The organism is Rhodosalinus sediminis (genome assembly GCF_003385555.1).
Classification (GTDB): Bacteria; Pseudomonadota; Alphaproteobacteria; order Rhodobacterales; family Rhodobacteraceae; genus Rhodosalinus; species Rhodosalinus sediminis.
In genome coordinates, this window is sequence record NZ_QOHR01000022.1 from 1 (window position 1) to 42,523 (window position 42,523).

Sequence of the window (42,523 nt, forward strand, 5' to 3'; positions counted from 1 at the left end):
CCTTTTTCCATGCCGGTTCACAAACGCCGGCTCAGCCAATAACGCTGGCTGCGAAACTCGAGGCGCTCGCAGAGTGCCTCGACGCGGCGCAAGGACGCGACGACGTGGTGTTGCCAGCAGGATTTCCACCGCGACCGGACCTCGACGCGGCGATCCGCTGGAACATCGCGCGGCTCCACGACCTCGCAGCGCTCTGCCGCGCAGTCTGAGCAAAGCCCCCGGTCCGGAGCCCGGGCCGGGGGTTGGCCGTCAAAGCTGAAGGAAGGAGCGACTGAGGGGGCGCGAAAAGCGCCCGGCGCCGACCGGGCTTCAGGACAGAGCGCAAGCGCTGATGCGGTGCGGGTTGGTCCGGGAGAGGCATCGGGAGCCTGTCGCGCCCAGCGCGTCGATGGCCCCGCGAGACGATCTCCGCTCCGAGACGCCGCGCCCCTGATCGCGGCCAGCCGACACGCTCGATGGATGCCCGGACTCTACATCAGTTTGCTTCAGTAAATGCTGTCCTGTTCTGGGTATGTCCTGTCCTGTCCTTGCCCTATTCCAACCTGCAACTGATGCAGAATTTCCTTCTAAGTCCTTGATTATCCCATACGATAATTCGGAGACTCGCGCGTGATCTGCACGTCATGAACGTGGCTCTCCTTGAGCCCGGCGCCGGAGATGCGCACGAAGCGGCAGCCGCCGCGCATCGCGTCCACGGTGGGGGTGCCCGTGTAGCCCATCGCGGCGCGCAGGCCGCCGACGAGCTGGTGGATCACCGCGCCGGCCGGGCCCTTGTAGGGCACCTGCCCTTCGACGCCCTCGGGCACGAGCTTGTCGGAGGCCGCGTCCTTCTGGAAGTAGCGATCCGCCGAGCCGCGCGCCATGGCGCCGAGGCTGCCCATCCCGCGGTAGGTCTTGAAGCTGCGGCCCTGGTAGAGGACCACCTCGCCCGGGCTCTCGTCCGTGCCGGCGAGCATCGAGCCCACCATCGCGCAGGAGGCGCCCGCGGCGATCGCCTTGGCGAGATCGCCGGAGAACTTGATGCCGCCGTCGGCGATCACCGGCACGTCGCCCGCCTCCGCCGCGCAGTCCATGAGCGCGGTGAGCTGCGGCATGCCGACGCCGGCCACCACCCGCGTCGTGCAGATCGAGCCCGGGCCGATGCCGACCTTCACCGCGTCCGCGCCCGCGTCGATCAGCGCGCGCGTCGCCTCGGCCGTGGCGACGTTGCCCGCGACGACCTGCACGGCGTTCGAGAGGCGCTTGATGCGCTCGACCGCCTCGCTCACCGCGGCGGCGTGGCCGTGGGCGGTGTCGATCACGATCAGGTCGCAGCCCGCGTCGATCAGCGCCTCGGAGCGTTCGAAGCCGGCGTCGCCCACCGTCGTCGCCGCGGCGCACCTGAGTCGGCCGAGGTCGTCCTTGCAGGCCGTCGGGTTGAGCACGGCCTGTTCAGTGTCCTTCAGCGTGAGAAGCCCCGTCAGGCGGCCGTCGGCGTCGGTGACGAGGAGCTTCTCGATGCGCCGCGCCTTCATCAGGCTCTTGGCCTCCTCGCGGTCGGCAGGCTCCTGCAGGATGGCGAGGTTCTCGGAGGTCATCATCACCCGCACCGGCGTGGCGTCGTCGGTGGCGAAGCGCATGTCGCGGTTGGTGACGATCCCCATGACGTGACCCGCCGCGTCGACCACCGGAAAGCCGGTGACGCGGTAGCGCGCCTGCAGCGCCTTGGCGTCTGCGAGCGTCTGGTCGGGGCTGAGCGTGATCGGGTTGTAGACGATGCCGCTCTCGAAGCGCTTGACCCGGCGCACGGCGCGGGCCTGCTCCTCGACGTCGAGGTTGCGGTGGATGACCCCGAGGCCGCCGGCCTGCGCCATGGTGATCGCCATGTCGCTCTCGGTCACCGTGTCCATCGCCGAGCTCAGGAGCGGGATGTTGAGCGAGATCGCCTTCGTCACCCGGGTCCGCGTGTCGGCGTCGCTCGGCAGCACCTCGGAGGCGCCCGGCACCAGCAGCACGTCGTCGAAGGTCAGCGCCTCCCGAATCTCCATCGCTAAGCTCCCGCGGATGATCGTTTGGCGCGTCCCTGTTGCACGGATACGGGGGAATGGGAAGCCCCGACGCCCGCCCCGGGCGGCGCGGGTGCGCAGGGCGGTACCGCCGGCGCGTCGCGCGGCGGCGGGGCAAGCGCAGGGGACGCCCTTGGGGCCCGCGTCTCTGCGTCGGGGCGGCGCGCGACCCTGGCCTGCCGGGGCTGCCGGCCGCGCGGCGCCCTGTGGTGCGCGGGGCCTGACGGGCAGGCAGGGCAAGGCCCGGCGCAAGTGCGCATCGCGCGTCGACAGCCCATGACAGCGCGGCGAGAGCCTTTTTGCATGGACAGTGGCCCATTGCGCGCGGACAGCCCATGACAGCGCCGCGAGGGCCTCGATGCATGGACAGGGGCGCACCGCCCCGCCCGGCCAAGCGCCGGCACGGCCCGTGCCCGGCCGATTGGACAGGCGCTCATCGCCCCGCCCGGCTGCGCGACCACCGCCGCGCGGGACGCACCGGCCCGGGCGGCGCGGGCGAAGCGGTCTATGGACGCGCGTGCGCAGGCAGGGCAGCCGCGCGGCGGCGGCGTCGGCGCGCCACCCGGCGCAGGGCCTCTGGCCGCGAGAACCCCGGCGGAGCAGCCGCGCCGCGGCGTCGCCGGCGCACCGCCCGGCGCAAGGCCTCTGGACGCGCGGGCCCCGGCGGGGCAGGCTCACGGCACGGCGAGGGAGGGGCGCATGGCGGGACACGGCTACGAGACGGGGCGGCTCGATCTGCCCTTCACGGGGATTGCGAGCTTCGGCAAGCGCCCCGTGGTCACCGACTGGGCGGCGATCGAGGCCGATGCGGCGATCCTCGGCGCGCCCTTCGACGGCGGCACGCAGTTCCGCCCCGGCGCGCGCTTCGGCCCGCGCGCGGTGCGCGAGGCCTCGACCCTCTTCAGCTTCGGCCACGCCGGCGCCTACGATCACGAGGACGACGTGACCTATCTGCCGCCCGCGGTGCGGATCGTGGACGCGGGCGACGCCGACATCGTGCACACCGACACCGAGGCGAGCCACGCCAACATCGAGACCGGCGTGCGCGCGCTCCTCGACGCGGGCGCGCTGCCGGTGGTGATCGGGGGCGACCACTCGGTGACCATCCCGGCGATCCGCGCCTTCGCCGGGCGCGCGCCGGTCCACGTGCTGCAGATCGACGCGCATCTGGATTTCGTGGACGAGCGCCACGGCGTGCGCCACGGGCACGGCAACCCGATGCGCCGCGCCGCCGAGCAGCCGCATGTCTCCGGGCTGACGCAGGTGGGCATCCGCAACGTGAGCTCGACCGCGCGGGAGGGCTACGCGGCGGCGCGCGCGATGGGCTCGGACATCCTCTCGGTGCGCCAGGCCCGGGCGCTCGGGCCCGCGGGCGTCGCCGCGCGGGTGCCGGCGGGCGCAAGGGTCTATCTAACGATCGACATCGACGGCTTCTGCCCCTCGATCGCGCCCGGCACCGGCACGCCGAGCCACGGCGGCTTTCACTATTACGAGGTGCTGGAGATGCTGCAGATCGTGGCGCGCGAGCACGAGATCGCGGGTATCGATCTGGTGGAGGTCGCGCCGGATCACGACGCCGGGCAGGTCACCTCCATCCTCGCCGCGCAACTCCTGCTGAACGTGCTCGGCTTCATCTTTCACGCCCGCGGCGCGCGGTGAGCGCAAGGCGCTTCGAAGCGCCTTGCAAGGCGTTTGCAAACGCCTTGCCCGCCGCGCCGAGGGCGCCCGGATGACGCTCGCATGCGCCCGCATGCCGCGGCTGAGCGGGCCGCGGCGGCGGCGCGCGGTAATTTGACCGCGAGCGACCGGAGACAGGACAGCGCGCCCATGACCCAGGACCCCCTCGTCGTCTTCACGCCCTCGGGCAAGCGCGGGCGCGTGCCGGCCGGCACGCCCGTCCTCGACGCCGCGCGGCGGCTCGGCGTGGATCTCGACTCGGTCTGCGGCGGGCGCGGCATCTGCTCCAAATGCCAGGTGGCGCCCGCCTACGGCACCTTCTCCAAGCACGGCGTTACCGCGGCCCCGGACGCGCTCTCGGAGTGGAACGCCGTCGAGGCGCGGTATGACGCCAAGCGCGGGCTGAAGCCCGGCCGGCGCCTCGGCTGTCAGGCGCGGGTCATGGGCGACGTGGTGATCGACGTCCCCCCCGAGAGCCAGGTCCACCGGCAGGTGGTGCGCAAGTCGGCGACCCTGCGCGCGATCGAGATGGACCCGGCGACGCGCCTCCACCTGATCGAGGTGGCCGAGCCCGACATGCACGAGCCCGCCGGCGATCTGCAGCGGGTGGCCGCCGCCCTCGCCGCGCAGTGGGACATCCCCGAGATCACCTGCGACGTCTCGCTTCTGGCGAAACTCCAGCCCGCGCTGCGCAAGGGCGGCTGGCAGGCGACCGTCGCCGTGCACAGCCCGCATTCGGGCGCGACGCCGCGCCTCCTCGAGATCTGGCCGGGGCTGCACGAGGGCGGGCTCTACGGGCTCGCCGTCGATCTCGGCTCGACGACGGTGGCGGCGCATCTCACCGATCTCGACACCGGCGAGGTGAAGGCCTCCTCCGGCATCATGAACCCGCAGATCCGCTTCGGCGAGGACCTGATGAGCCGGGTGAGCTACGCCATGATGAACCCGGGCGGCGCGGCGGAGATGACGGCCACGGTGCGCGAGGCGATCGACACCCTCGCCACCGCCATCGCCGGGGAGGCCGGGATCGACCCCGCGCTGATCGTCGAGACGGTCTTCGTCTGCAACCCGGTGATGCATCACCTGCTGCTCGGCGTCGATCCGGTGGAACTCGGGCAGGCGCCCTTCGCGCTCGCCACCTCAGACAGTCTCGAGCTCGAGGCGCGCGACCTCGGGCTCGGCGCGATCAACCCGCGCGCACGGGCCTACGTCCTGCCCTGCATCGCGGGGCACGTGGGCGCCGACGCCGCCGCGGTCGCCCTCTCGGAGGAGCCGTGGCGCGCGGAGGAGTTGACGCTCATAGTGGACGTGGGCACCAACGCCGAGATCCTGCTCGGCGACACCTCCCGCGTGCTCGCCTGTTCCTCGCCGACCGGCCCCGCCTTCGAGGGCGCGCAGATCGCCGCGGGCCAGCGCGCCGCGCCCGGCGCGATCGAGGCGGTGCGCATCGACCCCGAGACGAAGGAGCCCCGCGTGCGCGTGATCGGCTGCGATCTCTGGTCCGACGAGCCGGGCTTCGCGGAGGCGGTCGGCCCCGGCGGCGTCACCGGCATCTGCGGCTCCGGCATCATCGAGGCGGTGGCCGAGCTGCGCATGGCGGGGCTGATGGACGAAAGCGGGCTGATCGGCTCGGCCGCGCAGACCGGCTCGCCGCGCTGCGTGAGCGACGGGCGCACGCAGGCCTACGTCCTCCACGACGCGAGCGCCGAGGGCGGGCCGCGCATCATGGTCACGCAGGGCGACATCCGCGCCATCCAGCTCGCCAAGTCGGCGCTCTACGCGGGCGCGCGGCTCCTGATGGATCAGCGCGGCGTGGACCGGGTGGACCGCGTGGTGCTCGCCGGAGCCTTCGGCGCGCATATCTCGCCCCGGCACGCGATGGTGCTCGGCATGATCCCCGACGTGCCCCTCGACAAGGTGACGAGCGCGGGCAACGCCGCCGGGACGGGCGCGCGCATCGCGCTCCTCAACCGGGCCGCGCGGGCCGAGATCGAGCGGCGCGTGCGCGAGATCGTCAAGGTCGAGACGGCGATCGAGCCCCGCTTCCAGGAGCACTTCGTCGCCGCCAACGCGATCCCCCACGCAGTCGACCCCTTCCCCGAGCTCGCGGCGGTCGCCCCCCTGCCCCGCGTCGCCTTCAACACCGGCGGCGGTGGCGCGGAGGGCGGCCGCCGCCGGCGCCGCCGCGCCTGAGCGCGGACAGCGCGCGCGGCGTGCCTCTGCCGGCCCGCTTGGTCCCTTCGAGAGGATCGCGGGGCCGGCGCTGCTGGGACGCGGCCGCCTCGCCGCACCGGCCGCGCGGCCGCACGTGCGGTGCGGCGCGGCCGACGGCCCGCCAGACCCCGGCTGAGCGCCGACGCTCACCCGAGCCAGACCCCGGCCGAGCGCCCGCGCTCACCCGAGCCAGACGTCGAGGAAGAGCATCAGCACCAGCCCGACGGCGAGCCCCGCCGTCGCCTTCTGCTGGTGTCCGCACCGGTGCGTCTCGGGGATGATCTCGTGGCTGATCACGTAGAGCATCGCCCCCGCGGCGAAGGCGAGCCCCCAGGGCAGCAGCGGCTCGGACACCGCGATCACGCCCGCGCCGATCAGCCCGCCGAGCGGCTCCACGAGGCCGGTGAGCGCCGCGACCGCCCAGGCGCGGCGCTTCGGATACCCCTCGCCGAGCAGCGCCACGGCCACCGCCAGCCCCTCGGGCGCATTCTGCAGGCCGATGCCGAGCGCCAGCGGCGCCCCGCCCGCGACGCCCTCGGCGGCGAAGCCGACGCCGACCGCCAGCTCCTCCGGCACGTTGTGAATCGTGATCGCGATGACGAAGAGCCAGACCCGGCGCAGCGCCGTCGCCTCCGGCCCTTCCCGGCCGGAGCGGAAATGCTCGTGGGGCAGGCGCTCGTTCAGAAGCGCGATGGCGCCCATGCCGAGCAGGATGGCCACGCTCACGATCGCCGCCGGCGCCGCGTCGCCCGCAAGGTCCGCCCCGGCCGCCTCGAGCGCGGGGACGATGAGCGAGAAGAAGGAGGCCGCGAGCATCACGCCCGCCGCGAAGCCGAGCGAGAGATCGCGCATCCCCCGCGACGGGATGCGCCCGACGAGCACCGGCAGCGCGCCGACGGCCGTCATGGCGCCGGCCGCGAGGCTGCCGAAACCGGCGAGCGCGAGAACCGGGAGAGTGTCCATCGTCGAACCCTCCTCGAGGCCGAATCAGCGGGACGCCGGCGCGAGCGCGCGCGCCCCGGCATCCGAATCGCGGCCTTCGCCGCCGGCGCGGACGGGGCGCGCCGAGTCGGCGTCAATCCCGCAGCGCGCCGTCAATTGATGCAGCGCGACGAACAGCGGCCGCGGGCGCGCCACCGCGCGCGCCTCAGTTAGGCCCCATTTCACCGCAGTCGTATTGTCGCACATTCGCGGACAGTACCACCCCTCGGCGCGGCGAACACTGGTGCGACAAGCGGCTAACGGGCCGGTCACCATCCAATACCGGGCGCTTCCCGGAAACAATCCACGCGCTCCGCCGGTGCCACGGACGGCGCCCTCACGCCCGATATGTCCATTTTCGGCCATCTTTTTCCTTTTTCCGACCATGCCGCCGGAGTAACAAGAAGTGCATGTCGAAAGACGTAGCAGTGGCCGGCGCGAGGGGCGACCGTCGGCCATGCTGCGCCGCGGGGCCGGGTCACGCGGACGCGACGACGAAGGGGAACGACGGGTCGAGCGACGGCGACCCGAGGGGCGGACGGACACGGCCCCGCCGATACGGAGGGGATGGACGATGAGCAGCGACGACGGACATAAGCATACGGGCCCCTCGAACCATCACGGGGGCAAGGGGAACAATAAAGGCGGCGAGAATTCCAACTCGCCCCCCGCGCCCGATGGCATCGTCGAGGGCAGCGACCACCCCGATCGCATCGACGCCCACTACGACGACGACCCGGAGGGCGACCGCGTCGACGCCGGCGACGCGATCGACCCGGCCGCCGGGCGCGACGACGACAGCGTCCTCGGCTTCGCGGGCGACGACACGATCTACGCCGGCGCTGGCGACGACACCGTCGAGGGCGGCGCGGGCGACGACTGCATCGACGGCGGCGCGGGCGACGACGTGCTCAAGGGCGACGGTGCCGCAGTCGCGCCCGGGCCCATCCACATCACGGTCACGAAAAGCAACGCCGGCTTCGATAACGGCCTTTTCGTCTATGAAATCGATCCCGAGACCGGGGAGACGTTCAACCGCTTCGATCTGACGGACAACGTCAAGGAAAAGATCGACTACACTTTCACCTACACGCCCTCCTCGGCCGGGGTGACGGTCGGCGTCGGCATCGTGAGCCCGCAGGGGACCTTCTACTCCTCGGCCTACGGCGACAACCTCGACCTCAACGAGGACGGCAAGCTTCACACCAGACTTGTGAGCGGCGGGGACGATACCCCTGTGCGCCTTGGCTTCGAGGATCTGAAAGGCCTCGAGGGTTACGGCGAAGAACCGGACTTCGACGACGTGGTGGTCGAGATCGACCTCGGCACCTCCGGCGCCACGCTCGACAACGCGCACACGGACTACAGCGCCCCGCTGCCCGACCCCGGCCACCCGGGCGACGACACGCTGTTCGGCGGCCACGGCAATGACGCGCTGCACGGCCAGGGCGGCAACGACAAGCTCTACGGCGGTGAGGGCCATGACACCCTGTCGGGCGGCGCGGGGCACGATATCCTGAAAGGCGGAGACGGTGCCGACAGCCTCGACGGGGGAGACGGCAACGACCTCCTCAAGGGACAGGATGGCGATGACACCCTGTCGGGCGGCGCGGGGCACGATTGGCTCGTCGGCGGCCGCGGCGACGACGAGCTCACTGGCGGGGCCGGTGACGACACGCTTTTCGGAGGAAGCGGCGACGATACGCTCACTGGCGGGGCCGGTGACGACAAGCTCGTCGGATGGTCCGGCGACGATGAACTCGCCGGCGGAGACGGTGACGACAAGCTTTTCGGCGGGAGCGGCGACGACACGCTCACCGGCGGTGACGGTCACGACACGCTGAAGGGCGGGCACGGTCGCGACGAGCTCACCGGCGGCGAGGGCGCCGACACGATCAAGGGCGGCGCCGACCAGGACACCATCCTCGGCGCGACGCCGGGCGACGAGATCCATGGCGGCGCCGGGGGCCACGATTTCGACAAGCTGGATCTGCGTGGCAGTGGCCGGTTCCGCCTGATCAAAGAAGAAAAAGACAGCGATGGTAACGGCTACGACGGACGGGTGGAGTTCCTCGACAACGAGGACCACGTCACCGGAACCGCGACATATACCAACATCGAGGAATTCCACATCTGCTTCACCCCCGGCAGCCTCATCGCCACGCCGCAGGGCGCGCGGCTGGTGGAGGAGCTCGCGCCCGGCGACCGGGTGATCACCCGCGACAACGGCATCCAGGAGCTCGCCTGGACCGGGTCGAAGACGCTCACGCCGCATGCGCTCGCACGGGCGCCGCATCTGCGGCCGATCCTGATCCGGGCCGGGGCGCTCGGCAACGGCCTGCCCGAGCAGGACCTGATGGTCAGCCCCAACCACCGGGTGCTCATCGGCAATGCGCACATGCCGCTCTATTTCGACGAGAGCGAGGTGCTCGTGGCGGCGAAGCACCTGACCGGCCTGCCCGGGATCGATCAGGTCACGCGGCTCGGGGCGACCTACGTCCACATCATGTGCGAGCGTCATGAGGTCGTGCTCTCCAACGGCGCATGGACCGAAAGCTTCCAGCCCGGGGATTATAGCCTGCAGGGCATCGGCGAGGCGCAGCGCTCGGAAATCCTCGAGCTGTTCCCGGAACTCGCGACCGAGGGCACCGTGGGCAGCGGCTTCGAGGCGGCCCGCCGGGTGCTGAAAAAGCACGAGGCCCGGCTGATCGCCCTGTAACGGCGGCGCCCGGAGCACCGGCGCCGACCGGGACCGCGTGCCTCGGGCCGTCGCGGCCCCTTGATAAGGACGCGCAGGGGCTGCGCCCGCGTCAGGAAAGAGATGGAGCCGAATGCCGATCGTCCTGCCCATCCCCGCCGGCGCGGCCGGGCCACCGCCCGCGCAGCCCCGCATCGACGGCCCGGCGGGATCGCGTCCCCTCGGGTCCCTGCGCCCGGGCCTCCGCTTCGCCGACGGGGCGTTGGTCCGGTGGGTCGGCCGGCGACGCCTGCGCGCGCGGACGACCGCTGAGGCGCCGATCCGGCTGCGGCGCGGCGCGCTCGGCCCCGGGGTGCCGTCGGCCGAGGTGACGGTTTCGCCCGAGCAGCCGATCCAGCCGGACGCGGACGGGCCGCCGGTCCCGGCCCGCGCGCTCCTCGGGCGGCCGGGGATCGCGCCCGTCGTCGGGGGCGACATGCTCTTCGTCCACGCCATTTTCGACCGGCCGACGACGATCCGCGTCAACGGGTGCCCGGTCCGCGGCGCCACCCTCGACGATCTCGCCACGTCCGCGCCGTCGCGCGTCGGGCGCACCGCGCTGTTGCGGCTCTTTCCGGAGCTCGTCACGCTTCGGATTTCGGCGCCTGCGGCGGCGCCGGCCTGACGGACGACCGCGGGGCTGCAGCCCGGCGCGCGATATCACGGGCCTCCGCGTGCCGTGGCATCCCGGGGAAGTCGCGCGTTGTCCCGCGATGCCGCCGTGCGCGGGCGACCTACCCCGCGGAGCGGTCGCCCCGCGCCGTGGCGGCGTCCGCCGTGCGCGCCTCCGCCTCGGCGGCGAGCCCTTCGGCCCGCTCCGCCAGCGCGCTCAGCGCCGCCGTCGCCTGCGGCGGGGCCGCGGCGGGCCGCGCCTCGAGCTCGGCGATCCGCGCCTCCTGCGCCGCGATCCGCTCCTGCGCCTCGCGCAGCTGATCCTCCACCCCCGCGGTGCGGTCGGCGAGCATCAGCCCGGCCATGAGCAGCATGCGCGCCTCGGGCAGGCGGCCGATCTGCTGCACGAGCCGCGCCGCCTCCGCGTCGAGCATCTGCGCGGCGGTGCGGAGGTACTGCTCCTCCCCCTCCTGGCAGGCGACCTCGAAGACACGCTCCCCGATCTCGATTTCCACGTTGGGCATCATCCCGCCTCCTGCTCCGCGCTCGCCGCCTCGGGCGGGGCGGCCAGCGCCTCTTCCGCAAGCGGGCCGAGCACCGCGAGGATCGCGCGCACCTCGGCCGTCTCGGCCTCGCGCTCCGCGCGCAGCGCCTCGAGCTCGGCCCGGAGTCCCGCGTCGATCGTCGCCGCGTCGCCCAGCCCGCGGGCGTTGGCCGCGCGCAGGGCGTCGTTGGTCTCGCGCAGCTGCTGCGCGGCGCGGCGCAGGCGCTGCAGCGACGCGTCGAGCTCCGCGAAGGCCGCGCGCTGCGCGTCGCCGTCCTGCTGCAGCGCGGCGAGCCGCGTGCGGTCCGCCTGCACCGTCTCCTCGAGACGCGCCCGGGCCTCGCGCTCCGCCGCGAGCTCGGCGCGCAGCGTCGCGACCTCCTCCGGGTCGGCCGCGGGCGGCGTCGCGGCCTGCGCGCCGAGCGTCTCCACCGCCTGCCCGATCCGGGCCAGCGCGGCGGAGACGCGGGCTTCGAGCTCGTCGATCTCGGACATCGGTCTCGCCCTCCCTTTCCGCGCCGCGGGGCCGGTGCGCGCGAATCGCGCCGCGGGCGGCTGGTCGCCATGGTACCCGACGCGTCTCTAGATTGTCGCCCGTCGACGCTCAAGCGTCCGGGCGCTGCGCTTGATCTCGCGCCCGGCGCTGCTAGAGAGGGCCCGGCTCCCCCTTCAACCGAGGTATCTTCCGTGGACATCGCTGCCCTCCGGTCCGCCCATCCCGATCACTGGCGCCGCGCCGCCGCCATCCGCGCGCTCACGCTCGACGCCGTCGCCGCCGCCAACTCCGGCCATTCCGGCATGCCGATGGGCATGGCCGACGTGGCCACGGTGCTCGTCTCGCGGCACATGAAGTTCGACGCCACGGCGCCCGACTGGCCCGACCGCGACCGGTTCATCCTGTCGGCCGGGCACGGCTCGATGCTGCTCTACGCGCTTCTCTATCTCACCGGCTCGCCCGAGATCACGCTCGACGAGATCCGCAACTTCCGCCAGTGGGGCGCGAAGACCGCCGGCCACCCGGAGAACTTCCTCGCCCAAGGCATCGAGACGACGACCGGCCCGCTCGGCCAGGGGCTCGCCAACTCGGTGGGCTTCGCCATCGCCGAGGAGGCGCTGCGCGCGCGCTTCGGGCGCAAGATCGTCGATCACCACACCTGGGTCATGGCCGGCGACGGCTGCCTGATGGAGGGCGTGAGCCAGGAGGCGCTGACGCTCGCCGGGCATCTGAAGCTCTCGAAGCTCGTGGTGTTCTTCGACGACAACGGCATCACCATCGACGGCCCCGTCTCGATGGCCGACCGCACCGACCAGGTCGCGCGCTTCGCCGCCTCCGGCTGGCATGTGCAGACGGTGGACGGCCACGACCCCGAGGCGATCGACGCCGCGATCCGCGCCGCGAAGGACAGCCCCCTGCCCTCGCTCATCGCCTGCAAGACGCATATCGCCCTCGGATCGGCGGCGCAGGACACCGCCAAGGGCCACGGCGCGCTGACCGACCCGCAGGTCGTCGCCGACGCCAAGGCCGCCTACGGCTGGGAGTACGGCCCCTTCGAGATCCCCGCCGACGTCAAGACCTGGTGGGAGGAGGTCGGCCGCCGCGGCGCGGCCGAGCGCGAGGCCTGGGCCGCGCGGCTCGAGACGCTCGGCAAGGGCAAGCGCGCGGAGTTCGACCGCCGCATCGCCGGCGCGGCGCCACGCCAGCTGACCTCGGCGATCCGCAAGCTGAAGAAGGCCGCCGTCGAGGCGCCCGCCAAGATGGCGACGCGCAAGGCCTCCGAGGCGGTGCTCGCCGCGGTGAACCAGGTCACGCCCGAGACCTTCGGCGGCTCGGCCGACCTGACCGGCTCGAACAACACGCGCGCGGGCGATCTCGGCGTCTTCACCGCCGAGGATCGCGCGGGCCGCTACCTGCACTACGGCATCCGCGAGCACGCCATGGCCGCGGCGATGAACGGCATGGCGCTGCATGGGGGCGTGCGGCCGTATGGCGGAACCTTCATGGTCTTCACCGATTACGCGCGGCCTGCGATCCGGCTCTCGGCGCTGATGAAGCAGCCGGTGGTCTACGTGATGACGCATGACTCCATCGGCCTCGGCGAGGACGGGCCGACCCACCAGCCGGTCGAGCATCTGGCGATCCACCGGGCGACGCCGAACACCCTGCTCTTCCGGCCCGCCGACCTCGTGGAGACCGCCGAGGCCTGGGAAATCGCGCTCACGCAGGAGGCCACGCCCTCGGTGCTCGCGCTGACCCGGCAGGGCGTGCCGGCGGTGCGCGCGAAACACAGCGCGCAGAACCTCGTGCGGCGCGGCGCCTACGTCCTCGCCGAGGCAGAGGGCAAGCGGCAGGCGATCCTGATCGCCACCGGCTCCGAGGTGCACGTGGCGATGGCCGCCAAGGCCGAGCTCGAGGCCGAGGGGATCGGCACGCGCGTCGTCTCGATGCCCTGCATGGAGCTCTTCGCCGATCAGGACGCGGCCTACCGCCGGCGCGTGCTGCCGGGCGGCGCGGTGCGCGTCGGCGTCGAGGCAGGCGTGCGCGCCGGCTGGGACCGCTGGCTTCTCGGCGAGCGCGGGCGCGAGGCGAAGGCGGATTTCGTCGGCATGGAGAGCTTCGGCGCCTCCGCGCCGGCCGAGGTGCTCTTCGACAAGTTCGGCATCACCGCCGCGACGGTCGCCGAACGCGTGCGCGCGCTTCTCTGAGCGCGCGCAAGGGCCTTGCAAGGCCCTTGGCCAAGGCGCTTGCAAGCGCCTTGGCCGCGCCCCGGCGGCGACGGCGCGACGGGGCCGCCGCGGGGTGCGGCGCTCAGCGTCATCGGCTTCCATGACAAGGAAGCACCCGCCGCTCGGCGGACTCGGACGCCCGGGCGATCCCGCCCGGGCCGAGCGCGCCATGTCCCGCCGCGGCAGCCGGGGCGCGCGGATCGGCGCGTCGGCACGCCCTCTCCTCCATCGAAACCCGCCTGACCCCGCCTGTCACGCGCGGCCCGGCAGGGTTAACGCTAACAGGACTTTATCGCTAACATACCGCCACGAAACGCGTATTGCCTTTGCCCGCCGCCCGCCGCGCGACTATACGGACGCCCAAGCGCAGCGCAGGAGACCGCCCATGACCGTCACGCTCGGAATCAACGGATTCGGCCGCATCGGCCGCTGCACCCTCGCGCATATCGCGGAAGCGGCGCGCAACGACGTGCAGGTGGTCAAGCTCAACGCCACCGGCCCGATCGACACGAACGCGCATCTCCTGCGCTACGACAGCGTGCACGGCCGCTTCGGCGGCGAGGTCACCGTCTCGGGCGACACGATGGACATCGGGCGCGGGCCGATGCAGGTCTTTTCGACCTACGAGCCCGCGGAGCTCGACTGGGAGGGCGTGGACGTCGTCCTCGAATGCACCGGGCAGTTCAACGACGGCGCCACGGCCGGCGTCCACCTCGAGCGCGGCGCGAAGAAGGTGCTGATCTCGGCGCCCGCGAAGAACGTGGACCGCACGGTCGTCTTCGGCGTCAACCACCGCGAGCTCCTCGCCGAGGAGCGGATGATCTCCAACGGCTCCTGCACGACGAACTGCCTCGCGCCGCTGGCCAAGGTGCTGCACGACGCCATCGGGATCGAGCGCGGCATCATGACCACGGTGCACAGCTACACGGGCGACCAGCCGACGCTCGACCGCCGGCACAAGGATCTCTACCGCGCGCGCGCCGCGGCGATGGCGATGATCCCGACCTCGACCGGCGCGGCCAGGGCGATCGGCGAGGTGCTGCCCGAGCTCAAGGGCCGGCTCGACGGCTCTGCGATGCGGGTGCCCACGCCCAACGTCTCGGCGGTGGATCTCACCTTCGAGGCGGCGCGCGACGTGACCGCGGAGGACGTCAACGAGGTGGTGCGCGAGGCCGCCGCCGGCCACCTCGGCGCGGTGCTCTCCTACGACCCGGAGCCCAAGGTCTCGGTCGATTTCAACCACACCACGCCCTCCTCGATCTTCGCGCCCGACCAGACGCGGGTCGTCGGCGGCCGCACGGTGCGCGTGCTCGCCTGGTACGACAACGAATGGGGCTTCTCGGCGCGCATGGCCGACGTGGCCGCGGTGATGGGCCAGCTCGCGCAGTGAGCCGGCCCGCGCCATGACCACGCGCATCGCGATCTGGCTCGGCCTCGCCATCCTCGCCCTCGTGGCAGCGGATCAGATCTGGTGGCAGGGGCGCGCGCTCATCTTCGCGATGCGCAAGCTCTTCGCGCTGGTGGAGTGGATGGCCTTCTGGCGCTGAGCCGCGCGCCTCCCACCGCGCCCCATCATCTTGGCCCAAATACTCTCGGGGGGTGAATGCCGCGGCACGCGGCAGAGGGGGGCGGATAGCCCCCCTGCCCGCTCGCTCAGCCGCTGAAGCGGGCGCGCAGCGCCTCCTCCACCGCCGGCGGCACGAACTTCGTCACGTCGCCGCCGAGGCGCGCGATCTCCTTGACGAGCTTGGAGGCGATCGCCTGATGGCGCGCCTCGGCCATCAGGAACACCGTCTCGACCGAGGCGTCGAGCGCGCGGTTCATGCCGACCATCTGGAACTCGTATTCGAAGTCGCTCACCGCGCGCAGGCCGCGGATGATGAGCGTCGCGCCGACGTCGTGGGCGCAGTCGATCAGCAGGTTCTCGAAGGGATGGGCGACGATCTCGGTGCCCGTCTCCTCCGACAGCGCGACGCATTCGGCCTCGATCATGGCGACGCGCGTCTCGAGATCGAAGAGCGGCCCCTTGTCGCGATTGATCGCCACCCCGATCACGAGCCGGTCCACCAGCATCGCGGCCCGCCGGATGATGTCGACGTGGCCATAGGTGATCGGGTCGAACGTGCCCGGATAGAGCCCGACGCGCATCTGCCTTGCCTCCCTGCCCCGGTTCGCCGCGGAGGCAACCGCAGCGGGGCCGGGATTGCAAGGGGTCAATGGCCCATGATCATGCTCTCCAGCGCGTCCTTCTCCATCGAAAGTTCGGTGAGCCGCGCTTTCACCACGTCGCCGATGGTGACGAGGCCGACCATCGCGCCGCCCTCCAGCACGGGCATGTGGCGGAACCGCCCCTCCGTCATCCTGGCGAGGACGTGATCGGCCGGATCGGCGCGCGCGCAGGTCTTCACGTCGCGGGTCATCACCTCCGCGACCGGGCGGCGCAGGCAGCCCTCGCCCTGCTGCGCGAGCTCGCGCACGATGTCGCGCTCGGACAGGATCCCCTCGGGCCGCGCGCCGTCGGCGGAGACCACGACCGAGCCGATGCGCCGCTCGGCGAGCAGCGCCGCCGCCTCCGCGAGGGTCGCGCCGGGCGCGACGGTGACCACGCCCGCGTCGCCCTTGAGCTTGAGTATCTGCTTGACCTGCATGCCGCGCCTCCCGTCGCTGGCCTCTTCCCTAAGGTCAGCGTCCGCGCTCGCCCCCGTCCTGTCAAGCCGCGGCGCGACCGCGGCGGTTTCGCGCGCGACCCCCTGTCGCGTCGCGCCACCCGCCGCTATGGTCGCGCCGAACCGGAGGACGGAGGGACGAAATGACCGAGGAACTGACGCACTGGATCGACGGCAAGCGCGTGGCGGGCCGCTCGGGCCGATACGGCGAGGTCTACAACCCCGCGACGGGCGAGGTGCAGGCGCGCGTGCCGCTCGCCACCGCCGAGGAGCTCGGCGCCGCGGTGGAAAGCGCCGCCGCCGCGCAGCCCGCCTGGGCCGCGACGAACCCGCAGCGCCGGGCGCGCGTGATGATGGAGTTCGTGCGGCTCCTCAACCGCGACATGGACAAGCTCGCGGAGGCGCTGAGCCGCGAGCACGGCAAGACGCTGCCCGACGCGAAGGGCGACGTGCAGCGCGGCCTCGAGGTGGTCGAGTTCTGCATCGGCGCGCCGCACCTGCTGAAGGGCGAGTACACCAACGACGCGGGCCCCGGCATCGACCTCTACTCGATGCGCCAGCCGCTGGGCGTGGCCGCCGGGATCACCCCCTTCAACTTCCCCGCGATGATCCCGATGTGGAAGTTCGCGCCGGCGATCGCCTGCGGCAACGCCTTCATCCTCAAGCCGTCGGAGCGCGACCCCTCGGTGCCGCTGATGCTCGCCGAGCTGATGCAGGAGGCGGGGCTGCCCGACGGCATCCTTCAGGTCGTCAACGGCGACAAGGAGTCCGTCGACGCGATCCTCGATCATCCCGGCATCGCGGCGGTGGGCTTCGTGGGCTCCACGCCGATCGCGGAATACATCTATGCGCGCGGCTGCGCGAACGGCAAGCGCGTGCAGTGCTTTGGCGGCGCCAAGAACCACATGATCGTGATGCCCGACGCCGACATGGATCAGGCCGCCGACGCGCTGGTGGGCGCGGGCTACGGCGCGGCGGGCGAGCGCTGCATGGCGATCTCGGTCGCGGTGCCGGTCGGCGAGGAGACCGCCGACCGGCTGATCGAGAAACTCGTGCCGCGCATCGAGAAGCTGAAGGTCGGCCCCTACACCTCCGGGGGCGACGTGGACTACGGCCCCGTCGTCACCGCGCAGGCGAAGGACAAGATCCTCGGCCTCGTGAACAAGGGCGTCGAGCAGGGCGCGGAGCTCGTCGTGGACGGGCGCGACTTCGAGCTTCAGGGCTACGAGAGCGGCTTCTTCGTCGGCCCGCATCTCTTCGACCGGGTCACGCCCGAGATGGACATCTACCGCGAGGAGATCTTCGGTCCCGTCCTCTCCACCGTCCGCGCGGCGAGCTACGATGAGGCGCTCGGCCTCGCCATGGATCACGAGATGGGCAACGGCACGGCGATCTTCACCCGCGACGGCGACGCCGCGCGCGACTTCGCCAACCGGGTCAACATCGGCATGGTGGGCATCAACGTCCCGATCCCGGTGCCGCTCGCCTATCACACCTTCGGCGGCTGGAAGAAATCGGCCTTCGGCGACCTGAACCAGCACGGGCCCGACGCCTTCCGCTTCTACACGCGCACCAAGACGGTGACCGCGCGCTGGCCCTCGGGGCTGAAGGAAGGCGGCGAGTTCCACTTCAAGGCGATGGACTGACCGAAAACTTTTCGTCCGAAAAGTTTTCGCGGGACAGGGGCGGACTAACCGCGAATTTTCGTACGAAAATTCGCGGGCCCGGAACGCGGCGCGGCGCCGACCGGGCGCCGGCGCCGCCCGTCTGACCGGGCGGACGGCGCCGATCTTGCGCCTTGCAAAAGTCCTGCAAGAATGCCGGACTACGCCCGCGCAGAGGAGGAGGAGGACAGCGCATGGATTTCGCCTTGAGCGAGGAGCAGCGGGCCATCTTCGACATGGCCCACGCCTTCGGGCAGGAGCACATCGCGCCCCACGCGCAAGCCTGGGAACGCGCGGGCACGATCCCGCGCGAGCTCTGGCCGAGGGTGGCCGAGCTGGGGCTCGCGGGGATCTACGTGAGCGAAGAGCACGGCGGCTCCGGCCTCGGTCGGCTCGACGCCGCGCTCGTCTTCGAGGCGCTGGCGATGGCGTGTCCGTCGGTGGGCTCCTTCCTGTCGATCCACAACATGTGCGGCGGCATGATCGACACCTACGGCTCGGAGGAGACGAAGGCGCGCTGGCTGCCCGCGCTCTGTTCGATGGAGAAGGTCTTTTCCTACTGCCTGACCGAGCCCGCCTCGGGCTCGGACGCCGCGGCGCTCAAGACCCGCGCGGAGAAGACGAACGAGGGCTACGTCCTCAACGGCACCAAGGCCTTCATCTCGGGCGGCTCCTATTCGGACGCCTACGTGGTGATGTGCCGGACCGGCGCCGAGGGGCCGAAGGGCATCTCGACCGTGATCGTGGAGGACGGCACGCCGGGGCTTTCCTTCGGCGGGCTCGAGGAGAAGATGGGCTGGCGCGCGCAGCCCACGGCGCAGGTGCAGTTCGACGACTGTCTCGTGCCGCACGAGAACCTGATGGGCGAGGAGGGCCGCGGCTTTTCCTACGCCATGGCCGGGCTCGACGGCGGGCGGCTGAACATCGCGGCCTCCGCGCTCGGCGGCGCGCAGGCGGCGCTCGACGCGGCGCTCGCCTACACGGGCGAGCGCACCGCCTTCGGCCAGACGCTCGACCGCTTCCAGGCGCTGCAGTTCAAGCTCGCCGAGATGGAGGTGAAACTCCAGTCGGCGCGCACCTTCCTGCGGCAAGCGGCGTGGAAGCTGGACGAGAAGGCGCCCGACGCCACGAAGTTCTGCGCCATGGCGAAGCTCTACGTCACCGACGCGGCCTTCGAGGTGGCGAACGAGTGCCTGCAGCTTCACGGCGGCTACGGCTATCTCGCCGACTACGGCATCGAGAAGATCGTGCGCGACCTGCGCGTGCACCAGATCCTCGAGGGGACGAACGAGATCATGCGCCTGATCGTCGCGCGGCAGATGCTGGAGGCGCGCGGGTGACCGACGACACCCTGATCCGCCGGGAGGGCCGCGCGGGGCGCATCACGCTGAGCCGGCCCGGGGCGCTCAACGCGCTCACCTGGGAGATGTGCCGCGCGATCGACGCGGCGCTGCGGGACTGGGCGGCGGACGACGCCGTGGCGCTGGTGCTGATCGACGGCGCGGGCGAGCGCGCCTTCTGCGCGGGCGGCGACATCGCGGAGATGTACCGCACCGGGACCGAGGGCGATTACGACTACGGCCGCCGCTTCTGGGCCGACGAATACCGGATGAACGCGCGGCTGGCGGAGTTCGCGAAGCCGGTGGTGAGCTTCCTGCACGGTTTCACCATGGGCGGCGGCGTCGGGGTCGGCTGCCACGGCAGCCACCGGATCGTGGACGAGAACGCGAAGATCGCCATGCCCGAGTGCGGCATCGGGCTCGTCCCGGACGTGGGCGGCTCGCTCCTCTTGTCGCGCGCGCCCGGGCGGTTGGGCGAGCACCTCGGCCTGACCGGGGCGCGCATGCGGGCGGGCGACGCGATCCACGCAGGCTTCGCCGACCGCTTCGTGCCGGGGGACGGCTGGCAGGCGCTGAAGGCCGAGCTCTGCCTGACCGGGGACGTGAGCGCGATCGAGGCCGTGGCCGAGGCGCCGCCCGAGAGCGGCCTCGCCGCGCGGCAGGCGGAGATCGACGCGCTCTTCGCGGGCGGGACGCTCGACGCGATCGTCGCGGCGCTGCGCGCGGCGGAAAGCGAGCTCGCCCGCGACGCGCTGGAAGCCGTCGAGCGCAACGCGCCGCTTTCCATGGGCTGCACGCTCGAGATGCTGCGCCGGCTGCGCCCCGGCGGCACGATCCGCGACGCGCTCGCGCAGGAGTACCGGTTCACCTATCGGTCGATGGCGCACGGCGACTTCCTCGAAGGGATCCGCGCGGCGATCATCGACAAGGACAAGACCCCGCGCTGGCGCCACGCCCTCGGCGGGCTGGCGCAGGAGGACGTCGCGCGGATGCTCGCGCCGCTGGAGGAGGCGGCGCTCGATTTCGGGGAGGAGGAGGCACAGCCATGAAGATCGGTTTCATCGGGCTCGGCAACATGGGCGCGCCGATGGCGGCGAACCTCGCGACGGCGGGCCATGCCGTGACGGGCTACGACACCGCCGGGGTCTCGGTCGACGGCGTGACGCCCGCGGCGAGCGCGGCCGAGGCCGCCCGCGGCGCGGAGGTCGTCGTCACCATGCTGCCCAACGGCGATATCCTGCGACAGGTCGCGGCCGAGATCGTGCCCGCCATGGCGCCGGGCGCCGTGTTCCTCGACTGCTCGACGGTGGACGTGGAGAGCGCCCGCGCGGTCGCCGAAGAGGCGCGGGCCGCGGGCCTCTCGGCGCTCGACGCGCCGGTCTCGGGCGGCGTCGGCGGGGCCGAGGCCGGCACGCTCACCTTCATGGTGGGCGGCGACGCGGCAGGCTTCGAAAAAGCCCGCTCGCTTTTCGACGTGATGGGCCGGAAGGCCGTGCACTGCGGCCCCTCGGGCAACGGGCAGGCGGCGAAGATCTGCAACAACATGATCCTCGGCGCGACGATGGTCGTCACCTGCGAGGCCTTCGCGCTCGCCGACAAGCTCGGGCTCGACCGTCAGGCGATGTTCGACGTGGTCTCCACCTCTTCGGGCTCCAGCTGGTCGATGAACACCTACTGCCCGGCGCCGGGGGTGGGGCCGACCTCTCCGGCGGACAACGACTACACGCCCGGCTTCGCCGCCGACCTGATGCTGAAGGACCTGCGCCTCGCCATGCAGGCGGCGGAGGCGGCGGACGCCGACACGCCCATGGGCGCGGCCGCGATGCGGCTCTACGAAGCGTTCGTGGAGCGCGAGGACGGCGCCGGGCGGGACTTCTCGGCCATGCTGCCGCGCTTCGAGCGCCGCGGCCACGGCTGAGCCGCATTTGCGTCAGGTCAAGGCGCGCGCATTCCGAATCCCGCATACATGCGCCAAGGCCCCCGTGGCCGATCCGTAATGGAGGAAAGCATGTTCACCAAGAACGTCGGCACCATCGACCGCGTGCTGCGCATCGTCGTGGGCCTCGCGTTGATCGCGGCCTTTTTTCTCAACCCCGGCGGCTCCTGGAGCTGGCTTTACCTGATCGGCATCGTGCCGCTCCTGACCGGGATCTTCGCGACCTGCCCGGCCTACTCGATCTTCGGCATGAACACCTGCCAGAGCCGCTGAGGCCCGAGGGCGCGCCGCCCGTGGCGGCGCGCCTGCCCGGCGTCAGGCGCCGTCGCGCAGCTGCCGGATCGCGTCGGCGTTCTGCATCACCGCGTCGCGCCCCGCGGCGATCGCTTCCTCGGCGCGGAACATTTCGATGAAGGTGATGTGGCGCAGGTCGAGCTCCAGCGCGAAATGGGGCGGATCGCCCGCCGCGCGCGTCTTGCGCACGTATTCCGAAAGAATGTCGATCGCAGCCGAGACCACCTCGAAGTAGTTGGGCGGCTCCGGTTTCGGATCCTGCCCGCGCCAGAGCTCGCGCAGGGCGGGCGGCAGTTGCTCGATCAGCCCCGTCTCGCCCAGCCGGTCGAAGACGCTCTCCTCGCCGGTGTCGGGCGACCAGATACGCCCGTTCGCGTGACTGTTGGGGTTGATCGCGATGGTCACGTCGGCGCCGAGCGCGCGGCAGGCCGAGGCCGGCACCGGATTGATCACGCCGCCGTCCAGCAGCCAGCGCCCGTCCACGTGATGCGGGGCGAAGAAGCCGGGGATCGCGATGGAACCCCGCACCGCGTCGAGGAGCGAGCCCTCCTGCAGCCAGACCTCGTGGCCGGTGCTCATGTCGGTGGCCACCGCGATGAAGGGGCGGTCGAGCCGCTCGAAGCGGTCCGGCAGGCCCATCCGCTCGAGCGCCTGCATGATCGCCCGGCCCTGCACCAGCCCGCCGCCGGTCAGCCGCAGATCGAAGTGGCGCAGGAAGGCCGCGCGCGTCATGCCGCGCGCGAACGCCTCCAGCGCGTCGAGCTTTCCGGCCGCCCAGGCCGCGCCGACGACCGCGCCCATGGAGCACCCGGCGACGACGTCCGGCGTCACGCCGATCTCGTCGAGCGCGCGCAGCGCGCCGATATGCGCCCAGCCCCGCGCGCCCCCCGATCCGAGGGCGAGCCCCAGCTTGCGTTTCGGCGCCTCGCGCACGCCTGCCTCCCGCGTCTCTGACCCCTTGAATCGGGGCCGGCTCCGCCCTTCCTCTACCCTGTCGGAAACACGATGCGAAGGAGGTACGTCATGTTCGAGACCAACGTCGGCCTGCTCGATCGTATCGTTCGCGTGATCGTGGGCCTCGCGCTGATTTCCGGCTTCTGGCTGGTGCCCGAGGCGGCGTGGCGCTGGGCCTTCTGGCTGGGCGCGATCCCGGCGCTGTCGGGCGCCCTGGGCTGGTGCCCGGCCTACCGGCTGCTGGGCTGGTCCACGCGCGACGACGGCGGCGCGCGCGCCTGAGGCCGGCCGCGCGCAGGCGGGGGTTTCACACCCCCGCACCCCCGTGGGATATTTGAGCCAAGAAGAAGGGGCGGTGGCGGGGCCGTCCACCGGAGCCCTCGACGAAAAAGGCCCCGGCGGATGCCGGGGCCAAGGTGTCGAAAGCCGGATCGCAAGCCGACCGTCGAGGGAATACGGGGGCCGGCGCCGCGCGGGCACCGGCCGGATCCGGATCAGAACTCGAGCGTGAGCAGCGCCGTGAGGCCATGCTTGTACTCGGGCGCGCCGAGCTCATCCTCGGCCGAGCCAGCTTCGCCAGGCGTGCCGTCGTTGTCCGCATCCGCGTAGGAGACGAGGAAGGACGCGCCGTTGCCGAGGTCGTATTCGCCGCCGATGTAGGAACCGCCGTCGTCGGCAGGGTCCTCGTCGTCGATCACGCCGGCGCGCACAATGAGCCGATCGGTCACGGCGTAGGAGCCCTCGACGCCGTTGAGGTAGGCGCCCTGCTCATCGGTCACGTAGGCCTCGACGGCGATCGGGCCGCTTTCGTAGCCGGCCGAGACGCCCCAGTTGTCGTCGCCCTCGGATTCGCTCACGAAGTAGCCGCCGAGCGAAACGTCCTGGATCGCGTAGCCGAGCTCGAGGCCGGTGGAGTTCTCGTCGGCCGTCTCGTCGCTGGCGTAGCCGAGGCGGACGTCGAGCCCCTCGAAGGTGGTGCCGACCGAGAGGGCGAGGATCTCGTTGGGCTCGAAATCGTCGTTGTTGTTAGCCGGATCAAAATCGTTCTCGGCCTCCTCCTGGTATGCGAGCGAGATGTCGAAGCCCTCGAGCTCCGCGTTCACCGCGACGCCGAGCTGGTCGAAGTCACCGGACCCCGTGCCCGTCGAGAAATCGTCCGTGTGCAGCACGCTCGACACGCCGGCCATAACGGGGCCGTAGCTGCCGGTGAGCAGCACGCCCGTCTCGCCGTCGGCTTCCGAGAAGCCGTCGGACTCCATGTCGCCGGCCGACTTCCACATCGAATCGGGCGCGAAATCGACCGTGCCGAAGGACAGGCCGAAGAACTCGTTCGAGAGGCTGAGGATGTAGGATTCGGCTTCAAAGTCTTCCGAGAGGTCATCGGTGTCGACCCCGCTGCCGCCTTCCTGATCGAGGAGGAGGATCGTCGCCTCGGCCTCGGCGGTGAGGCCGTAGTCGAGCTCGACCGAGAGGTTCGGCACGATCTCGGCGGTGGCGATGACGCCCTCGCCGTCCTCGACGAGCTCCTCGTCGTTGTAGCCGAGCGCGACCTCGCCCGACCAGGTGATTTCGGCCGCCGCGGCCCCGGTGAAGGACACGAGGGCGGTGGTCGCCAGAAGAATACGGTACATGCGCTGCTCCATTTGCTGCGTACAGCGCGGCACCTAAGCGGCGGGCTTGACGCTTTTGTAACAAAAGGACCGGCGTTGATTGCACGCAGGGCAGCGTGGCTATTTGGCAACTTGCTGGATTTTAATTTCAGAATTTGTTCGCAAATAATTCACCAAAATTTCATTGTTATTTGTTTAAAAATTTACAAATCAAGATGCCCTTCCTTAATTTTGTCATAAAAACAGGTGGTTATTCATCCCTCGCCAAGGCAACCAGCGCAGCGCTGACTCACCGCGCATTGCGACACGCTGTCACGAATTCATCATCCAGACGTTACAATTCAGGGCGCGCTGGAAAGCCCTGGCGATCTTCCGATCATTCACACGCTTTCGCGCAGCGCATCATCCCCGCCGGACCACATCCGCGCGCGGGCGGCCCTTATCCCACGCGCGCCGGCTCGCCCGCCAGACAGCGCACGACGTTGCGTCAGCGACACGGCAGGTGACGACCGGCCGGCCCGCGGAGCCGGCGCGCGCTCAGCGCTCGCCGCGGCGGTAGGGCTGCATCAGCGCCTGCGGCACCCGGGCGCGGCGCGCCATGACGATGAGCGCGAGGATCGACAGCAGGTAGGGCAGCATCAGGAAGAGCTGGTAGGGCACGCCCTCGACCGCGGTCTGGAGGCGCAGCTGGAAGGCGTCGAAGAAGGCGAAGAGAAGCGCGCCGAGCAGCGCGCGCCCGGGACGCCAGAGCGCGAAAACGACGAGCGCGATGCAGATCCAGCCGCGCCCCTGCACCATCGTCGGAAAGAAGGAGTTGAACGCCGCGAGCGTCAGGAAGGCCCCCGCCACGCCCATCAGCGCCGAGCCGGCCATGATCGTGCCGATGCGCAGGCGGATCGGGTCGATGCCCTGCGCCTCGACGGCGTGCGGGTTCTCGCCGGTCATGCGCACCGCGAGGCCGAGCGGCGTCCGGTAGAGGCCCCAGGCGAGCAGCGCCACGAGCGCGAGGGCGAGGTAGGTGGGCGCCGTCTGGTTGAAGAGCACCGGGCCGAGGAACGGGATCTCCGAGAGCCCCGGCACGGGCAGCGGGCGGAACGGCTCGACGGTGGGCGGGGAGCTGGCCGTCGGCACGGCGAGGCGGAAGATGTAGTAGGAGAAGCTCGACGCGAAGAGCGTGATGCCGAGGCCCGTGACATGCTGGCTCAGCCCGAGCGGCACGGTCAGCGCCGCATGCAGCATCCCGAAGGCCGCCCCCGCGAGCGCGGCCGCCGCGAGGCCCGTCCAGAGATCGGCGCCGGAATAGACGGTGAGCCAGCCGATCATCGCGCCGAAGGTCATGATCCCCTCGATCCCGAGGTTCAGCACGCCCACCCGCTCGCAGAGCAGCACGCCGAGCGTGCCGAGGATCAGCGGCGTGGCGATGCGCAGCACGGCCTCCCACATGCCGACGGAGGCGAGGATGTCGAGGATCACGCTCATCGCCGCACCCGGTACTGCGTCAGAAAGATCGCCACGAGCATCGTCAGCAGCGAGAGCGCCACCGTCACGTCGGCGATGTAGGAGGGGATGCCGAGCGCGCGGCTCATCGAATCCGCGCCCACGAACATCACCGCCGAGAAGAGCGCGGCGGCGATCACGCCGAGCGCGTTGAGATTGGCCAGCATCGCGATCACGATGCCGGAATAGCCGTAGTTGGGCGAGAGATCCGTGGTCACGTAGCCCTTCACGCCCAGCACCTCGATCGCCCCGGCGAGCCCGGCGAGCCCGCCGGAAAGGCAACCCACCAGCGCGAGCGTCCGCGCCAGCGGCACGCCGGCGAAGCCCGCCGCGCGCGCGTTGAGCCCGGCCGCGCGGGCGCGCATGCCGAAGACCGTGCGCGCCTGCACCCACCAGACCGCGACCGCCAGCGCGAGCGCGATCAGCAGCCCCGCGTGCAGCCGCGTCCGCTCGAGCAGCTTGGGCAGGAGCGCGGCGTCGGGCGCAGGCATCGACTGCGGCCAGCCGAAGGCGAGCGGATCCCGGAGCGGCCCCTCGATCATCATCGAGACGAAGAGGATGGCGACGAAGTTCAGCAGCAGCGTGGTCACCACCTCGTCGACGCCGAAGCGCAGCTTCAGCGTCACCGGCACGAGCAAGAGGAGCGTCCCCGCGAGCGCCCCCACGACGAGGCAGGCGAGGATCGCCACCGGCGCCGGGGCGCCGGCGATCCCCGGCACGAGGCCGAAGGCCGTCACCGCCAGCGCGCCGAGGTAGAACTGCCCCTCGCCCCCGATATTCCAGAGCCGGGCGCGGAAGGCGACGGCGGCCGCGAGCCCCGTCAGGATCAGCGGCGTGGCGCGCGTCAGCGTCTCGGTGACCCCGAGGCGCGAGCCGAAGGCGCCCTCGAGAATGAGCCCGTAGGCCTCGAAGGCGTTCGCCCCCGCCACGGCGATCAGCAGCCCGGCGACGACCAGCGCCGCGCCGATCGCGCCGAGCGGCGCGAGCACCGTCAGCGCGGGCGAGGCGCTCTCGCGGCGTTCAAAGCGCATCGGCCGCCTCCCGCTCGATCGTCTCGGCCTCGGTCCAGTCGCCGGCCATCATCAGCCCGAGACGCCGCGCGTCGGCGCGCTCGGCCGGGATCGCGGGCGAGAGGCGCCCGCCCACGATGGCGCGGATCCGGTCGGCGAGCGCGATCACCTCGTCGAGATCCTCCGAGATCAGAAGCACCCCGGCGCCGCGCTCCCGCGCCGCGATCAGGCGGCGATGCACGTCGGCGATCGCGCCCTCGTCGAGGCCGCGGCTCGGCTGCGCGGCCACGAGGATATCCGGCCCCGCCTCCAGCACCCGGCCGAGGATCAGCTTCTGCATGTTGCCCCCCGACAGCAGGCGCACGCGCCCGTCCACGCGCGCCCCGCGCACGTCGTAATCGGTGAGGATGCGCGCGGCCGCCGCGCGCGCGGCGCCCCGGCGCACCACGCCGCGGCGCGAGAATTCGGGCGCCCAGAGCCGCTCGAGCACCGCGTTCTCCCATGTGCTCATGTCGCCCACGACGCCCTCGGCGTTGCGGTCCTCGGGGATGCGGCCGATGCCCGCGGCGATGGCGTGCGGCACGTCGTGGCGGCGCAGCGCCGCGCCGTGGACGCGCAGCGCCCCGCGCTCCGGCGCGAGGAGCCCCGAGACGACGCCGGCGAGCGTCGTCTGCCCGTTGCCCGAGACGCCGATGATCCCCAGCGTCTCGCCCGCGTGCAGGCGGAAATCCACGCCGTTGAGCGCCGCGCCGCCCTTGCCCGCGACGTGCAGGTCCGCGGCCTCCAGCAGCACCGCGCCGGGGCGCGCGGGCGGGCGCGCGGGCCGCTCGACCTTGCGGCCCACCATGAGCTCGGCGAGCTCCCCCTTGTCGGTCTCGGCGGTGGCGCGCTCGGCCACGACCCGGCCGCCGCGCAGCACCACCACCCGGTCCGAGGCCGACATGACCTCGTGCAGCTTGTGCGAGATGAAGATGATCGAGAGGCCCTGCGCCGCCATCTCGCGCAGCGTGGCGAAGAGGCGCTCGGCCTGCTGCGTGGTCAGCACCGCCGTCGGCTCGTCGAGGATGAGGATCCGCGCCTCGTTGTAGAGCGCCTTGAGGATTTCGACGCGCTGGCGCTCGCCCACCGAGAGATCGGACACGCGCGCCTCCGGCTCGACCGGCAGGCCGAAGCGCTCGGCGAGCCCGGCCAGCCGGCGCCGCGCCGCCGCCCGGTCGGAGCGCGGCCGCCAGAGCGGCTCGGTCCCGGTCATCACGTTCTCGAGCACCGTCAGGTTGGGCGCGAGCGCGAAGTGCTGATGCACCATGCCGACGCCCGCCCGGATCGCCGCGCGCGCCCGCCCGGGCGGCAGCGCGCGCCCCTCGACGCGCACCTCGCCGGCGTCGGCCGTGTAGTGGCCAAAGAGGATCGACATCAGCGTCGTCTTGCCGGCGCCGTTCTCGCCGAGGAGCGCGACGACCTCGCCGCGGTCGAGATGCAGCGACACGTCGTCGTTGGCCAGCGTCGCGCCGAACCGCTTGGTGATGCCGTCGAGTTCGAGAACGCGGGTCACGCCCGCCCCCCGCGGGGGACGGCACCGCGCGCGGTGGCGTGGCGCATCAGGCGGGCTCGTCGAAGTTGCGCGGCACCTCGAATTCGCCGGCCTTGATCGCCGCGCGCACCTCTTCCATGCGCGCCACGGCACCGGCCGGCGCGGCGCCCTCGACATAGGATATGTCGTTGCCGCCGTCCTCCATCAGGCTGAAGGGCGTGTAGTTCTTGCCCGTGGGCTCGCCGGCGACCGCGTCGGCGAGCGCGGCCTCGAGGAGCGGACGGAAGAACCAGAGCGCATTGGCGAAGACGGTGTCCGGATAGCGCGGCGTGTAGTCGATCAGCGAGCCGATCGCGGGGATGCCACGCTCCTGCGCCGCGTCGGCGGTGCCGATGCGCTCGCCGAAGAGGATGTCAGCGCCCGCGTCGATCTGCGCGAGGCCCGCCTCGCGCGCCTTCGGCGGGTCGAAGAAGGTGCCGATGAAGCTCACAAGGTGCTCGGCCTCGGGGTTCACCGCCTTCACGCCATCGGCGAAGCCGTTGATCAGCATGTTGACTTCCGGGATCGGGATGGCGCCGACGGAGCCGACGACGCCGGTCTCGGTCATCTCGCCCGCGAGCATCCCGGCGAGATAGGCCGCCTCCCAGTTCCAGGTGCCGAAGACGCCGAAGTTGTCGCCCGCGGCCTCGCCCGAGGAGCCCATGAGGAAGGCCGTGTCGGGGTAGTCCGCCGCGACCTGCCGCGCCTCGCGCTCGACGGCGTAGGATTCGCCGACGATCAGCACGTTGCCCGCCTCGGCGTATTCGCGCATCGCGCGCGGGTAGTCGGTGCCGGAGACCCCCTCGGAGAAGGCGTACTCGATCACGCCGTCCTCGTGCGCGGCGCGCATCGCCGCGTGCAGCACCGAGTTCCAGGCGTTCTCCACCGGCGAGGCATGCAAGCCCGCCACCTTCACCGGCGTGCTCTGCGCGCGCAGGATCGAGGGCGCGGCGAGGCTGGCCGCGCCGAGGGCGGCGGTGCCGAGCAGGCGGCGGCGGTTCATGAGGATGCGGGTCATCGCGGGTCTCCCTGTTGCACGCCGGAGGCGCCCGGCTGTCTGTCGGTCGCAAGACTTGCGAAGCGCGGCGCGCGGCGTCGAGCGGTCCGGTCCGTGCGATCTAGCGCCTCGCACAAGTTTTACGCAAGTCTGACGTGCCTGCCGCCGCAGGAGGCGCTTTGCATGCGGGGCGGCGGCGGCCGACGATCCCCGGCGCCGTGTCGCGCCCGTGGCACCGTCGGGGCCAAACGCCGGGCCTCACCACACCCGGGCGCGCGCCACTGCCACGCCCGGCGGGCACGCGCCCGGCCCTAGGACGCCGCCGGCGGCGCGTAGGCGGCGGGGTCCACGGCCCCGGGCCGGCCCTCGAGCGCGAGGCGCGTGCGCTCGGGCGCCGTCTCGGCGATCACGCGGCCGCGCCGGATGACCTTCAGCCGGTTGGGCCGGAGCCGGATCGCCTCGGCCGGGTCGCGCGCCTGCAGGAGCACCATGTCCGCGTGACACCCAACCTCGAGCCCGTAGCCCTCGAGCCCGAGCACGCGCGCCGGGGTGTCCGTCACCGCCGCGAAGAGCCGGCGCTTGTCCTCGCCCGAGCCCATCTGCGTGGCGTGCACGGCCATGTGGGCCACGTCGAGCATGTCGCCCGTGCCCATCGCGTACCACGGGTCGAGCACGCAATCCTGGCCCAGCGCCACGGGAACGCCGGCCGCGAGAAGCTCAGGCACGCGCGTCAGCCCGCGCCGCTTCGGGTAGCTGTCGTGCCGGCCCTGCAGCATCATGTTGATGAGCGGATTGGGGATCGCCGCCATCTCCGCCTCGGCCATCAGCGGCAGGAGCTTGGAGACGTAGTAATTGTCCATCGAGTGCATCGAGGTCAGGTGCGACCCGGCCACCCGCCCCTGCAACCCGTGGCGCACCGTCTCGGCGGCGAGCGTCTCGACGTGGCGCGAGAGGGGATCGTCGGTCTCGTCGCAGTGCATGTCGACGCGCAGGCCGCGCTCCGCAGCGATGCGGCAGAGCACCTCGACCGAGGCGCGCCCGGCCTCCATCGTGCGCTCGAAATGCGGGATGCCGCCCACGACGTCGACGCCCATGTCGAGCGCGCGCTCGAGCGCGGACGCCGCTTCGGGGCTGCGCAGGTAGCCGTCCTGCGGGAAGGCCACGAGCTGCAGGTCGAGATAGGGCGCCACCCGCTCGCGCACCTCGAGGAGCGCCTCGACCGTCACGAGCCGCGGGTCGGAGACGTCGACGTGGCTGCGCACGGCGAGCAGCCCCTTGGACACGGCGAGATCGCAGTAGGCGAGCGCACGCTCCACGATCGCCTCGCGCGTGAGCGTCGGGCGCAACTCGCCCCAGAGCGCGATGCCCTCCAGCAGCGTGCCCGAGACGTTCATCCGCGGCCGCCCCAGCGAGAGCGTCGCGTCCATGTGGAAATGCGGATCGACGAAGGGCGGCGCGACGAGCTGGCCCCCGGCGTCGATCACCTCGCCCGCCTCGGCGGCGAGCGCGGGCTCGAGCGCGGCGATGCGCCCGGAGCGGATGCCGATGTCCACGCCCACGCGCCCGTCGGGCAGCGCCGCGTTACGGATGAGAAGATCGAACATGCGCGCTTCCGGGTCTGTTTCGTCGGGGCGCGACCCTAGCGCCGCGCTCCGGATCTGTCACGCCGCCGGGCGGCGCAGCCCGGCACGACGGGTCGCGTCACCAGAAAGCCGGCGCGTCGAGCGCCGGAACCGTGCGGCACGGCCCCGGCAGGGGCGCGATCGCGGGCGCGCCGAGCGGCCGCGCGAGCCAGCCCTCGGGCTGCGTCAACGGCCGGGGCGGCGGGACAACCTCGGGGGCCACGGGCGCGAAGCCGAGCCGCGCGTAGAAGGCCGGGTCGCCGTAGGTGACAGCCACCTCCACGCCGGCCGCGCGCAACGCGTCGAGCGCGTGGCGCAAGAGTCCCTGCCCCACGCCCTGCCCCTGCAGCCCGGTCGCCACGGCCATCGGCGACAGGAGCATTACGCGCCGGTCGGGGTCGGCGCAGGCCAGCCGGGTGAAGATCGCCGCCCCCGCGACGCGCGCCTCCGTCTCGGCGAGAAACACGCAGATGTCGCCGGGCGGCGTCGTTTCCATAAGATCCCGCGCGAGGTCGCCGACAGCCGCGCCCTCCGCCGCGCCCTCGGAATCCGTGAAGGCCGCACGGACGAGCGCCGCGATCTCGGCGGTCCGGTCCGCCGTCCCTTCGGTGTACTCCAAGACCTGCCCTCCCGCGAAACATTGGGGCAGATTGCCCCCGATCGCCGCGAGGTGCCAGGCTTTCGCGCCTTGCCCACGCCACCGCGACCGGGGGACCGTCGCCGGACAGTGTCGCGCGACGTCCGCCGCGCACACCGGCGCCTCCGGTCAGGCGAGGATCGCGCCGGCGAGCGCTGCGGGCTCGGCGTGGGCGAGCGCGGCGAGCGCGGCGACGTCGCGCAGCTCCACGCCGCCGCGCTCGGCGCGCAGGACCCCGCGCTCCGCGAGGCGGGTCATCACGCGGCAGACGTGGACGGTGGAAAGCCCCACCATCTCGCCCATCGCCCGTTGCGGCAGGCGCAGACGGCAGGGCCGCTCGGCGAGCACGCTGCGGGCGTCGGTGCGCAGCGCCAGTTCCAAGAGCAGGAAGGCGAGCCGTTCCTCGCCCCGGCCCTGCACCACGCGCAGCAGCCGCTCCGACCGGCGCGCGCGCCCCGCCGCCGTCAGCCGCCCGACCAGATCGCCGACGCCGTCGCCCGCGCGCTCGACGCGCGCGCAGGCGTCGCGCGACAACAGGGCGACGCGGCTGGTTTCGGCGGCGGTCGCCTCGAACTCGGAGGAGCGCATGTCGACCGCCGCCGGATGGACGACGTCGACCGGAAAGAGCATGTCGAAGAGCACGCTGCGCCCGTCGGCGAGGGTCTTGCGCAGTTCGATCCGCCCGCTCAGCACCCAGAGCGCCCCGGGGGCCTCGCCGCCCTCGGCGAGGAGGTCGGCGCCGCGCTCGACGACGCGGGCGCGCGACCGGCACCGGGCGAGAACCGCGCGCCGCGCCGACCGCGTCGTGCCCGGGTGCCCCGTGGCTCCATGCGCCGGATCGACGCGCAGCTCTTGGTTCATGTGTCCCCCGCCGCTGCAAAGACATATTCCGGTGAGGAAATGCCTCCGCGGGGCGAAAGGTTTCATCGCCGCGGGCGATCGGCCCACCGGGCGCTCACCGCTGAAAGACGTAGGTGCCCGGCGCGTCCTCCTGCGGCGGGTAGCGCTCCGCGCCCATCGCCGGCGGCGCGCTCTCGCCCGAGGAGCGTTCGCGCAGCCAGTCGGTCAGCGCCGGCCACCAAGAGCCCTCGCGGCGCTCGGCGCGCTCGCGCCAGGCCTGCGGCGCGAGATAGCGCTCGCCCTCCCGCGTGCAGCGGATCTGGTATTCGCGCCCCTCGTGGCCCGGTTCGCTGACGATGCCGGCGTTGTGCCCGCCGTTCGTCAGCACGAAGGTCACGTCGGTGTCGGCGAGGAGATGCAGCTTGTAGACCGACTGCCACGGCGCGATGTGATCGCGGGTGGTCGAGACGCAGAAGATCGGCGCGTGGATGTTGGAGACGGCGACCGGCCCGCCGCGCAGCGCGAACTTGCCGTTCGAGAGCTGGTTCTCGAGGAAGAGCCGGCGCAGGTATTCGCTGTGCATCCGGTAGGGCATGCGCGTCGAATCGGCGTTCCACGCCATGAGGTCGAACATCTCCTCGCGCTCGCCTAGCAGATACTCCTGAATGTAACGCGACCAGATCAGGTCGTTCGACCGCAGGAGCTGAAACGCCCCGGCCATCTCGTGACGGTCGAGATAGCCGCGCTCGCGCATCCGGTGCTCGAGGAAGGAGACCTCGCTCTCGCTGATGAAGAGGCCAAGCTCGCCCGGCTCGCTGAAGTCGGTCTGCGTGGCGAAGAGCGTGAGGCTCGCCAGCCGGTCCTCGCCGTCGCGCGCCATCTGCGCCGCCTTCGCCGCCAGAAGCGTGCCGCCGAGGCAGTAGCCCACCCCGTGCACCTTGCGCTCGGGCACGATCGCCTGCACGGCGTCGAGCGCCTCCTCCACGGCGGCGGCGTAATCCTCCATCCCCAGATCGGCGTCCTCGGCGGTGGGATTGCACCAAGACATGGCGAAGACGGTGAAGCCCTGATCGACGAGGTGCCGGATCAGCGAATTGTGCGGCGATAGGTCGAGGATGTAGTATTTCATGATCCACGCCGGCACGATCAGCAGCGGCTCGGCGGCGACCGTCCCGGTCTTCGGCGTGTACTGGATCAGTTCCATCAGATGCGTGCGGTGGACGACCCGGCCCTCGGCCGTGGCGACGTCGCGGCCCGGCACGAAATCCTCCGCGCCAACGGGCGGGCGGCCGTCGCGCAGGCGCTCCCAGTCCTCGAGCGCGTGCTGCGCCCCGCGCATCAGGTTGCGCCCGCCCTCCTCGCGCGTGCGGGCGGCGACCCTCGGGTTGGTCCAGAGGAAGTTGGTCGGCGACACGGTGTCGAGCATCTGCCGCGCCAGGAAGGAGACCACCTGTTCGTCATGGCGGTCGAGACCGTCCACGTCGTTCGTCGCGCGGTACCACCAGTGCTGCGTGAGCAGGAAGCCCTGCTGCATCACGTTGTAGGGAAAGGCCGCCCACGCCGGGTCGTCGAAGCGGTGGTCGTGCTCCATCGGTTCGATGCAGGGCTCGGCGGCCTCGCCCTGAGCGGCGTGCGCGGCGAAGCCCAGGAACCGCGACCACGCGCGCGCCGCGTGCTCGGCGAGCTCCAGCTGCTTTCCGGGCGAGCCGGCGGCGTGGATCCACCAGGTCAGCACCTTGGAGGACAGGCCGTAGGGCGTGACGCCGTTGGTCATCTGCGCGAGCGCGGCCTTGGCCACCCGGTCGAGGGCGTGGCCCGGATGGGGCTCCGGCGCCGCCTCGGCGGTCTCGCCCTCGCAGAACTCGGGCGGTTCGGCGGTCAGGCCGTAGCGATCCTCGCGCTCGGCCTCGGAGCCCGCGGGCGCGCGATCGGTCACGGCCGCCTCGTTGCGCGCGGGCGCGCGCGCCTCGGCAGCCTCGGGCGCCGCCGTCCCGGCGGGCCCGTCCGCCGGCGCCTCCGTCCGCTCCGTCGCAGCCGGCGCGGACGCGGGGCGCGGCCCGCCCTCGCGGGTCTGCGTCGTGGCGCGTTTCGTCCCGCCGCGCCCGGTCCGGGCGGTCTTGCGGCGGCGGCTGGGGGTGTCGCCCTCGGCCATTCTGCCTCCTTCTCGCTCGGACTCCCTCGTGCGGCCTCAGCCCATGCGGAAGCCGCCGCTCACGTTCAGCGTCGTGCCCGTGACGAAATCCGCCTCCTCGGCGGCGAGATAGACGACCGCGCGGCCGATCTCCTCGGGATGCGCGAGGCGGTGCTTGGGCACCTGATCCACGATGCGGTCGATGATCTCGTCCGGCACGCTCTCGACCATCGGCGTGTCCGCATAGCCCGGCGCGATGGCGTTGACGGTGATGCCCTTGCGCGCCGTCTCGCGGGCGAGCGCGCGCGTGAAGCCCTCGATCCCGGCCTTGGCCGCGCAGTAGTTCGTCTGCCCCGCCTGCCCGCGCGCGGCGTTGACCGACGAGATGCTGACGATGCGCCCGTAGCCGCGCGCGCGCATGCCCTCTATCACCTGCCGGCACATGTTGAACATGGAGCCGAGATCGACGGACATCACCTGATCCCAGGCCTCGCGCGTCATCTTGTGGAACATCATGTCCCGGTTGACGCCCGCGTTGTTCACCAGAACGTCGATCGGGCCCAGCGCCTCCTCCACCGCCGCGACGCCGGCCGCGCAGGCGTCGTAATCGGCGACGTCCCATTCGTGAACGGGCAGGCCGGTCTCCGCGGCGAAGCGCTCGGCGGCCTCGCCGTCGCGGAAATGCGTCACGGCCACCGTGAAGCCGGCCTCATTCAACGCGCGCGCGGCGGCGGCGCCGAGGCCCTGAACGCCTCCGGTGACGAGGGCGATTCGTCCGCTGTCCGACATGGCACACTCCTTCCTGTCGCTGCCCCCACCCATGCCGCACCGCGGCACCGGGGACATTGACCGGGGTTAATCCGCACGTCGGGCGGGGCTCAGGGGACCGCGACCACCGTGCAGGGCGCCTGATGCAGCACCTTCTGCGACACGCTGCCGAGCACCGCGCCCCTGAGCCGCCCGAGGCCGCGGCGGCCGAGGACGATCATCCGCGCACCCTCCGCCTCGGCGGCGTCCACGATGGCGTCGGCGTAATCGCCCGAGACGACATGCGTGCGGACCTCGCGCGCGCCCGCGGCCTCGGCCCGCGTCGCGGCGCGGGCCACGATCGCGTCGCCCACAGCGGCGATCAGGCGCGCGGCGCGGTCGTCGGGCGCCGGCCCGCCGAGCAACCGGCCGAAGCTGCCGGGGATGTCGGTGCGCGGGATCTCGGCGCGCGGCGCGGCCTCGTGGAGCAGATGCTCCACCTCCGCCATGCGCTCGAGCTCCGCCGCCGGGCGGCCGTGCATCAGGACGTGCAGGATGGTGAGCGGCGCGCCGAGCGCGGCCGAAAGCTCCGCGGCCGTGTCCACGGCGCGGCCGCCGTGATCCGAGCCGTCGGTCGCCACGAGGATGCGGGTCTCTGGCATGAGATGGGCTCCCTTCCCTTGCGTCACGGCGCTTTTCGCCCGGCCGGCGCGCGCCGACCATGACCGGCGTCAAGGTGGAGGGGGATTTCGCCCCCACCGCGCCTCAGGGCAGAATCTTGAGCCAGACCCAGACCGTGAGCACCGAGAGCGCCGTCGCGATCAGCACCGCCGAGGCGGCGACGCGCCGCGCGCGGCCGTAGAGGGTGGCGAAGATGTAGGCGTTGACGCCGGGCGCCATGGCGGCGGTCAGCACCGCCGAGCGCAGCGCGCTCGTGTCGAGCGCGAAGGCCCGCCCGAGGGTCCAGGTGATCGAAGGATGCAGCACGAGCGCGACCGCGACCACGTAGCCGATGAGCCGCATGTCCCCCTCGGGGCGGTAACGGCAGAGCACCCCGCCGAGCCCGAAGAGCGCCGCGGGCAGCGCCGCGCGCGCCATCAGGTCCAGCGCGTCGCCGAGCGGCACGGGCACCGTGAGCCCGGCGAGGTTCACGCCGAGGCCCAGCACGATCGCGATGACCAGCGGATTGCGCCCGAGCGCGGCCCCGATCTGCCGGGCGAGCGCACCGGGGCGCAGGCCCGCGCGCGCGACCTCCATCGCGGTGATGCCGAGGCCGTAGCAGACCGGCGCATGGATCGCGATGATCGCGTAGTTGCCCGCGAGCGCCTCGGTCCCGTAAGCGCGCTCGGTGATCGGCAGCCCGAGGAGGAGCGTGTTGGAAAAGAGCCCGGTGAAGCCCACCGCCACCGCGTCCTCCCACCCCCGGCGGAAGAGATAGCGCGCCCCCAGCAGCCCCGCGGCGAAGCCCGAGAGCGCGCCGGCGTAGAAGGACAGGAGCAGCGGCGCCTCCGCCTCCTGCCCGAGATCGAGGGTCGAGATCGCGCGGAAGAGCAGGCAGGGGATGGCGAAGCTCTGCGTGAAGCGCATGAGCCCGTCGACCGCAGCGTCCGAGAAGAGCCCGCGCCAGACGGCGACGTAGCCGAAACCCGCCACGAGGAAGACGGGCAGGATGACCTCGATCAGCGCCTGCACGGGCGCGCGCTCCGGGTCACAGCGGGTAGCGGATCACCATCCCGTCGTGGGCGGGAGTGACGTGATCGGGCGTGTCGCGCGTCACCGCGGCGTAGTCCATGTCGATGTGCATGTTGGTGAGCACCGCGCGCGCGGGCTTCGCCTGCGCGATCCACTCCAGCGCCTTGTCGAGATGCGCATGCGTCGGATGCGGCGTGCGCCGCAGCGCGTCGAGCACCCAGCAGTCCAGCCCCTCGAGCGCGGGCCAGGCGTCGTCGTAGATCTCGGCGACGTCGGGCAGATAGGCGAGCGGCCCGATGCGGAACCCGAGCGCGTCGATCGCGCCATGGCTCACCTTGAACGGCGTGAGCGCCACCGCGCCGCCCGCGCCCTCGACGCGCACCTCCTCGTGAATGGTGTGCATGTCGAGGATCGGCGGATAAGGGCTGTCCTCGGGCTGCATGAAGGCGTAGCCGAAGCGCGAGTAGAGATCGTTCTGCGTGTCGCCGTCGGCCCAGACCGGCAGCCGCCGGCGCATGTTGAAGACGATCATCCGCAGATCGTCGAGGCCGTGCACGTGGTCGGCGTGGCTGTGCGTGTAGACCACCCCGTCGAGCGCGCCGACGCCCGCGTCCAGAAGCTGCTGGCGCAGGTCGGGCGAGGTGTCGATCAGCACGCGCGTCGTGCCCGCCTCCGTTTCGCGCTCGATCAGCATGGAACAGCGGCGGCGATAGTTGCGCGGCTCGGCCGGGTCACACTCGCCCCAGTGCCCGCCGAGGCGCGGCACGCCCCCCGAGGAGCCGCAGCCGAGGATGGTGAAGCGCAGTTCCCCGCTCACGCCGCCGCCCTTTCGAAGAGGCGTTCGAAATTGGCCTCCGTCGCGGCGGCGAACTCGGCGTAGGAGAGGCCGAAGACCTCCGCCCCCGCGGCGGCGGTGTGGACGACGTAAGCGGGTTCGTTCTGCTTGCCGCGATAGGGCGGCGGGGCGAGATAGGGGCTGTCGGTCTCCACGAGGACGCGGTCGAGCGGCGCGGCCGCGAAGATCTCGCGCAGTTCGCGCGATTTCGGAAAGGCGGCGATGCCCGACATCGACAGGTAGAAGCCGAGGTCGAGCGCCGCCCGCGCCAGCCCTGCGCCGGAGGAAAAGCAGTGCATCACGCAGGCGTAGGGCTTGCGCGCGTGCCCCTCGGCGAGCAGGCGCGCCATGTCGTCGTCCGCGTCGCGGGCGTGAATGATGAGCGGCAGGCCGGTCTCCTGCGCGGCTTCGATGTGGCGGCGCAGGCTCTCCTGCTGCACCTCGGCGCTCTCGGCGGTGTAGTGGTAGTCGAGCCCGCTTTCCCCGATGCCGACGCAGAGCGGATCCTCGGCGAGCGCCACGAGCTCCTCCACCGTCGCCATCGGCTCCTCCGCCGCGCTCATCGGATGCGTGCCGGCGGCGTAGAAGACCCCCTCGTGCGCCGCGGCGAGGGCGCGCACGGCGTCGCGGTTGCGCAGCTTGGTGCAGATGGTGACCATCCGGTGCACGCCCGCGGCCCTGGCGCGCGCGACGACCTCGCCCGCCTCCTCGACGAGGCCGGGGAAATCCAGATGGCAATGGCTGTCCGTGATGCGCGGCGGCATGTCCTGTCCGGCGGTCATGGTGCGGGAACGCGGCCTCAGCCGGCGTGTCTGGCGATGGTGTGGAGGGTATCTAGGATGAGCGAGGCAGGGTCAAGATTGACCGCCCGGCCGTGGCGCAGCCGCTCGCCCACGCGCGGCGCGAGCTCGGCCCAGCCGCGCGCGGCGGCGGCGTCCGGCGAGAGCCGGGCGAGCGTCTCCGCCTCGCCCGGCGCGGCCTCGGGCGCGGGCGGGCGGCCGCGCGCCCCGGTGAGCGCGAGCCGGGCGAGCGCATGGTCGATCAGCTCGAAAAGGAGATCGCGCCGCGCCTCCGCCCCCTGCCCCGCCGCGCGCTCAGAAAGCGCGAGCGCCGCCGACCGGTCGAGCCGCGGCAGCGAGGCGAGCACGCCCATGAGCTCGGCGTAGAGCGCCGCGCCGCCCTCCTGCGCGAGCGTCACCGCCGCGCCCGCCGAGCCGCCCGAGAGCGCGGCGAGCGTGCCCGCGCCGCCCTCGGGCGCCACCCCCGCCTGCGCGAGCGCGGCGGCGAGATCGTCCTCGCCGAGGCTCGACAGCGCGAGCGTGCGGCAGCGCGAGCGGATCGTGGGCAAAAGCCGCGCGGGCTGATGGCTGACCAGAAGGAGCGTCGCGCGCTCGGGCGGCTCCTCGAGAAGCTTCAGCACCGCGTTGGCCGCGCTCACGTTCATCTCGTCGGCGGCGTCGATGATGACGACGCGCGCGCCGCCCTCGGTGCTCGAAAGCGCGAAGAAGCTCTTGAGGCGGCGCACCTCCTCCACGCGGATCGCGTCGGAAAGCCCGGTGCCGGCCGCGTTCGCGCCGCGCCGCAGGAGGAAGAGCCCCGGCTCCGAGAGCGCCGCGACGCGCCGCGCCACGGGGTGCTCCGGATCGATGTCGAGGCGCGCGGGCGCCTCCGGCGCGCCGAAGAGCCCGCCCCCGGCGTCCTCCCCCTGCGCGAGGAGGAACCGCGCGATCCGCCAGGCGAGCGTCGCCTTGCCGACCCCGCGCGGCCCGGTCAGCAGCCAGCCGTGGTGCAGCCGGCCGGCGCCGTAAGCCTCGAGGAAGGCGCGCTCCGCCGCGCCCTGCCCGTAAAGCTCGGCCGTGTGCCGCGGGTGCGGCGCCCCGGCGAGCTTGTCGGGCTCGGGCAGCTCCGCGCGCTCGGCGCTCATGGCGCCGCCGCCTCCCACGCCTCGACCGCGCGCGCGACGCGGGCGGCGACCTCGGCCTCGCTCCCGCGCCCGTCGATCACGCGAATCCGCTCCGGCGCCGCCTCGGCGAGCGCGAGGAACCCCGCGCGCAGCCGCGCCTGCATCTCCGCGCCGAAATCCTCGAACCGCGCCTCGGCGTCCGCCCGCGCCTTCGCCCGGTGCCAGCCCGTTTCGGGGTCGATGTCGATGAGCAGCGTCAGATCCGGCTCCCGCCCGATCGTCAGCGCGTGCAGCTGGTCGACGAGCCCGCGCAGATCGCCTCGCGTCGCGCCCTGATAGACGCGGGTGCTGTCGGCGAAGCGGTCGCAGATCACCGTGCGCCCCGCCGCGAGCGCCGGGGCGATGCGCCGCTCCAGATGATCGCGCCGCGCCGCCGTGAAGAGCAGGATCTCGGTCTCTGCCGACCAGCGCTCCGGCGCGCCGGTCAGGAGAAGCGCGCGGATCTCCTCCGCGCCGGGGGAGCCGCCGGGCTCCCGCGTGAGCACAACGTCGCGGCCCGCGGCCCCGAGACCCTCGGCGAGCCGCCGCGCCTGCGTGGACTTGCCCGAGCCGTCGATGCCCTCGAAGCTGATGAACCGGCCCGCGCCGCTCAAAGCGCGTCCCCGGCGCTCTCGCCCAGCCGCTCCAGCAGAAGCTCGCCCACCGTGCGCACGCGCTGGCGGAAGCCGCCCTCCGGCACGTCGCGGTCGGCGACGAGCGGCACCCGCGCCTCCGGCAGGCCCTCGGGGCTGAGGATCAGCTCGCCGAGGACGTCGCCAGCCGCGATCGGCGCGTTCACCGGCGCGTCGTAGACGACCTCGCCCGGCACCTCGTCCTGCGCGAGCACCGGCAGGAGCATCCGGCGGCTCTCCGCGGCGACGAGGCCCACCGTCTCGGCCGCGCCCATCCAGACCGGCGCCTCGGCGATGGGGCGGCCCTCGGCGACGACCTCCTTCTCGACGAACTGCCGGAAGGCCCAGTTGAGGATGCGCTGCGCCTCGGCCGCGCGCGCCTCGCGCGTCGGCAGGCCGTTGACCACGAAGATCACCCGCCGCTCGCCCTGCACCGCCGATCCGACGAGGCCGTAGCCCGCCTCCTCGGTGTGGCCGGTCTTGAGCCCGTCGGCCCCGATGTCGAGCCCCAGAAGCGGGTTCCGGTTGAAGTGGTTGGAGGGCACGCGCCCGTCGTACTCGAACTTCTCCTCGGCGAAATAGGCGTAGCGCCGGGGGAAATCGCGGATGATCCGCGCCGCCAGCGTGCCGAGGTCGCGCATGCTCATCCTGTGGTCGGGATGCGGCCAGCCGCTGGCGTTCTCGAAATGAGTGTCGGTCATGCCGAGCATCTCGGCGCGGTCATTCATCAGCTGCGCGAAGGCCTCCTCGCTCCCGGCGAGGCCCTCGGCGACGACCACCGTCGCGTCGTTGCCCGACTGCACGACGATGCCGCGGATCAGCTCCTCGACCGTGGGCCGGTCGCTCGTCTGCAGGAACATCGAGGAGCCGCCCATCGCCGTCGCGCGCTCGGAGACCGTGAAGCGCGTCTCGAGCGTGAGCGATTCCACGTCGCGAAGCGCCTCGAAGAGCATGTAGAGCGTCATCAGCTTCGACATCGAGGCCGGCGGCAGCGGCACGTCGGCGTTCTTCTCGAGAAGCACGGTGCCGGTGTTGTAGTCGAGGACATAGGCCGCCTCGGCCTGGGTGTCGAAGGCCTGCGCGGCCGTGGCGGCGAGCCCGGCGACCACGAGGACTGCCGCCGCGGCGGCGGCGGCGCGGAGCGGTCGGAACAGCGCGTCGGCAGTCATCCGCGGCACCCCCTGTGCTGCAACGCGGGCGCGGTCAGTCGCGCACCGCGTAGGCATCGGCAAACCCCTGTTCGCGCGCCGTGTCAAGGAGCGCCTCGAGGTCGCGGCGGTTCGGCGCCGGCCCGACGAGCACGCGCCAGAACGTCTTGCCCTGCGTCTCCTGCTTCCGGACCGTGGGCACCATGCCCGCCTGCCGCATCGCCGTGGCGGTGTTGCGCGCGTTCTGCTCGACGCTGAAGATGCCGATCTGGACATAGGGCCGCTCCGGCGCGGAGCGCGGCGGCGTTGCGGGTTCGGCGGCCGTGTCGTCCGCGGAGGCCGTGTCGTCCCCGGCCGCCGCGTCGTCCCCGGCCTCGAGCGCCTCCTCCGCCGCGGCGACCGGTTCGAGGGGCGCCGCGCTCACCTCGGCCGCCTCCGGCAGGGCCGCCTCCGTCGCCTGATCCTCCGCCGCGTCGTCCTCGGGCGCCTCGCTGACCTCCTCGCGCCGCAGCGCGGTGACCTCGAGCTCGCGCGGCTGCCCGGCGAGCAGGCCGAGCGCCTCGGCCGCGTCCGACGACACCTGCAGCGGCGGCCCCGGCACCTCCCGCTCGCGGCGGAAGAGCGCGCCGATCACGAATTTCTCCGACCCGGTGTCGCGGATGATCACCCGCTCGGGCTCCTCCACATCCGGATGCGCGACCCAGACCCCGCCGAGCGAAGGCCGCCCGTCCCAGAGCCCCGAGGCCGCGACCTGAAAGACCTCCGGCGCCTCCACGTCGCGCTCGACGAGGCGGACGGAACCCGCCTCCGACGGCGCCTCCGCCTCGGCCTCCGCCGTGCGCTCGCCCCCGAGAAAGGGCAGGCCGCCGGTCTCCCCGCAGCCGCCCAGCACGAGCGCCGCGCCCAGCAGCGCCACGCGGCCTGTCCAGCCGTGTCTCATCTCTCGCGTCCCTTGCCTGCCCGCCGGCCGGGGTGCGCCCGGTCCGGGGTTCTCCCGACGCCGCGTCCGGACCCCGAGAGCCCGTGACGCCGCCGTGTCGTGGCGGAGATTATCCACTCGCCGCCCGCGAGGAAAGCCCGCATGCGCCCCCGCCCCTTCCCGAATCGCCACGCCCTGCCTATGCCGACCCGGCGCGGAGGAGTGGCAGAGCGGTCGATTGCACCGGTCTTGAAAACCGGCATGCGCGCCAGCGCATCGTGGGTTCGAATCCCACCTCCTCCGCCA

40 protein-coding genes and 1 tRNA gene are annotated in these 42,523 nt (G+C 72.3%); 15 read left to right on the forward strand and 26 right to left on the reverse strand.

Annotated features, from left to right (window positions below; genetic code table 11):
* A partial coding sequence (locus DRV84_RS15885) for a hypothetical protein (RefSeq protein ID WP_205026738.1) occupies positions 1 to 209 on the forward strand: 209 nt, incomplete at its 5' end.
* 369 nt (positions 210 to 578) lie between these two features.
* Here DRV84_RS15885 and guaB read toward each other — a convergent pair.
* On the reverse strand, positions 579 to 2,027 hold the full coding sequence (guaB, locus tag DRV84_RS12660) for an IMP dehydrogenase (protein WP_115981274.1): 1,449 nt from the start codon (positions 2,025 to 2,027) through the stop codon (positions 579 to 581).
* 717 nt (positions 2,028 to 2,744) lie between these two features.
* On the opposite strand from guaB, the gene speB reads away from it, so the two are divergent.
* Complete coding sequence (gene speB, locus DRV84_RS12665; protein WP_115981276.1) at positions 2,745 to 3,704, forward strand: agmatinase; 960 nt, start codon at positions 2,745 to 2,747, stop codon at positions 3,702 to 3,704.
* A gap of 168 nt (positions 3,705 to 3,872) precedes the next feature.
* Complete coding sequence (locus DRV84_RS12670; protein WP_115981278.1) at positions 3,873 to 5,915, forward strand: ASKHA domain-containing protein; 2,043 nt, start codon at positions 3,873 to 3,875, stop codon at positions 5,913 to 5,915.
* A 201-nt stretch (positions 5,916 to 6,116) separates the two neighbouring features.
* On the opposite strand, the gene DRV84_RS12675 is transcribed toward DRV84_RS12670, so the two are convergent.
* Positions 6,117 to 6,899: a ZIP family metal transporter gene (locus DRV84_RS12675; protein ID WP_115981280.1), complete on the reverse strand. Its 783-nt coding sequence runs from the start codon at positions 6,897 to 6,899 to the stop codon at positions 6,117 to 6,119.
* A 24-nt stretch (positions 6,900 to 6,923) separates the two neighbouring features.
* Positions 6,924 to 7,124: a hypothetical protein gene (locus DRV84_RS15650; RefSeq protein ID WP_158547807.1), complete on the reverse strand. Its 201-nt coding sequence runs from the start codon at positions 7,122 to 7,124 to the stop codon at positions 6,924 to 6,926.
* Positions 7,125 to 7,491: 367 nt separating this feature from the next.
* Between DRV84_RS15650 and DRV84_RS12680 the strand changes: the two genes are divergently transcribed.
* Positions 7,492 to 9,636: a Hint domain-containing protein gene (locus DRV84_RS12680; protein ID WP_115981282.1), complete on the forward strand. Its 2,145-nt coding sequence runs from the start codon at positions 7,492 to 7,494 to the stop codon at positions 9,634 to 9,636.
* A 112-nt stretch (positions 9,637 to 9,748) separates the two neighbouring features.
* Positions 9,749 to 10,279: a Hint domain-containing protein gene (locus DRV84_RS12685; protein WP_115981284.1), complete on the forward strand. Its 531-nt coding sequence runs from the start codon at positions 9,749 to 9,751 to the stop codon at positions 10,277 to 10,279.
* A 109-nt stretch (positions 10,280 to 10,388) separates the two neighbouring features.
* On the opposite strand, the gene DRV84_RS12690 is transcribed toward DRV84_RS12685, so the two are convergent.
* Together DRV84_RS12690 and DRV84_RS12695 are read right to left on the reverse strand one after the other, a co-directional pair.
* Positions 10,389 to 10,790 (reverse strand): cell division protein ZapA, encoded by a 402-nt coding sequence (locus tag DRV84_RS12690; RefSeq protein WP_115981347.1) that lies wholly within the window; start codon positions 10,788 to 10,790, stop codon positions 10,389 to 10,391.
* Positions 10,790 to 11,305 carry a hypothetical protein gene (locus tag DRV84_RS12695; RefSeq protein ID WP_115981286.1) on the reverse strand — a complete coding sequence of 172 codons (516 nt, stop codon included), beginning with the start codon at positions 11,303 to 11,305 and terminating at the stop codon, positions 10,790 to 10,792. The genes DRV84_RS12690 and DRV84_RS12695 overlap by 1 nt, the downstream gene beginning before the upstream one ends.
* 192 nt (positions 11,306 to 11,497) lie before the next feature.
* Between DRV84_RS12695 and tkt the strand changes: the two genes are divergently transcribed.
* The 3 genes from tkt (at position 11,498) to DRV84_RS15790 (ending at position 15,081) form a co-directional block, all read left to right on the forward strand.
* Positions 11,498 to 13,513, forward strand: coding sequence for a transketolase (gene tkt / locus DRV84_RS12700; RefSeq protein ID WP_115981289.1), 2,016 nt, complete (start codon positions 11,498 to 11,500; stop codon positions 13,511 to 13,513).
* Positions 13,514 to 13,919: 406 nt separating this feature from the next.
* The gene (gene gap, locus DRV84_RS12705) at positions 13,920 to 14,924 is read left to right on the forward strand and encodes a type I glyceraldehyde-3-phosphate dehydrogenase (RefSeq protein WP_115981291.1); all 1,005 of its coding nucleotides are present in this window, start codon (positions 13,920 to 13,922) and stop codon (positions 14,922 to 14,924) included.
* 13 nt (positions 14,925 to 14,937) lie between these two features.
* Positions 14,938 to 15,081, forward strand: coding sequence for a hypothetical protein (locus tag DRV84_RS15790; RefSeq protein ID WP_192881423.1), 144 nt, complete (start codon positions 14,938 to 14,940; stop codon positions 15,079 to 15,081).
* Positions 15,082 to 15,187: 106 nt separating this feature from the next.
* Here DRV84_RS15790 and coaD read toward each other — a convergent pair whose 3' ends face one another.
* Both coaD and DRV84_RS12715 read right to left on the reverse strand, forming a co-directional pair.
* Entirely contained in the window at positions 15,188 to 15,682 is a 495-nt protein-coding gene (gene coaD / locus DRV84_RS12710) for a pantetheine-phosphate adenylyltransferase (protein WP_115981293.1), read from the reverse strand.
* A 65-nt stretch (positions 15,683 to 15,747) separates the two neighbouring features.
* Complete coding sequence (locus tag DRV84_RS12715; RefSeq protein WP_115981295.1) at positions 15,748 to 16,182, reverse strand: CBS domain-containing protein; 435 nt, start codon at positions 16,180 to 16,182, stop codon at positions 15,748 to 15,750.
* A 161-nt stretch (positions 16,183 to 16,343) separates the two neighbouring features.
* Here DRV84_RS12715 and DRV84_RS12720 point away from each other — a divergent pair, with 161 nt between their 5' ends.
* The 5 genes from DRV84_RS12720 to DRV84_RS12740 all read left to right on the forward strand — a co-directional run bounded on the left by DRV84_RS12720 (position 16,344) and on the right by DRV84_RS12740 (position 21,413).
* Positions 16,344 to 17,846, forward strand: coding sequence for a CoA-acylating methylmalonate-semialdehyde dehydrogenase (locus tag DRV84_RS12720; RefSeq protein WP_115981297.1), 1,503 nt, complete (start codon positions 16,344 to 16,346; stop codon positions 17,844 to 17,846).
* Between the two features lie 212 nt (positions 17,847 to 18,058).
* Complete coding sequence (locus tag DRV84_RS12725) at positions 18,059 to 19,204, forward strand: acyl-CoA dehydrogenase family protein (RefSeq protein ID WP_115981299.1); 1,146 nt, start codon at positions 18,059 to 18,061, stop codon at positions 19,202 to 19,204.
* Positions 19,201 to 20,253, forward strand: coding sequence for an enoyl-CoA hydratase/isomerase family protein (locus DRV84_RS12730; RefSeq protein ID WP_115981301.1), 1,053 nt, complete (start codon positions 19,201 to 19,203; stop codon positions 20,251 to 20,253). Before DRV84_RS12725 ends, DRV84_RS12730 begins: the two co-directional genes overlap by 4 nt.
* Complete coding sequence (gene mmsB, locus DRV84_RS12735; protein ID WP_115981303.1) at positions 20,250 to 21,122, forward strand: 3-hydroxyisobutyrate dehydrogenase; 873 nt, start codon at positions 20,250 to 20,252, stop codon at positions 21,120 to 21,122. The genes DRV84_RS12730 and mmsB overlap by 4 nt, the downstream gene beginning before the upstream one ends.
* Before the next feature lie 90 nt (positions 21,123 to 21,212).
* A complete protein-coding gene (locus DRV84_RS12740; protein ID WP_115981349.1) occupies positions 21,213 to 21,413 on the forward strand; it encodes a YgaP family membrane protein in 201 nt (66 codons plus the stop codon).
* A gap of 42 nt (positions 21,414 to 21,455) precedes the next feature.
* Here DRV84_RS12740 and DRV84_RS12745 read toward each other — a convergent pair whose 3' ends face one another.
* The gene (locus tag DRV84_RS12745; RefSeq protein ID WP_158547808.1) at positions 21,456 to 22,367 is read right to left on the reverse strand and encodes a patatin-like phospholipase family protein; all 912 of its coding nucleotides are present in this window, start codon (positions 22,365 to 22,367) and stop codon (positions 21,456 to 21,458) included.
* A gap of 90 nt (positions 22,368 to 22,457) precedes the next feature.
* On the opposite strand from DRV84_RS12745, the gene DRV84_RS15655 reads away from it, so the two are divergent.
* Entirely contained in the window at positions 22,458 to 22,670 is a 213-nt protein-coding gene (locus DRV84_RS15655; protein WP_239995071.1) for a YgaP family membrane protein, read from the forward strand.
* A gap of 212 nt (positions 22,671 to 22,882) precedes the next feature.
* Here the strand turns inward: DRV84_RS15655 and DRV84_RS12750 are convergent, their stop codons facing one another.
* From DRV84_RS12750 to DRV84_RS12835, 18 genes are all read right to left on the reverse strand, one after another.
* A complete protein-coding gene (locus DRV84_RS12750) occupies positions 22,883 to 24,019 on the reverse strand; it encodes a porin (protein WP_158547810.1) in 1,137 nt (378 codons plus the stop codon).
* 516 nt (positions 24,020 to 24,535) lie between these two features.
* Positions 24,536 to 25,477: an ABC transporter permease gene (locus DRV84_RS12755; protein WP_115981309.1), complete on the reverse strand. Its 942-nt coding sequence runs from the start codon at positions 25,475 to 25,477 to the stop codon at positions 24,536 to 24,538.
* Complete coding sequence (locus tag DRV84_RS12760) at positions 25,474 to 26,526, reverse strand: ABC transporter permease (protein WP_115981311.1); 1,053 nt, start codon at positions 26,524 to 26,526, stop codon at positions 25,474 to 25,476. Before DRV84_RS12760 ends, DRV84_RS12755 begins: the two co-directional genes overlap by 4 nt.
* A complete protein-coding gene (locus DRV84_RS12765; RefSeq protein WP_239995072.1) occupies positions 26,516 to 28,057 on the reverse strand; it encodes an ABC transporter ATP-binding protein in 1,542 nt (513 codons plus the stop codon). Before DRV84_RS12765 ends, DRV84_RS12760 begins: the two co-directional genes overlap by 11 nt.
* Before the next feature lie 46 nt (positions 28,058 to 28,103).
* On the reverse strand, positions 28,104 to 29,093 hold the full coding sequence (locus tag DRV84_RS12770; RefSeq protein WP_115981316.1) for a BMP family protein: 990 nt from the start codon (positions 29,091 to 29,093) through the stop codon (positions 28,104 to 28,106).
* 290 nt (positions 29,094 to 29,383) lie between these two features.
* The gene (locus DRV84_RS12775) at positions 29,384 to 30,676 is read right to left on the reverse strand and encodes an amidohydrolase family protein (RefSeq protein ID WP_115981318.1); all 1,293 of its coding nucleotides are present in this window, start codon (positions 30,674 to 30,676) and stop codon (positions 29,384 to 29,386) included.
* Between the two features lie 97 nt (positions 30,677 to 30,773).
* Positions 30,774 to 31,313: a GNAT family N-acetyltransferase gene (locus DRV84_RS12780; protein WP_115981320.1), complete on the reverse strand. Its 540-nt coding sequence runs from the start codon at positions 31,311 to 31,313 to the stop codon at positions 30,774 to 30,776.
* Positions 31,314 to 31,460: 147 nt separating this feature from the next.
* Positions 31,461 to 32,192 carry a Crp/Fnr family transcriptional regulator gene (locus DRV84_RS12785; RefSeq protein ID WP_158547811.1) on the reverse strand — a complete coding sequence of 244 codons (732 nt, stop codon included), beginning with the start codon at positions 32,190 to 32,192 and terminating at the stop codon, positions 31,461 to 31,463.
* Positions 32,193 to 32,286: 94 nt separating this feature from the next.
* The gene (locus DRV84_RS12790) at positions 32,287 to 34,323 is read right to left on the reverse strand and encodes an alpha/beta fold hydrolase (RefSeq protein ID WP_115981324.1); all 2,037 of its coding nucleotides are present in this window, start codon (positions 34,321 to 34,323) and stop codon (positions 32,287 to 32,289) included.
* A gap of 36 nt (positions 34,324 to 34,359) precedes the next feature.
* Positions 34,360 to 35,091 (reverse strand): acetoacetyl-CoA reductase, encoded by a 732-nt coding sequence (phbB, locus tag DRV84_RS12795; protein ID WP_115981326.1) that lies wholly within the window; start codon positions 35,089 to 35,091, stop codon positions 34,360 to 34,362.
* 89 nt (positions 35,092 to 35,180) lie between these two features.
* Positions 35,181 to 35,711: a universal stress protein gene (locus tag DRV84_RS12800; protein WP_115981328.1), complete on the reverse strand. Its 531-nt coding sequence runs from the start codon at positions 35,709 to 35,711 to the stop codon at positions 35,181 to 35,183.
* A gap of 103 nt (positions 35,712 to 35,814) precedes the next feature.
* On the reverse strand, positions 35,815 to 36,741 hold the full coding sequence (locus tag DRV84_RS12805) for an AEC family transporter (protein ID WP_115981331.1): 927 nt from the start codon (positions 36,739 to 36,741) through the stop codon (positions 35,815 to 35,817).
* A gap of 16 nt (positions 36,742 to 36,757) precedes the next feature.
* Positions 36,758 to 37,558: an MBL fold metallo-hydrolase gene (locus DRV84_RS12810; RefSeq protein ID WP_115981332.1), complete on the reverse strand. Its 801-nt coding sequence runs from the start codon at positions 37,556 to 37,558 to the stop codon at positions 36,758 to 36,760.
* Positions 37,555 to 38,358, reverse strand: coding sequence for a TatD family hydrolase (locus DRV84_RS12815; protein ID WP_115981335.1), 804 nt, complete (start codon positions 38,356 to 38,358; stop codon positions 37,555 to 37,557). Before DRV84_RS12815 ends, DRV84_RS12810 begins: the two co-directional genes overlap by 4 nt.
* A 17-nt stretch (positions 38,359 to 38,375) precedes the next feature.
* On the reverse strand, positions 38,376 to 39,500 hold the full coding sequence (locus DRV84_RS12820) for a DNA polymerase III subunit delta' (protein WP_115981337.1): 1,125 nt from the start codon (positions 39,498 to 39,500) through the stop codon (positions 38,376 to 38,378).
* Entirely contained in the window at positions 39,497 to 40,132 is a 636-nt protein-coding gene (gene tmk / locus DRV84_RS12825; protein WP_115981340.1) for a dTMP kinase, read from the reverse strand. Before tmk ends, DRV84_RS12820 begins: the two co-directional genes overlap by 4 nt.
* Positions 40,129 to 41,319, reverse strand: a complete 1,191-nt coding sequence (locus tag DRV84_RS12830) for a D-alanyl-D-alanine carboxypeptidase family protein (RefSeq protein ID WP_115981342.1) — start codon at positions 41,317 to 41,319, stop codon at positions 40,129 to 40,131. The genes tmk and DRV84_RS12830 overlap by 4 nt, the downstream gene beginning before the upstream one ends.
* Before the next feature lie 34 nt (positions 41,320 to 41,353).
* Complete coding sequence (locus DRV84_RS12835) at positions 41,354 to 42,238, reverse strand: SPOR domain-containing protein (RefSeq protein WP_115981345.1); 885 nt, start codon at positions 42,236 to 42,238, stop codon at positions 41,354 to 41,356.
* 195 nt (positions 42,239 to 42,433) lie between these two features.
* Here DRV84_RS12835 and DRV84_RS12840 point away from each other — a divergent pair.
* Positions 42,434 to 42,523 (forward strand) — tRNA-Ser (locus DRV84_RS12840).

What these genes read in the sequence shown, in the direction of transcription:
- guaB (WP_115981274.1), bottom strand. Translation starts at nt 2,027, where the DNA reads ATGGAGATTCGGGAGGCGCTGACCTTCGACGACGTGCTGCTGGTGCCG.
- speB (WP_115981276.1), top strand. Translation starts at nt 2,745, where the DNA reads ATGGCGGGACACGGCTACGAGACGGGGCGGCTCGATCTGCCCTTCACG.
- DRV84_RS12670 (WP_115981278.1), top strand. Translation starts at nt 3,873, where the DNA reads ATGACCCAGGACCCCCTCGTCGTCTTCACGCCCTCGGGCAAGCGCGGG.
- DRV84_RS12675 (WP_115981280.1), bottom strand. Translation starts at nt 6,899, where the DNA reads ATGGACACTCTCCCGGTTCTCGCGCTCGCCGGTTTCGGCAGCCTCGCG.
- DRV84_RS15650 (WP_158547807.1), bottom strand. Translation starts at nt 7,124, where the DNA reads ATGTGCGACAATACGACTGCGGTGAAATGGGGCCTAACTGAGGCGCGC.
- DRV84_RS12680 (WP_115981282.1), top strand. Translation starts at nt 7,492, where the DNA reads ATGAGCAGCGACGACGGACATAAGCATACGGGCCCCTCGAACCATCAC.
- DRV84_RS12685 (WP_115981284.1), top strand. Translation starts at nt 9,749, where the DNA reads ATGCCGATCGTCCTGCCCATCCCCGCCGGCGCGGCCGGGCCACCGCCC.
- DRV84_RS12690 (WP_115981347.1), bottom strand. Translation starts at nt 10,790, where the DNA reads ATGCCCAACGTGGAAATCGAGATCGGGGAGCGTGTCTTCGAGGTCGCC.
- DRV84_RS12695 (WP_115981286.1), bottom strand. Translation starts at nt 11,305, where the DNA reads ATGTCCGAGATCGACGAGCTCGAAGCCCGCGTCTCCGCCGCGCTGGCC.
- gap (WP_115981291.1), top strand. Translation starts at nt 13,920, where the DNA reads ATGACCGTCACGCTCGGAATCAACGGATTCGGCCGCATCGGCCGCTGC.
- DRV84_RS15790 (WP_192881423.1), top strand. Translation starts at nt 14,938, where the DNA reads ATGACCACGCGCATCGCGATCTGGCTCGGCCTCGCCATCCTCGCCCTC.
- coaD (WP_115981293.1), bottom strand. Translation starts at nt 15,682, where the DNA reads ATGCGCGTCGGGCTCTATCCGGGCACGTTCGACCCGATCACCTATGGC.
- DRV84_RS12715 (WP_115981295.1), bottom strand. Translation starts at nt 16,182, where the DNA reads ATGCAGGTCAAGCAGATACTCAAGCTCAAGGGCGACGCGGGCGTGGTC.
- DRV84_RS12720 (WP_115981297.1), top strand. Translation starts at nt 16,344, where the DNA reads ATGACCGAGGAACTGACGCACTGGATCGACGGCAAGCGCGTGGCGGGC.
- DRV84_RS12725 (WP_115981299.1), top strand. Translation starts at nt 18,059, where the DNA reads ATGGATTTCGCCTTGAGCGAGGAGCAGCGGGCCATCTTCGACATGGCC.
- mmsB (WP_115981303.1), top strand. Translation starts at nt 20,250, where the DNA reads ATGAAGATCGGTTTCATCGGGCTCGGCAACATGGGCGCGCCGATGGCG.
- DRV84_RS12740 (WP_115981349.1), top strand. Translation starts at nt 21,213, where the DNA reads ATGTTCACCAAGAACGTCGGCACCATCGACCGCGTGCTGCGCATCGTC.
- DRV84_RS15655 (WP_239995071.1), top strand. Translation starts at nt 22,458, where the DNA reads ATGTTCGAGACCAACGTCGGCCTGCTCGATCGTATCGTTCGCGTGATC.
- DRV84_RS12750 (WP_158547810.1), bottom strand. Translation starts at nt 24,019, where the DNA reads ATGTACCGTATTCTTCTGGCGACCACCGCCCTCGTGTCCTTCACCGGG.
- DRV84_RS12755 (WP_115981309.1), bottom strand. Translation starts at nt 25,477, where the DNA reads ATGAGCGTGATCCTCGACATCCTCGCCTCCGTCGGCATGTGGGAGGCC.
- DRV84_RS12760 (WP_115981311.1), bottom strand. Translation starts at nt 26,526, where the DNA reads ATGCGCTTTGAACGCCGCGAGAGCGCCTCGCCCGCGCTGACGGTGCTC.
- DRV84_RS12770 (WP_115981316.1), bottom strand. Translation starts at nt 29,093, where the DNA reads ATGACCCGCATCCTCATGAACCGCCGCCGCCTGCTCGGCACCGCCGCC.
- DRV84_RS12775 (WP_115981318.1), bottom strand. Translation starts at nt 30,676, where the DNA reads ATGTTCGATCTTCTCATCCGTAACGCGGCGCTGCCCGACGGGCGCGTG.
- DRV84_RS12785 (WP_158547811.1), bottom strand. Translation starts at nt 32,192, where the DNA reads ATGAACCAAGAGCTGCGCGTCGATCCGGCGCATGGAGCCACGGGGCAC.
- DRV84_RS12790 (WP_115981324.1), bottom strand. Translation starts at nt 34,323, where the DNA reads ATGGCCGAGGGCGACACCCCCAGCCGCCGCCGCAAGACCGCCCGGACC.
- phbB (WP_115981326.1), bottom strand. Translation starts at nt 35,091, where the DNA reads ATGTCGGACAGCGGACGAATCGCCCTCGTCACCGGAGGCGTTCAGGGC.
- DRV84_RS12800 (WP_115981328.1), bottom strand. Translation starts at nt 35,711, where the DNA reads ATGCCAGAGACCCGCATCCTCGTGGCGACCGACGGCTCGGATCACGGC.
- DRV84_RS12815 (WP_115981335.1), bottom strand. Translation starts at nt 38,358, where the DNA reads ATGACCGCCGGACAGGACATGCCGCCGCGCATCACGGACAGCCATTGC.
- DRV84_RS12820 (WP_115981337.1), bottom strand. Translation starts at nt 39,500, where the DNA reads ATGAGCGCCGAGCGCGCGGAGCTGCCCGAGCCCGACAAGCTCGCCGGG.
- DRV84_RS12830 (WP_115981342.1), bottom strand. Translation starts at nt 41,319, where the DNA reads ATGACTGCCGACGCGCTGTTCCGACCGCTCCGCGCCGCCGCCGCCGCG.
- DRV84_RS12835 (WP_115981345.1), bottom strand. Translation starts at nt 42,238, where the DNA reads ATGAGACACGGCTGGACAGGCCGCGTGGCGCTGCTGGGCGCGGCGCTC.